Origin of the sequence: Ramlibacter paludis (assembly GCF_022012305.1) — a bacterium.
In the GTDB taxonomy this organism is placed as follows: Bacteria; Pseudomonadota; Gammaproteobacteria; order Burkholderiales; family Burkholderiaceae_C; genus Ramlibacter; species Ramlibacter paludis.
Map to the genome: position 1 here is coordinate 1,213,115 of NZ_JAKLTM010000001.1, position 55,804 is coordinate 1,268,918.

Genomic DNA, 55,804 nt, shown 5'->3' on the forward strand with positions numbered 1-55,804 from the left:
TTGGCCGCCAGGAACTGCTTCATGGTCAGGCGCGGGCCGGCGGCCTTGTTGCGGGCGCAGGCGATGCAGGAATAGGAAGTCTTGAACAGCGCCTGCTGGAAGAAGCCGGCGCGCTGCAGGTCGGGGAAGAAGCCCACCGCGAGTTCCGCCGTCCCGGACTCCAGCGCTTCCGCAGCCGCCTGGCGGGGCAGGGCCAAGGCGCGCAGGCGCACCTGCGGCGCCTCCTTGCGCAGCCGCCGCAGCACGCGCGGGATGAAAGCCACCTCGCCGATGTCCGGCGTCAGGATCGTGAAGCTGCGCTGCGCGGTGGCCGGATCGAACGCCGCCGGCTGCAGGATCTGCGTGCTGATCGCCTCGATCACCGCATGCACCGCGGGCGCCAGCTCCAGCGCGCGCGGCGTGGGCTCCATCTGGGAGCCGGTGCGGACGAACAGCGCATCGTCGAACAGCACGCGCAGCCGCGCCAGCGCGGCACTGGCCGCCGGCTGGCTCAGCCCGACCGCCTCCGCCGTGCGGTTGACGCTGCGAAAGCGTGCCATGGCGTCGAAGATCACCAGCAGGTTCAGGTCGACCGAGCGAATATCCATGCCGTGGATTTTATGTATCCACCGCATCCCCTGTTCAGATAAGGCTGCCGTCCCTACGATCGTCGGATTACAAGGAGACAAGTGCCCATGAAACGCAGAGACCTCGTCCGCGCCGCCGCGCTGCTGCCCCTGGCTCCCGCGCTGCGCGCGCAGGGCTGGCCGCAGCGGCCGGTGAAGTTCATCCTGTCGCAGCCCGCGGGCTCGGGTCCGGACATCCTGGCGCGCTACGTCGCCGACCAGCTGGCGCGCAGCTGGAACCAGGCGATCGTGATCGAGAACAAGCCCGGCGGCCAGAACTTGATCGGCGCCCAGGCCGCGGCGCGCTCGGCGCCGGATGGCTACACCTTCTACTACGCCACCACCGCGGCGATGGTCACCAACCCGTTCACCTTCAAGTCGCTGCCCTACGACCCGGCCAAGGATTTCGCGCCGGTGCGCCTGGTGGGCCGCAGCCCCTTCATCATCGCGGCGGCCGCGAACTTCCCGGCCAGGGACCTGGCCGAGGCGCTCGCCAAGGCCAAGGCCGAACCCGGCTCGGTGTCGATCGCGACCGAAGGCCCCAAGACCTTCTCCGGCATGCTGGCCGACAGCGTCGCCGCGATGGCCGGCGTGAAGCTCAATCACGTGCCTTACACCAAGGCACCCGATGCGCTGCAGGATGTGATCGGCGGCCGCGTGCAGCTGGTGTGCCTGCCGGACGCCGCGCTCACGGCGTACATCAAGGGCGGCCAGGTGAAGCCGCTGGCGATCAGCACCGCGCAGCGCCAGCCCGACCTGCCCAACCTGCCGACGCTGGGCGAAACCTTCGCCGGCTTCGAGTACACGGGCTGGAACGGCCTGTTCGCGCCCGCCGGCACGCCGGCCGACGTGCTCACCCGCGTCAACCGCGACCTGGAAGCGGTGCTCCGGCAGCCCGAGGTGGCGCAGCGCATGCTGGCGCTCGGTTCCATCGTCGAACCCAAGATGACGGTGGCCGAATTCGACACCTTCATGCGCGGCGAGCGCGAGCGCTGGGGCAAGACGGTCAAGGTCCTGGGCATCCAGCCGGAATGAACGCGAAGACGATGCGCTGCGCCTGCGGCATCGACGCGCACGCGCACGTCATTCCGGAGAACTTCCCGGCCTACATCGGCAGCAAGCTGCCGGGCGACTGGCCGTCCATGGCGCCGGCGCAGGCTTGCCATCGCAACGTGATGATCTCGGGCAAGGTGTATCGCACCGTCTCCGACAAGTGCTGGGACACGGGCAAGCGGCTCGCCGACCTGCCAGCCATGGGCCTGAAGCTGCAGGTGGTGTCGCCGATGCCGGAGCTGCTCTCCTACTGGATGGCCCCGGCCGACGCGCAACAGCTGCTGCGCTACCTGAACGACCAGATCGCCGGGATGGTGGCCGAGAGCGGGGGCGCTCTGGCAGGCCTGGGCGCGGTTCCGTTGCAGGACATGGACCTCGCGATCGCCGAACTCGAATACGTCGTGAAGGTGCTGGGCTTCCCGGGCGTGGAGGTCGGCAGCAACATCAACGGCATCGCCATCGGCGACCCGCGGCTCGATCCCTTCTTCGAGGCCTGCGAGGCGCTGGGCGCCGCGGTGTTCGTGCATGCGATCCGGCCCGCGGGCATGGAGCGCCTGGTGGGGCCCGCCTCGCTGCAGCAGGTGATCGGCTACCCGGGCGACGTGGGGCTGGCCGCCGCGTCGTGCATCACCAGCAACCTGCCGGTGCGCCGGCCCAATTTGCGCATCGCCTTCAGCCACGGCGGCGGCACGCTGGCTTCGCTGCTGCCGCGGCTGGAGCAGGGCTGGGACGTGTTCCCCGCGCTGAAGGATTCCATGGCGCAGTCGCCGCGCGAGCAGGCAGGCAAGCTGTTCTACGACACCCTGGTGTTCGACACGCCCACGCTGCGCCACCTGGTGGCCAGCTTCGGCAGCACGCAGCTGCTGGTGGGCACGGACTACCCGTTCAACTTCCACGACCGCACGCCGGTGGAGCGCATCGAGGCCGCGGGCTTCGACGAGGCCACGCTGGCGCAACTCACGCATCGCAACGCCGAACGCTTCCTCGGCCTGAAAGCAAACCCATGAGCTCCCCCTGGATCGCCGGCCTGCGCAGCGTGGCACTGAACGTGCCCGACCTCGCCGCCGCCGAGAAGTTCTACACCGAGACCTGGCAGCTCGAGGTCGTGCACCGCAAGGACAACGCCATCTACCTGCGCGGCAGCGGCAGCGACCATCACCTGCTGGCCCTCTATGCCGGCGGCGCGGTGCCGCAGATCCGCCAGGTGACCTTGCGCGCGCGCAGCGCCGAGGCGCTGCAGGCCGTGGCCGAGGCCGTGCCGCGCGCCGGCGGAACGATCATCTCGCCGATCGGGCCGCTCACGAAGAACCCCGCCGGCGGAACCGGCCTGACGCTGCGCGACCCGCACGGCCGCGTCTTCCAGGTGGTGCATGGCGACACGCGCGTGGACGACCGCGGCGTGCAGAAGGACCGCCCGATCCGCCTGACGCACGTCGTGCTGAACAGCCATGCGGTCGACGAGACGCAGAAGTTCCTGTCGGAAGCGCTGGGCTTCCGCCTCGCGGACCGCACCGGGATCATGGCCTTCATGAACTGCGACACGGACCACCACACGATCGCCATCGGCATCTCGGACAACGACGCGCTGAACCACATCGCCTTCCTCATGCCCGACTACGAGTCGGTGATGCGCGGCGGCGGCCGGATGAAGGACGCCGGCTACCCGATCCAGTGGGGCCCCGGCCGCCATGGCCCCGGCAACAACCTCTTCAACTACTTCATCGACCCCTTCGGCATCGTCATCGAATACACGGCCGAAGTGGAGCAGGTCGACGAGAACTACCAGGCGCGCGGCCCCGAGGACTGGAAGTGGCCGCCAGGCCGCGTCGACCAGTGGGGCATCTCCCCGCCGCCCGGCCCCGTCCTGAAGGAAGCGCAGAAGCGCATCTTCTTCGCCCCGACCCACTGATTTCACGAGAGAGAACACCATGCGATTCACCACCTACCTGCGCAAGGGCGAAGCCCGCCTGGCCGTCGTCGACGGCAACGACCTCGTCGACCTGAACGACGCCAATCCGCAAGTTCCGGCCGACATGCGCCTGGCCCTGAAGGCCGGCGTCGATCTCGCCCAGGCCGCCGCCGGCGCGTTGAAGGACAAGGCCAAGCGCCAGCCGCTGGCAAGCGTGACGCTGGCCCCGCTGGTGCCCGAGCCCGGCAAGACCGTCTGCCTGGGCCTCAACTACTTCGACCACGCCAAGGAAGGCGGGCGCGAGAAGCCGGACTACCCGTGGTTCTTCTTCCGCGCCGCGTCCTCGCTGGTCGCGAGCGGACAGCCCGGCATCGCGCCGCAGGTCTCGACCAAGTTCGACTACGAAGCCGAACTCGCCGTGGTGATCGGCAAGAAGGTGCCGCGCCACACCAAGGAAGCCGACGCGCTGCAATACGTCTTCGGCTACAGCTGCTTCAACGACATGAGCGTGCGCGACTACCAGAAGCGCACGCCGCAATGGACCATCGGCAAGAACTTCGACGGCACCGGCGGCTTCGGCCCGGTGCTGGTGACAGCCGACGAACTGCCGGAAGGCGCCAAGGGCCTGCGCATCCAGAGCCGCCTGAACGGGCAGGTGATGCAGGACGCGAACACCAGCGACATGATCTTCAGCGTGGCCGAGACGATCGCGCTGCTGGCCGACGTGTGCACGCTGGAACCGGGCGACGTGCTGGTGATGGGCACGCCGGCCGGTGTCGGCCAGGCGCGCACGCCGCCGGTGTGGATGAAGGCCGGCGACACCATCGAGATCGAGGTCGAGCGCATCGGCGTGCTGTCCAACCCGATCGTCGCCGAGGCGAACTGAACATGTACGACGTAGCGATCGTCGGCTACGGTCCGGCGGGGGTGGTGGCGGCCGGCCTGCTGGGGCAGGCGGGGCTGAAGGTCTACGCCTGCGATCGCCTGGCCGAGGTCTACCGGATCCCGCGCGCCATCGCGCTGGACCACGAGATCATGCGGGTGTTCCAGCAGCTGGGCGTGGTCGACGCGATCGCGCCCTTCTGCGAGCCGTTCACGCCCTCGGAATATTTCGGCGTCGACGGCCAGTTGATCCGCCGCATGACGATGGTGGAGCCGCCTTATCCGCAGGGCTACACGCCTTCGATCGTGTTCACGCAGCCGAAGGTGGAGCAGGTGCTGCGCGATCGCGTGGCGCAGCTGCCCAACGTGCGGGTGGACCTGGGCGTGGAGATGAAGCGCATCGTGCAGGACGCGGAAGGCGTCACGCTGGAACTCTCCAACGGCACGGTGCGCGCGAAGTACGCGATTGCCTGCGACGGCGGCAGCAGCACCGTCCGCACGCAGCTCGACATGCCGCTGGAGGACCTGGACTTCGACGAGCCCTGGCTGGTGGTCGACGTGCTGGTCAACGAGCGGGGCCTGGCCAAGCTGCCGGAGACGAGCGTGCAGTACTGCGAGCCGGAGCGTCCCTGCACGCTGGTGATCGGGCCGAAGAACCATCGCCGCTGGGAGATTTCGCTGAAGCCCGGCGAAGACCCGAAGCAGGTCGCGACCGACGAGGAAACCTGGAAGCTGCTGGCGCGCTGGCTGACGCCGGAGGATGGCCAGCTGTGGCGGCAGGCCAGCTACCGCTTCCACGCGCTGGTGGCCGCGCAGTGGCGCAAGGGCCGCGTGTTCCTGGCCGGCGACGCGGCGCACATGCAACCGCCTTTCCTGGGGCAGGGCATGTGCCAGGGCGTGCGCGACGTCACCAACCTGGCGTGGAAGCTGGTGGCCGTGCTTCGCGGCGAAGCGCCGGATGCGCTGCTGGACACCTATGGCGCCGAGCGCAAGGCGCACGTGCGCGAGCTGACCAGCCGCATCAAGGGCGTAGGTGCCGTGATCTGCGAGCGCGACCCCGTGAAGGCGCGGGCGCGCGACGCGAAGATGCTCGCCGACTGCGGCGGTGTCGTGCAGGACACGCCGCGCCAGGACATCCTGCCGCGGCTGGAAACCGGCTTGCTGTCGGCGCAGGCGAGTTCGGCGCGGGGCAGCCTCTTTCCGCAGCCCTGGCTGAAGTCGGGGCAGCGGATGGACGAAGTGGCGGGCCATGGCTGGCGGCTTGCCCTGGCCGCGGGCGTGCAGCCGCCGGCGGCGTCCGCCGTGCGCGTCGTCTCCCTGGCGGACGAGCGCGAAGGCGTCGCCGCGGCCTGGTTCCGCAAGAACGAATGCGTGGCGGCGCTCGTTCGCCCGGACAACTACGTCTACGGCGTCGCGGCGAGCGAGGGCGAGGTCCCGGGCCTGCTTAGGGAATTTTCCGCTGCCCTCGCGTAGGCCTCCTACACGCCTGGCTCGGCAGTTCGTGCGGCAATCCGGGAGATTCCACGGCATTACCCCAGAGTGCAAGAACAACCGCAGCAGGCCCCCATGCGGGTCTTCATCGTCGAGGACTCTCCCAACATGCAGGTGGCCCTGCAAGACCTGGTGTGCTCCGTCACCGAGGCCGCGATCGTCGGCGTGGTGGCCTCGGAAGACGAAGCGATCGGCTGGGGCAAGGCCCATGCCGGTGGCTGGGACCTGGCGATCGTGGACCTGACCCTGGACCAGGGGGACGGCTTCAACATCGTGCGCGGACTCAAGTCGCTGTCCGCGACCGGCGCCGTCGTCGTCTTCAGCGCCTTCGTCACCGACGTGATCCGCCGCCATTGCCGCACGCTCGGTGCCGATGCGGTGTTCCACAAGGGCGAGAGCCGCAACCTCGCCAATTACATCGAGCAGCTGGCCGCTTCGTAGGTTGGGGTCCGCGGCCCGCAACCCGCCTCGTGCCGGCGCTGGTCGCCGAAAGCGCGGCGGCTCTTTCCTAGAGCGCCGCGTCCATGTCCGCGACGGCCGCAAAGAAGACTTCGCGCAGCCACGACAGCCCCGGATCCTTGGAGCGGTACTTGTGCCATTGCAGCGACTGCTTCATTTCAGGGAAGGCGAGCGGGGGCGCATGCACCGTCAGGGGCAGGTAACGCGCCGCCACCTTCGCCAGCCGTGAGTGCACGGTCGCGATGCGGTCGGTGCCCACGACGAGCGCTGGCGCCGACGCGAAACTGTAGGTCGTGACCTCGTCGCGCCGGGTGAGCCCGTAGCGCTGCACCACCCACCCCTCGAACGAACTGGGCTGCGACACGGCGGGCCGCATCGAAACGTGGCCCGCCGCGGCGTACTGGTCGAAGGTGAGGGGACTGCGTCCATAGCGCCCGCCGCTCCACACCACGCAGCTGAAACCTTCGGTGAACAGCGTCTCGACCGGATGGCTGGGCGAGCAGTAATCCACCGGCATCACCAGCAGGTCGACCTCGCCCTGTTCCAGCGAGCGCGCGGGTTCGTCCGTCTGCGGCAGCAGCGAGAAGCGCACGCCCGGCGCCTGCGCGTGCACCCGGGCCAACACGTGCGGCATCAGCGTGCTGAGCGTGAAGTCCGAGACGAAGACGCGGAACTCGCGGTCGGATTGCGCCGGCACGAACTCGGGCTGCGTCGCGATTGAAGTGTCCACGCGCAGCAGCAGGTCGTGCACGGTGTCGCGCAACGCCTCGGCCCGCGGCGTCATCTCCATGCGCCGGCCCACTTGCACCAGGAGCTCGTCGTCGAAGTATTCGCGCAGGCGAGCGAGGGCGTTGCTCATCGCCGACTGGCTCATATGCAGCTTCTCGGCCGCGCGGCTGATGCTCGACTCGGAAAGCATGGCGTCCAGCGCCACCAGCAGGTTCAGATCGAGTTTGTTGAATCGCATGGACGCCTAGGGTTAACCCCGAAAGTATTTGCGCAACCGATTCCTCGAATGGATACAAACAATTTTTCAAAGATCAGCCGCCTCCCTATTCTCGCGCCACTCAACAAGTGCGGAGCAAGGGAAAGCGCGTGGCAAAGCCGGCAGCCTCAGGATCGAAGCGCAACGTCGCCGTCATCGGCGGCGGGCTGGCGGGCCTCGCCTGTGCGCTGGCGGCCGCCCGCGCCGGGGCTTCGGTGCAGCTGTTCGCCCTTCGCGTTGCAGGCGACCCGGCCGTCCACGTCGACGTGGTCCCCAACATGCTGCGCGGGCTGGTCCAGCTCGGTGTCGGCGATGCCTGTGTACGCGCGGGCTTTCCCTACCGCCGCACCAGTGCGATCGGCCAGCGCGGCACGCCCTTGTATTCGCTGGACGCGGCCCGGCTCGCAGGTCCGCGCTATCCGGGCGCGCTGGGCATCACCAGCGCGCAGCTGCATGCCGTCCTGAAGGCCGCGGGGGCCGAAGCCGGCGTCGTGATGCGGCTCGGCGAACCCGTGGTCGATGTGGACGTCGAGGGGCCGCGGCTGCGCTTCGCGCGCGGCGAGCCCTTGCGTGTCGATCTCGCGGTGCTGGCCTGCGGCGCCCGCGGCGGCCTGCGCGAGCGCTTCTTCGGCGCCGACGCCCTGCCGGCGGAAGCCGAATGGTCTTGCGGCCTGGCGGGTCGGCCGCTGGCGCTGGACGATGCGCTCCAGGCCACCACCGCAGCCGGCGACCGCGCGCACGTGGTGCCGGTCAGCGGCTCGCTCGCAGGGGTGCGCGTCGCGTCGCGCCAGGCGATCGGCGCACTCGATGCGCAGGCGCTGCGCGCCCTGCTCGCGCGCTTCCCGGCGCCCATTGCCGCACTGGCCGCGCACGTGGAAGAGGGCGCGCCGGTCGTTCGCCAGCAGCTCGCTTCCGGCCTGCTCCCGCAACCCTGGGCGCGCGGTGCCGTGCTGGCCGTCGGCGACTGCGCGCATGCGCTGCCCGCGGTGTTCGGCCAGGCCGGGGCGCAAGCCATCGAAGACGCCGTCGTGCTGGGCGAGCTGCTGCGCCAGGAGGGCACCCCGGCCGCGATCGCGCAGCGTCTCGTGGCGCGCCGCTTTCCCCGCGTGCAGCAGGTGGCCGCCATCGCCATGCAGGCGGCGCGCTGGCAGGCGGCGCCCGAGGGCGACACCGACCTGCTGCAGCTGGCCCGCAGCCTCGACGCGGTGGTGCACGAGCCCGCCTGACCGATCCATCCATCACAACGACCCGAGGAGACCATGAGCCCCCGTTCCTTCCCCGCCCGCGGCATGCCGCGCCTGTCCGCGCTCGCCGCGGCGACCCTCCTGGCCTGCGGCGCCAGCCATGCCTTCGAGTTCGCGACCGAGAACCCCGACCTGAAGATCCGCTGGGACAACACGGTGAAGTACAGCGCGGCCGCGCGGGTGTCGGATCGCTCGCCCGGCCTGTCGCAGACGGCTTTCGGTCCCACCGGCGTGGTCGGCCCGAACAACGTCAACCAGGACGATGGCGACAACAACTTCGGCAAGGGCCTGGTGTCCAACCGCCTGGACCTGTTCAGCGAGCTGGACGCGAGCTGGCGCAACTGGGGCGCACGCGTCAGCGGCGCCGCCTGGTACGACACGCTCTACAACCGCGGCAACCAGAACACCACCGCCACGGCCAACCACGTGCCCGGCAACGAATTCCCGTCCGACACGCGCAAGCGGATGGGACAGGACGCCGAACTGCTGGATGCCTTCGTGTTCGGCAACTTCGACATCGGCAAGCACGCCGCTTCGGTTCGCCTGGGCCGCCACACCTTGCTGTGGGGCGAGAGCCTGTTCTTCGGCAGCAACGGCATCGCGGGCGGCCAGGCGCCCGTGGACCTGGTCAAGCTGCTGTCGGTGCCGAATTCCACCTTCAAGGAGATCGCGCGGCCGACCGGCAAGCTTTCGGGCTCGCTGCAACTGAGCGACGCGCTGACGCTCGGCGCCTACTACGGCTACGAGTGGGAGCCGACGCGGCTGATGCCGGTGGGCGCCTACCTGTCCACGAGCGACGCCATGGGCCCGGGTGGCGAGCGCATCCTGGCCGGCCCGGTCGGCACCTTCGTGCGTACGCCCGACGAGGAACCGAAGAACGGCGGGCAGGGCGGCGTGCAACTGCGCTGGCGCGCCGACGCCGTCGACACCGACTTCGGCTTCTATGCCATCCGCTTCCATCCCTACGGCCCGGCCAACATCTACACGACGCTGACCGGCTTCCCGCCCGCGCTCGCGGCCTCGGCCTACCGCTGGACCTACCACCAAGGCGCGCGCGCCTATGGCGCCAGCTTCGCCAAGACGATTGCCGAATGGGGCCTCGCCGGCGAACTTTCGGTGCGCGACAACATGCCGCTTTCCAGCAGCGGCGCGACGATCCTGCCGAACATCGGCGTGGGCACCACCTTCGACAACAAGGACAACCCGGGCTACGCCGTCGGCCGCACGGGCCACGCGCAACTGTCGTGGCTCGCGAGCCTGGGTCCCAACCCGCTGTGGCGCGAAGCGAGCTTCCTGGGCGAGATTGCCTGGAACACGCGCATGAAGGTCACCCATGGCGAGCAGTTCCTCAACCCGAACGCCGATCGCTCCGCCACCTCGGTGCGGGTCGTGCTGGCGCCCTCCTACCGGCAGGTCGCGCCGGGCCTGGACCTCACGCCCAGCATCGGCGCCAGCTACACGGCCGGCCGCTCGTCGGCCGTCGGCCCGGGCTTCGGCGTCGACCAGGGCGGTGACATCACGCTGGGCCTCACCGGCGTGTACCTGAACCGCTGGACCGCGGGGATCAGCTACGTGCGCTACTACGGCCCCGAAGGCCCGACGCTGGACAACAACAGCAACGCGCAGTTCAAGCAGTCCCTGAAGGACCGCAACTTCGTGCAGGTCTCGCTGCGCACCACCTTCTGACATCCACTGGAGACAAGACCATGAACCTGCGCACCTTCGCGCAAATCACGCTGGTGGCCGCTGCCGCCACCGCCCTGGTCGCGCATGCGGCGGTGGGCGCCGACGAAGCGGCCAAGCTCAAGTCCACGCTCACGCCCCTGGGCGGCGAAAAGGCCGGCAACGCCACCGGCACCATCCCGGCCTGGACCGGCGGCTTCACCACCCCGGTCGCGGGCGACAAGGCCGGCGGCCGGCGCAGCGATCCCTTCAAGGCGGAGAAGCCGCTGTACTCCGTGACGGCCGCCAACATGGCGCAGCACGCGGACAAGCTCACCGACGGCGTCAAGGCCATGCTGCGCAAGTATCCCGACTACCGGCTGGACGTCTACCCGACGCACCGCACCGCCGCTGCGCCGCAATGGGTCTACGACAACACCTTCAAGAACGCGACGAAGGCGCGGATGGAAGGCGACATGCCCGTGGGCGCGTACGGCGGCATTCCCTTCCCGATCCCGAAGACGGGGCTGGAGGCGATGTGGAACCACAAGCTCGCCTGGCGCGGCGCGTCGTGGCAGGCCGATTTCAACCAGTACCAGATCACGGCCGACGGCAAGGTGGTGCTGACCACCAGCGGCACGATCAAGCAGACCATGCCCTACTACTACGAAGACGGCAATGCCGAGAACTTCGGCGGCTACTTCTGGACGGTGAACCTGGTGAACGACGGCCCGCCGATCCGCGCCGGCGAGATGATCGCCGGGCGCGAGAACGTCGATGCCGACAAGAGCGCCGCCTATGTCTACCTCACCGGGCAGCGCCGCGTGCGCAAGCTGCCCAACGCCTGCTGCGACACGCCGACGCCGGCGAGCGCGGGCCTGATGTCCTTCGACGAGCTGAGCGTCTTCTCCGGCCGCACCACGCTGTTCGACTGGAAGCTGGTGGGCAAGAAGGAGATGCTGATCCCCTACAACGAGAACCGCCTGCTGCAGTTCAAGGAAGCGGACCTCGTCAAGGGCCAGCACCTCAACCCGGACGCCGTGCGCTGGGAGCTGCATCGCGTGTGGGTGGTGGAAGCCAGCCTGAAGCCGGGCCAGCGCCACCAGGCGCCCAAGGGCATGTATTACCTCGACGAGGACACCTGGCAAGCGATGCTGGGCGACCGCTGGGACGCCAAGGGCCAGCTGTGGAAGACCTTCTGGGGCTTCAATTACGTGATGCCCGACTTCCCCGGCACCGTGCAGCAGACCTTCGGCTTCTACGACCTGCTCTCGGGCCAGGCCTACATCTCGAACGTGCTGAACGACAAGAGCTACCACCACAAGGCGGCGGCGCGCTGGCCGGACAGCATCTTCACGGGCGAGGGCCTCGCGGCCCAGGGCGTGCGCTGAGGACGATGGCGTGAAGGGATTCCGTCTACTGCTGGCGGTCGGTGCGCTGGCCGCTTCGGCGCACGCTGCGCCCGTGGCCGACGCGCTGGAGCGCCCGGCGCTGGCCGTGCGCGAACCGGCGCGCAGCGTGCTGCTGGGCGCGGCGCTTTGCGGCAGCCGCGTCGTGGCGGTGGGCGAACGCGGCGTGGCCGCCGTGTCCGACGACGCCGGCGTTTCCTGGCGCCAGGCCCGCGTGCCGGTGTCCGTCACCTTGACCGCGGTGCGCTGCGTCGATGCGCACAATGCCTGGGCCGTCGGCCACGGCGGCGTGGTGCTGGCGAGCGTCGACGGCGGCCTCACCTGGACGCGCAAGCTCGATGGGCGGCGTGCGGCGCAGATCGCGCTGGACGCGGCCCGGACCGGCGGCGACGCGCAGGCGCAGCAGGAGGCGCAGCGGCTGGTGGCCGACGGTCCCGACAAGCCCTTCCTCGACCTGCACTTCTTCGATGCGAAGCGCGGCGTCGTCGTGGGCGCCTACGGCCTCGCCTTCGCCACCGAAGACGGCGGCCAGACCTGGCAGCCGTGGATGCAGCGCCTGCCGAATCCGAAGGGCGCCCATCTCTATGCGCTGCGCGTGCGCGGCGACAGCGTGCTGCTGGCCGGCGAGCAGGGGCTGGTGCTGCTCTCCACGGACGCGGGCCGCAGCTTCCGCAAGCTGGAGCTTCCCTATGCAGGCAGCTTCTTCACCGCCGAACTGCCGGCGCCGCAGGAGATCGTGGTCGCCGGACTGCGCGGCAACGTCTGGCGAAGCACCGATGGCGGCGGCGCCTGGTCGCAGCTCGCTGCCCCGGCGCCGGTGTCGGTCACGGCCTCCGCACTGGCGCCGGACGGCCGGCTGCTGTTCGCCAACCAGGGCGGCGAGATCCTGAAGATTGCAGGTCCGGGCCTCGTCGCCTTGCCGCTGCCGGCCTTGCCCCCCTTGAATGCCCTGCAGCCCCTCGCCGGCGGCGCCCTGCTGGCGCTGGGCGTGCAAGGCGCCATTCCGCTGCCGGCGAACGCCGGCAAGCCTTGAGAATCCGCATGCAAGATTTCGATCCGCGTTCCGGCTCCGCCGTGGAGCGCGCGCTCTTCAACCACCGCTGGCTCGTGCTGCTGCTGTGCGCGCTGGCCACCATCGTGCTCGGCTGGCAGGCCACGCGCCTGCAGCTCAATGCGAGCTTCGAGAAGACGATTCCCTCGGCGCATCCCTACATCCGCAACTTCCTGGCCCACCAGTCGGAGCTGTCGGGACTCGGCAACGCGGTACGTCTCGCGGTCGCGCCGCGCCAGGGCACGATCTACGATGCGCGTTACATGGAGACGCTGCGCCGGATCAGCGACGAGGTGTTCCTCGTTCCCGGCGTGGAGCGCATGCGCATGAAGTCGCTGTGGACTCCCGGCACGCGCTGGATCGGCGTCACGGAAGAAGGGCTCGACGGCGGCCCCGTGATTCCCGACAAGTTCGACGGCTCGCCGGCCAGCCTGCAGAAGCTGGCCGCGAACATCGCGCGCTCCGGCGAGATCGGCCAGCTGGTCGCGCGGGATGCGAAGTCGAGCGTGATTTTCGTGCCGCTGCTGGCGAAAGACCCACAGGGCCGGGCGCTCGACTACGGCCAGCTGTCGGAGAAGCTGGAAACCATCCGCGCGAAGTACGAAAAGGAAGGCGTGGACATTCACGTGACCGGCTTCGCCAAGATCATGGGCGACCTGATCGCCGGCGTCCGGGCCGTGCTGGTGTTCTTTGCCATTGCCGTGGCCATCGCGGCCGCCATGGTGTTCTGGTACACGCGCTGCATCCGTTCCACCCTGCTGGTGGTGGCGGCTTCGCTGGTGGCGGTGGTCTGGCAGCTGGGACTGCTGCCCACGCTGGGCTTCGCCCTGGACCCGTACTCGATCCTGGTGCCGTTCCTCGTGTTCGCCATCGGCATGAGCCATGGCGCCCAGAAGATGAACGGCATCATGCAGGACATCGGCCGCGGGCTGGACAAGCTGGTGGCCGCGCGCTTCACCTTCCGCCGCCTCTTCCTCGCGGGCCTCACGGCGCTGCTGGCGGATGCCGTCGGCTTCGCCGTGCTGCTGGTGATCGACATCCAGGTGATCCGCGAGCTGGCCATCGCCGCCTCCGTGGGCGTCGCCGCGCTGATCTTCACCAACCTGATCCTGCTGCCGGTGCTGTTGTCGTACACCGGCGTAAGCCCGCGGGCTGCACAGCGCAGCCTGCGCACCGAGAACGCCGAGGCGGCGGGTGGCGCCAGGCATCCGTTGTGGGCGACGCTGGACCGTTTCACGCGCAAGCCCTGGGCGAGCTTCGCCGTCATCGCGGCGCTCGTTCTGGGAGTCGCCGGCGTTGCCGTGAGCAGCCAGCTCAAGATCGGCGACCTGGACCCCGGCGCTCCCGAACTGCGCCCGGACAGCGCCTACAACCGCGACGTCGCCTTCATGAACGCCAGCTACGGCGCTTCGTCGGACGTGCTGGCCGTGCTGGTGAAGACGCCGGAAGGGCAGTGCGCCAGGTACGACACGCTCAAGCGCGTCGACGCGCTGGAATGGGAGCTGCGCCAGCTCGATGGCGTGGAGAGCACCAACACGCTGGGTCTGCTGAACCGGCGCGTGCTGACGGGCCTGAACGAAGGCAACCCCAAGTGGTACGAGCTGCTGCCCAACCAGGAGATGCTCAACACGATCACCGCGGGAGCGCCGCGCGGCCTCTACAACGAGACCTGCGGCCTGCTGACGCTCTATGTCTACCTGAAGGACCACAAGGCCGACACGCTGGCGCGCGTCGTGGCGCACGTCGCAGGCTTCGCCGCCGCCAACGACACGGCCGACGTGAAGTTCATGCTGGCGGCCGGATCGGCCGGCATCGAGGCAGCCACCAACATCGTGGTGCGGGACGCATGGCGGCAGATGCTGGTGCTGGTCTACGCGGCCGTGATCGTGCTGTGCTTCCTCACCTTCCGCTCCTGGCGCGCGGTGGTCGTCGCCGTGCTGCCGCTCATGCTCACGTCCGTGCTGGCGGAGGCCCTGATGGTCGTGCTGGGCATCGGCGTGAAGGTGGCGACGCTGCCGGTGATCGCGCTGGGCGTGGGCATCGGCGTCGACTACGCGCTGTACATCCTGTCGGTCACGCTGGCGCAGATGCGCGAAGGCAAGAGCCTGTCCGAGGCCTACTACCGGGCCTTGCTCTTCACGGGCAAGGTGGTGATGCTGACCGGCATCACGCTGGCGATCGGCGTGGTCACCTGGGTCGCCAGCCCGATCAAGTTCCAGGCCGACATGGGCCTGCTGCTCGCTTTCATGTTCCTGTGGAACATGCTCGGGGCGCTGGTGCTGCTGCCCGCGCTCGGGCATTTCCTGTTGCGGCCGCGCCGGCTTCCCGTGAATGGTGGGGTCGACTTCGTCGAACCCACCCTGCAAGTCCAATGAAAAACCTGTTCTCCCTCGCCTTGTTGCTGCTGGCCGTCGGCGCTGCCGCGCAGACGCGCGTGGTCACGCTCGGCACCCAGGGCGGTCCCTTGCCTTCGGTCACGCGCGCGCAGCCGGCCAACGCCGTCGTGGTCGGCGACCGCATCTACCTGGTGGACGCCGGCAACGGCGTCGCGCGCCAGCTGGTCGCCGCCGGACTGGACTACCGGAAGGTGGGCACCGTCTTCATCACGCACAACCACGACGACCACGACGCCGACTGGGGCACGCTGCTCGGCTTGCAGTGGAGCACCGGCCGCCGCGCCGAAACGCATGTCTACGGGCCGGCCGGCACCGAATCGATGCTGCAGGGTTTCCTGCAGTACTTCGCGCCGAATGCGCGCATCCGCATGGCCGACAGCCCGGGCTACCCGGTCCCGCAGAAGTCCTGGCACGCGCACGACATCACCACGCCCGGGCTCGTGTTCCACGACGACCGGATCACCGTCACCGCCGGCGAGAACTGCCATTACGCGCCCGGCCGCGACGGCCAGGACAGGTCCTGGGCCTTGCGCTTCCAGACACCGGACCAGGTGATCGTCTTCAGCGGGGACACCGGCCGCTGCCCGCAGCTGGTGGAGTTCGCCCGCGGCGCCGACCTGCTGGTGCACGAGGTGATCGACCTGGCGCTGATCGAGCAGGCGATGCGCCGCGAACTGCCGCCGCAGATCGCCGAAGGCCTGATGCGCCACATGAAGGAGGAGCACACCACCGCCGAGGATGTCGGCCGCCTGGCCGCGGCCGCGCAGGTGAAGAAGGTGGTGCTGACCCACGTCATCCCCGGGCGCGACGAACCCGACGCCGTCTACCTCGATGCGGTGAAGAAGCACTACGGCGGCTCCGCCGTCGTGGCCCGCGACCTGATGGCTTTCTGAAAGAACCGCATGCAAGACAGGAACCAGGCGCTGCTCGCGCTCTCCGGCCGCCTCCTCATCGCGGCGCTTTTCCTTCCCGCCGGCCTCGGCAAGATTGCCAACTTCGCCGGTATCACGGGAATGATCGCCAGCAAGGGCTTGCCCGCGCCGGCGGCGTTGGCTGCACTGGTGATCGCGCTGGAGCTCGGCGCCTCGCTCGCGCTGCTGGCCGGCTTTCGGATCCAATGGGCCGCGCTCGCCCTCGCAGTCTTCACCGTCGCCGCCGGCCTGCTGTTCCACGATTTCTGGGCTGCGCCGGCGGCGCAGGCGATGGCGCAGCAGCAGGCCTTCTTCAAGAACCTCGGCATCGCCGGGGGCCTGCTGCTGCTCGCCGCGCTCGGCCCCGGCCCGCTCACCCTCGATTCCCGCAAAAAAGGATCCTGAATGTTCCGCTACTTCCCCACCAACTACATCTGGAACCTCTCCGTCGACCTCGCCATCGAAATGGGCGCGCGCATCGGCGAGATCGAGGAGATGTGCGCGCCGTTGCAGGAGGCCGCCAAGGCGCCCGATGCCGCCGGCACGCAGGCCTTCCGCGAAACCTGGCAGCGCATGGCCGACAAGCTGTGCGCGCTGGCCGAGGAAGACGAAGGCCGCGGCCGGCTGCTGTCGGCCGGCGAGAAATACAACCGCGCGGCCACCTACCTGATCACCGCGGAGCGCCTGCAGGCCCACGATGCGCCGGGCCGCCTCGCGCTGTACCGCCGCTTCCTGGAGGTGTACGCCAAGGGAATGCGGCTGTCGCGCGAAGGAACGGTGCGGGTGGAGATTCCGTATGAGGGCAAGCACCTGTCGGCGCTGTACACGCGGGCCGAGGGCGTGGAGGGCAGGGCGCCGCTGCTCGTGCAGGTCAACGGCCTGGATTCGACCAAGGAGATGAAGCAGCGCGTCGGCCTGCCCGCCTGGCTGGCGCGGCGCGGCGTCTCCTCGCTGGTGGTGGACCAGCCCGGCACCGGCGAGGCGCTGCGCCTGCACGGCATGACCGCGCGCTTCGACAGCGAACACTGGGCCAGCCGCGTGGTGGACTGGCTGGAGGGGCGCGACGACGTGGACGCGAAACGCATCGGCATGGAAGGCGTGTCGCTGGGCGGCTACTACTGCCCGCGCGCGGTGGCCTTCGAGCCGCGCTTCGCCTGCGGCGTCGCCTGGGGCGCCAACCACGACTGGCGCGACGTGCAGAAGAAGCGGCTGGCGCGCGAGGGCAACCTGCCGGTGCCGCACTACTGGGCGCACGTGCGCTGGGTCTGGGGCGCGAAGGACAACGAGGACTTCATGCGCATCGCCGAGAACGTGCATCTCGACGACGTGCTCGATCGCATCAAGGTCCCTTTCCTGGTCACGCACGGCGAGAAGGACTCGCAGATCCCGCTGCAGTGGGCGCACCGCACCTACGAGCAGCTGGTGAACAGCCCGAAGCGCGAGCTGAAGATCTTCACCCACCGCGAAGGCGGCGTGCAGCACTCGAGCTTCGACAACAGCATCAACGCCGGCCACTACATCGCCGACTGGGTCGCCGAGACCCTGGGCGGCCGCACGGCCTGAATCTCAGAGAGGACAACACCCCCATGAACATCATCGGACCCGACGCGCTGGTCTTCGGCGTCGACGACGTCGCCGCCTGCACGCAGTACCTCACCGACTACGGCCTCCAGCCGGTCGGCGGAGGCCGCTTCGAAGCGCTGGACGGAACCGCCATCGTGCTGGCCGCGAAGGACGACAAGTCGCTGCCGCAGGCGCTGGGCACCGCTAGCATGCTGCGCAAGACGATCTACGGTTGCGCCGACCAGGCCACCGTGGACGCGATCGCGAACGAGCTGCGCAAGGACCGCGAGGTCAGGCAACTGCGCGGCGGCGCCATCGAGAGCGTGGACGACATGGGCTTCGCGCTCGGCTTCCAGGTCAGCGTGCGGCGCGCACTGCAGCTGCCGGCGGAGACGGTCAACGCGCCGGGCGCGCCGCCGCAACGTCCCGCCAACGTGGTCGCCGTGGATTTCAACGCGGTGGTCAAGCCGCGCACCCTGTCGCACGTCGTCTACTTCGTGCCCGACTCGGCCAGGGCCGAGGCCTTCTACGTGAAGCGCCTGGGCTTCGTCTGCACCGACCGCTTCGTCGGCGTCGGCCCTTTTCTGCGCCCGGCCGGCACCCCCGACCACCACACGCTGTTCATGATCCAGACGCCGCCGCAGATGAAGGGTTGCGAGCACTTCACCTTCCACCTGGGCGGCCCCACGGAAGTGATGCTGGCCGGCAGCCGCTTCGTGGCCAAGGGCTACGAGTCGTTCTGGGGCCCCGGCCGCCACCAGTTCGGCTCCAACTGGTTCTGGTATTTCAACAGCCCGCTCGGCTGCCACGTCGAGTACGACGCCGACATGGATCTGCACGACGGCCAGTGGACCGCGCGCGAGGCGGCGATGGGCGCGGACGCCTCGCAGCTGTTCCTGTTCCAGTACCGCGACAAGTGGGCGCCGGGCGGACCGCCCCCCGGCGCCCAGCGCGTCGCGGTGGACCATTGAGGCAGGCCATGCGGGTCCGCCTGTGCCATGCCGGCGAGCTGGAGGAGGGCCGCGCGCGCGGCTTCGACCCGACGGGCACGGGCCACGACACGATGTTCGTGGTCCGCCGCGACGGCCTGCATGCGTACCGCAACGAATGCCCGCACTGGGCCGACACGTCCATGGCCTGGCGCAAGGACGCCTTCCTGAACGCCGACGGGACCCGCATCGTCTGCGCGGCGCACGGTGCGCAGTTCGACATCGCCACCGGGCTTTGCACGCTCGGTCCCTGCGAGGGCGATTCGCTCACGCGTGTGGACCTCATCGAATCGGAAGACGGGTCGCTCAGCGTCGATCCGTCGCAACTGGAGACAAGCACATGAAGACCCTGATCATCGGCGGCGGATTCTCCGGCATGGCGGCCGCCATCGCGCTCAGCCGCGACGGCCACGCCGTGGAACTGGTGGAAATCGATCCCGGCTGGCGCAGCTACGGCGCCGGCATCAGCCTGGGCGGCGCCACGCTGCGGGCCTTCCGCACGCTGGGCATCCTCGACGCCTTCCTGGCGCACGGCTTCGCCGGCGACGGCGTCGACATCTGCATCCCGACCGGCCAGAAGGTCGCCTCGCTGCCGACGCCGCGCATCGCCGGGCCGGACGTTCCCGGCGGCGGCGCGATCATGCGGCCGGTGCTGGCGAAGATCCTGGCCGATGCGACGCGCGCGGCCGGCGTCGACGTCCACCTGGGCTGCAGCTTCAGCAGCATCGCGCAGGATGCTGAAGGAGTGGAAGTGGCCTTCACCGACGGCCGCCGCGGCCGCTATGAGCTGGCCATCGGCGCCGACGGCCTTTATTCGAAGACGCGCGAGGCGCTGTTCCCGCAGGCGCCCAGGCCCCGCTACATGGGCCAGGCCGTGTGGCGCGCCGTGCTGCCGCGGCCCGCGGAGGTGACGCACCCGGTGATGTGGGTCGGGCCCCGGGTCAAGGTCGGCGTGAACCCGGTCTCGCAGGAAGAGATGTACATGTTCGTCACGGAGGACCGCGCCAGCAACGAGCACGTGGCGGCCGCCGACTTCCCCAGGCTGCTGGGCGAGCTCCTGGCGCCGTTCCCTGCGCCGCTGCTGCAGCAACTGCGCGCGCAGCTGGCCGCGCCCGAAGCGCGCATCGTGTTCCGCCCGCTCGAAGGCCTGCTGCTGCCGCAGCCCTGGCACTCGGGCCGCGTCCAGCTGATCGGCGATGCCGTGCATGCGACCACGCCGCACCTGGCCTCCGGCGCCTGCATCGGCATCGAGGACGCGATCGTCCTGGCGGAGGAGCTGAAGAAACACGGCGCCGTCGCCCCGGCGCTGGCCGCCTTCGAGGCCAGGCGCTGGGAACGCTGCCGCATGGTGGTCGAGAACTCGGCCCGCCTGTGCGAGATCGAGATCGCCGGCGGAGACAAGCAGGAACACGCCAACCTGATGCGCGAAAGCATGGTCGCGCTGGCCCAACAGATCTGAGGAGACGATGATGATGAATAGGACTTTGCGCCGGGCGACCTTGCCGCTCGCCCTTGCGGCCACCGTCGTCGCCGTGACCAGCTGCGGCGGCGGCAACACCCGCTTCGAGCAGCCCGTGATCGGCGCGCGCCAGAAGGCCGTACTCACCGTCGACAGCTACCGCTTCCGCGACGCCAACGGCAACGGCCAGCTCGATGCCTACGAAGACTGGCGCCTGAGCGCGCAGGCCCGCGCGGCCGACCTGGTGGCCCGGATGTCCCTGGACGACAAGGCCGGCCTGATGATGATCGACACGCTGAACCCGGACTTCGGCGGCGCGGTGGCGAACCCGGCCAACGACTACCTGGTGAACCAGCGCATGCGCCGCTTCATCTTCCGCAGCACGGTGACCGGCTCGCCGGTCCTGTCCGCGAGCCCCGGCCTGAACGGCCAGGCGGTCACGCCGCTGCAGGCCGCCACCTGGACCAACGCCATCCAGGAGATCGCCGAGGCGTCATCGCTCGGCATCCCGGTGCTGTTCAAGTCGAACGCGCGCAACCACTACGACCGCGCGGCGCGCTTCGGCACCACGTCCGACGCCGGCGCCTTTTCCGAGTGGCCGAAGGAACCCGGCCTCGCCGCGACGCGCGACCTGGCGCTGATCAAGGACTTCGCGCAGACGATGGGCGCGGAGTGGAAGGCCATCGGCCTGCGTGGGATGTACGGCTACATGGCCGACACCGCGACGGAGCCGCGCTGGTTCCGCATCAACGAGACCTTCAGCGAAGACTTCGACCTGAATGCCGACATCGTCCGTACGCTGGTGGAGAACCTGCAGGGCGGGCCGGTGAACCCGAACACGCCGGTTGCGCTGACCATGAAGCATTTCCCGGGCGGCGGGCCGCAGGAAATGGGGCTGGATCCCCACTATTCCTTCGGCAAGAACCAGGTGTACCCGGCCGGCCAGTTCGGCAATCACCTCAAGCCCTTCAAGGCGGCCATCGACTCGGGCGTGTCGGCGATCATGCCGTACTACGGCGTGCCGATCGACGTGACCTACGAGGGCGTGCGCTACGACCAGATCGGTTTCGCGTTCTCGCAGCAGATCGTCAACGACCTGCTGCGCGGCAAGCTCGGTTTCAAGGGCTACGTCAACACCGACACCGGCGTGGTCACCGACCGCGCCTGGGGCCTGGAAGGCAAGACGGTTCCCGAGCGTGTGGCCGCCGCGATCAACGCTGGCAACGACCTGCTGTCCGGCTTTCACAGCCGCCAGACGATCCTCGACCTGGTGGCCGCCGGGCTGGTGACGCCGGGCCGCATCGACGAAGCCGTGACGCGTGTCCTGATCGAGCAGTTCCAGCTGGGCCTGTTCGAGAACCCTTATGTCGATGCCGCCCAGGCAGCCAACGTCGTCGGCAACGCCGATGCCCGCGCGAAGGCGATGGATGCCCAGCGCAAGTCCATCGTGCTGCTGCAGAACCTGCCGCGCGGCAGCGGCAAGACGTTGCCCCTGCCGGCGCCCACTGCCACCGCGCCGGTGAAGATCTACACGATGGGGCTGAACGCCGGCGTCGTCGGCGGCGCCGACTACGGGGGCTACACGGTCGTCAACGGCGACTACGGGCGCGGGACGCCCAATGCCACGCGGCCGAGTGCAGCCGGAGCGGACTACGCGATCATCCGTGTCGAAGTCACCAACCCCTATGCGCCCTCGACGGCCGGGCCTTTCGCCACGCCTACCGGCCTCTACCGCAGCAAGGATCCGCTGTGGGGCGCCAATCCGGCCTTCATCGATCCGCGCACCGGCAAGACCTGGGGCGCGCAGGACTCCTGCGTGCTTCAGCCCGTGCTCAACCCGGTCTGCGTGGACGATGCCGTCGGCCTCCTCGGGCCGGGGACCGCTGCCGGCCTGCTGTTCGGCGGCTCGCTGCCCTGGGAAGGCAACAACCTGTCGTTCACGACCATGGCCGCCTCCGCTTCGTGGCAGGTCGCCCCGAAGCTGGGCGACATCCAGGCCGTGATGAACGAGGTCGGCGCCGACCGGGTGATCCTCGCCATCTACTTCCGCCAGCCCTACGTGCTGGACGAGGCGAGCGGAATGCGGAAAGCCGGGGCGATCCTGGCCGGCTTCGGCGTGAGCGACGCGGCGCTGATGGACGTGGTCACCGGCAAGTTCGCTCCCAAGGGCAAGCTGCCCTTCGCCCTGGCGAACAACCTGCAGGCCGTGATCGCCAACGACCCCGATGCGCCGGGCTATCCCGCGGCGGACACGCTGTTCCCCTTCGGCTTCGGCCTGGGCTACTGAGGAGCGCGCATGAAGTCCCCCGACAACTGGTCCGGCCGCATCGCGCTGATGGTGGCGCATTGCGCGGGCATGGTGGATCTTGTGGCGCTGCCCGTCTGGGTGGGCACGCTGATCGCGCGCTACGGCTTCGATCCGCAGCAGGCCGGCGCGCTGGCCACGCTGTTCCTGGCCGGCGCCGTGGTGGCGAGCCTCTGGGTGGCGCCGCGCTTCCACCGCGTGCAGCCGCGATGGGTGGCACCGGCCGCCTACGGATTGGCGGCGATCGCGTTCATGGGCTGCAGCCAGGCGACGCAGTTCGGTTCGCTCGCCATCCTGCATGCGCTGGGCGGCCTGGCGGCCGGCACCGGGCTGAGCGTGACGCACGGGACGGTGGGACGCAGCGCCAATCCGCACCGCCTGTTCGGCATCATGGGCACCGCGCTGGGCGTCTTCGGCGTGGTCTTCATGGCGGCGGCGCCGCAGATCATCGCCGCGGTCGGTGGCCCGGCGTTGTTCCTGGTGTTCGGCGGCGTGATGGTCGTGGCCTGCCTCGTGACCGCGCTGCTGTTTCCCGACCACGCGATGCCTCGCGCCGGCCAGAAGCCCAAGGCGTCGGCCCTGCCGCGCCAGGTGTGGTTCGGCATCCTGGGCATCAGCTGCATGGCGCTGGTGCAAGCCATGGTGTTCAGCTTCCTCGAGCGCATGGGCGCCGACCGGGGCTTCGGCACCGCGGCGGTGAACGGGCTGCTGATCGCGCTGGGCCTCATCAACCTCGTGCCGGGTGGCCTGGCCGCCGCGCTGCAGCGCAAGCTCGATCCCCGCAGCGTGGTGCTGGCCGGCGCGGCGCTGCAGGCGGTGCTGGCGCTGGTGCTTACCTGGAGCACCGGCTTCCCGCCCTATGCGGCAGCCGGCGCGGTCTTCGTCGCCGTGATGATCTTCAGCCATACCTTCTGCTTCGGCCTGCTCGCGGCGCTGGACCCGAGCGGCCGCGCGGTGGCGGCCACGCCCGCCATGCTGATGGTCGGCTCCGCCATCGGCCCCATCCTGGGCGGCACGCTGGTGAAGGGCTTCGGCTATCCCGCGCTGGGCGCCGTGGCGCTCGTGATCGACGTCGCCGCGCTGGTCCTGTTCGCGCGGCTGGTCGGAGGGCGTCCCGCCGTTGCGGCAGTTAAAGGCGCGGCAACGTGAGCGCGCGCACCATCGTCCGCTGCGCGCGCTTGTTCACCGGCCTGGAGGAACAGGCGCGCAGCAACCAGACCCTGGTGATCGAGGGCGGCGTCTTCCGGCACGTAGTCCCCACGGCCGAGGCGCCACCGCAGCAACCCGGCGACAGCGTGATGGATGCCGGCGCGCATTTCGTCATGCCGGGCCTCGCCGACGCCCACACCCACCTCGTGTTCGGCAATGCGCGCAGCGAGGAAGACATCGACTTCTGGACCACGCCGGAATTCCGGGCGCTGCGCGGCCTGTTCTTCGCGCAGCGCGTGCTGGCGGCCGGCTACACCTCGGTGGTGGTGCCGGGCGATGCGGGCAACTGCAGCATCGCCGTGCGTGACGCGATCAATGCCGGCCTGTTCACCGGCCCGCGCATCGCCGCCAGCAGCAACGTGATCGCCAACCGGCACAGCCTGAACGACTGGTTCCCGGAGCACGTGGGCACGCCCGACTACGTGAGCGGTCGCCTGTGCACCACGCGCGAGGCGCAGCTGGCCGAGGTGCGGCGCCAGGCCAAGGCCGGCGTCGACTGCATCAAGGTGGCCATGGACGGCACCCACTTCCGCGAGGACGGCACGCACATCGCCGCCTTCACCCAGGACGAAATCAGCGCGATGGTCGACGAGGCGCATCGGCTGGGCAAGAAGGTGGTGACGCATGCCTACGGCAAGGAAGCGGTGCTGTACGCGGCGCGCGCCGGCGTCGACGTGATCAACCACGCCTTCTTCGCCGACGATGCCTGCATCGAGGCGATGCTGCGCTCCGGCAGCAAGGTATCGCCGACCCTGACCTTCCTGCGCAACAACGTGGAGTTCTCCGCGGACCATGAGCCGTCGGTCGGCTCGGGCTACAAGGCGGCGCAGCTGCGCGTGATCGAAGTGGCGAAGAAGACCCTGCGCCGCATGCGCGAGGCCGGCGTGCCTTTCGTGGCGGGCAGCGACTCCGGCTTCGCCGTCACGCCGTACGGCGAGTGGCATGCGCGCGAGATCGAGATCCTGGTCGACTGGATCGGCTTCACGCCGGGCGAGGCGCTGCGCATCGCCACCAGCGGCACCGCGGCGCTGCTGCCGCGCGGCAACACGCTGGGCGCGATCGCGCCGGGCCGCCGTGCCGACTTCCTGTTCGTGGCGGGCGATCCGCTGCAGGACGTGCGCATCCTGCAGCGCAAGGACGCGATCGCGGCGGTGCACCTGGATGGCCGGGCCGTGCGCATCGAGGAGCGGGCGTACGACCCGTACAAGGTGACCCACCTAAGCTCGCTGAAGTGGACCGAGGTGTACACCCGGGAGCGGGTGGCGGCGAAGTAGCGCGGCTCGCGTCAGCCGCGCGTGCGCCGGGCAGGGCGCGCCCCGGCTGCCGGCGGCGGCGTGTCGTCCGGCGCCTGCGGCATCTGCAGCGGCGCGCGGCTCTGCTCGTTGTTCACGTGCACGAACTTGCGCAGCAGCTCGATGAAGTGCTCGCGCTCGTCCGGCTCCAGCGCGCCCAGCAGCTCGCTGCGCATGCGGTGCACGCCCTGCACCAGGCCATCGAGGAGCTTTTCACCGTCGGCCGTCAGGTGCAGCTGCAGCTGGCGGCGGTTGGTTTCCACCACGCTGCGCGTCAGCAGGCCCTTGCCTTCCAGGCGCGCGGCGGCGGTCGCCGTCGTGGACGTGTCCAGTGCAATGCGTTTCGCCAGGCCCACCTGGTCGATGCCGGGAATCTCGTGGACCATGCGCAGGATCGCGTACTGGATGGGCGTGACCTCGCGTCCCACGTGCTCGTCGAACATGCCTTGCGCGATCTGGTGCGCGCGCCGGATCAGGTGCCCGGGCTGCTCGTAGAGGTCTTCCCCGACCTCGCGCTTCTTCTTCACGACGCGCTTTGCGCTGCTTGCTGCCATGCGCGCATTCTCCGGGAAAACCCGTGCGCCCGGCCCGGGCGTACATTCAGTATACTGACAATCAGCCTACTGAACGTGAGTCCAACCATGCACCGTCGCCGTTCCCTTGCCGCCTGCCTGCTGGCAGCCCTCCCGCTCGTTTCGCCGGCACAGTCCGCGCCCTTCAAGGTCGGCCTGGTCCTGCCGATGACGGGGCCCTTCGCCTCCACCGGCAAGCAGATCGATGCCGCCGTGCGCCTGTACATGGCGCAGAACGGCAGCAATGTCGCCGGCCGCACCGTCGAAGTCCTGTTGAAGGACGACCAGGGCGTGCCCGAGACCACGCGCCGCATCGCGCAGGAGCTGATCGTCAACGACAAGGTCGACGTGCTGGCCGGCTTCGGCGTGACGCCGGCGGCGCTGGCGGTCGCGCCGCTGGTCACGCAGGCCAGGACACCCGCGGTCATCATGGCCGCCGCCACCTCCAGCATCGTGGCGGCCTCGCCCATGTTCGTGCGCACCAGCTACACGCTGCACCAGTCCGCCTCCACCATGGCGGAGTGGGTGCACAAGGAAAAGATCGGCAACGTGGTGACCATGGTGTCCGACTACGGCCCGGGCATCGACGCCGAGAAGGTCTTCAAGGAGCGCGTCGAAGCCAATGGCGGCAAGGTGCTCGAATCGATCCGCGTTCCCATGCGCAACCCCGACTTCGCGCCCTTCCTGCAGCGGGTGCGCGACCGCAAGCCGGAGGCCGTGTTCGTCTTCATTCCCTCGGGGCCGGCCGCTGCGCTGATGAAGCAGTTCACCGAGCGCGGGCTGGACAAGGCCGGGATCCGCCTGATCGGCGACGGCGGGGTCACCGATGACGACCTGCTCGATGGGATGGGCGACGCCTCGCTGGGCGTCGTCACCTCCTTCCACTATTCGGCGGCGCACCCCTCGCCGGCCAACCGGAAGTTCGTGGACGCCTTCAAGGCCGCCAACGCGGGCATGCGGCCCAACTTCATGGCCGTGGGCGGCTACGACGGCATGCGCGTGATCTACAAGGCGCTGGAAGCGACCCAGGGCAAGGGAGGCGGCGCCGCGCTGGTGGCCGCGATGCGCGGCCAGACCTTCGAGAGCCCGCGCGGGCCGGTGGTGATCGACGCGCAGTCGGGCGAGATCATCCAGGACGTCTATATCCGCCGCGTGGAGCGCAAGGACGGCCAGCTGTGGAACGTGGAGATCGACGTGAACAAGGCGGTGCGCGACCGCTCCGCGAGGAGCTGACATGGGCATCGAAACGAAACCCGCGCACCTGGCGCCCTTTCCGTCCGATCAATGGTGGGTGGCCGGCTTCGGCTGGGAACTGAAGGATAAGCCGCTGGCGCGCACCTTGTTGGGCGTGCCGCTGGTACTGTTCCGCACGCCGGAAGGCCAGGTCGCCGCGCTGGAAGACCGCTGCTGCCACAAGGAGCTTCCGCTGTCGCTGGGCGCGATCGAGCCGCGCGGCCTGCGCTGCGGCTACCACGGCCTGCTGTTCGACTGCGCGGGAACCTGCATCGAGGTCCCGGGGCAGGCAATGATCCCGCCGAAGGCCCGGGTGCGCGCCTATGAACTGCGCGAGCGCGACCAGATCCTGTGGATCTGGTTCGGCGCCACGCCCGACAGCCGCCCGGTGGACGAGCCGCCGGCCTATCGCTTCCACGGCGACCCGGAGTACAGCTTCGGCGGCGACATGGTGCATTACGACGCTCCCTACCAGCTGGTGCACGACAACCTGCTGGACCTGAGCCACCTGGGCTACGTGCACGTGCACACCATCGGCGGCAACCCGGGCGTGCACATGAACGCCCAGATGAAGGTCACGCAGGACGGCGACGTGGTGAAGGTGGTGCGCCACATGCGCGGCTCCGAAGCGCCGCCCACCTATGCGCAGGCCTGGCCCTTCAAGGGCCGGATCGACCGCTGGCAGGAGATCGAGTTCCACGTGTCGCACATGCGGATCTGGACCGGGGCGGTGGACGAGGGCGAAGCGCCGCTGGACGATCCGCAGCGCGGCGGCTTCCACATGCGCGGCTTCCATGGCGTGACGCCGGAGACGGCGACCACCAGCCACTACTTCTGGACGATCTCGACCAACCCGCGCTCCAATCGCGAGGAAGTCACGAAGGTCGTGGTCGACCAGACCGCCCGCACCTTCCTCGAGGACAAGGACATCATCGAGGCGCAGTGGAAGAACCAGCAGCGCTTCGGCTTCCGCCCGCAGGTGGACTTCCACGTCGACATCGGGCCGAACCGCGCGCGGCGGGTGATCCAGCGGCTGGCGGGCTCCTAGAAGATCGAAAGCCCCGTCCTGGCCGTGAACAGCTCCAGCGCCTTCATGCCCAGCAGGGAGTTTCCGCTGGGCGCCAGGGCCGGCGACCACACGCACAGGGTGAGCCGGTCGGGCACTACGGCCACGATACCGCCGCCGACGCCGCTCTTGCAAGGCAGGCCGACGCGAAACGCGAACTCCCCGGCCGCATCGTAGGTGCCGCACGTGAGCATCAGCGCATTGATGCGCCGCGCCTGCCGTTCCGTCAGGACCTGCTCGCTGGAACATGGATGCGCTCCGTCCCGGCACAGGAAGCCGGCCGCGCGGGCCAGCTGCAGGCAACTCATGCGAAGCGCACAGGCGTGGAAGTACACGTCGAGCACCGTGCCGACCTCGTTGTCGATGCGGCCGAAGCTTTTCATGAAGTTGGCCAGCGCCACGTTGCGGAATCCCGTGGCCGCCTCGGACGCCGCAACTTCCTCGTCGAACGCGATCGCTTCGCCGCACAGGCTGGACACCAGCTTCAGCAGCTCGGTCTTCGCATCCAGCCGGCTGACCAGGCGATCGGTGACGGCGATCGCGCCTGCATTGATGAAGGGGTTGCGCGGGATGCCCTGCTCGGACTCGAGCTGCACCAGGGAATTGAACGCGTTGCCCGAGGGCTCGCGGCCCAGGCGCTCCCACAGGGCCTCGCCCAGCTCGCGCATGCCGAGCGTCAGCGTGAACAGCTTGGAGATGCTCTGGATGGAGAAGGGGGTCTTGCTATCGCCGGCATGCGCTTCCTCGCCTTCGCGGGTGCGCAGGGCGATCCCGAGCTGCGCGGCCGGGACCCTGGCGAGGGCGGGAATGTAGCTGGCGACCTGGCCCTCGCGGCCCAGGTCAGCGCGGAGCTCAGCGACGATTTCCTCGAGGAGGGGCTGGAATTGCATGGGGCATTGTGCGTGCTCCGCCCTATTGCTGCGAAGGCTGCAGCAGCTTGATTCCGTCGAGCTGGAAGTGAAGCAGCGTGTCCTGCAACGTGACGCCGCCGGTGCTGAAGCCGCCTTCGCGGACCATGTCGAAGCGATGCACCTGGTAATCGCGCGGCGCGTCGGTGCTCCCCAGCACCTGCGGCTTGGACGCCACCATCCACAGCGTCATGAACCCCACCGGGTAGCTGGTGCCGTCGATGACGGCGGGAGAGAACGAGCCGATCCGGACGATGTCTTCGTAGCCGGGGATGCCCTGGTCGTTCTGCACGGTGATGCCGACGCCGCTGGCCGACATCTGGTGCCCGCCTGCTAGCATCGTCATGGTGCCGTTCGGGTCGTTGTACGAGCAGGTATTGTTGAAGCAGGTGCCCACCGGGGCCGTGGCGGTGTCGAAGGAGAAGGTGCCGGTGACCTTCTCTCCGGGCTGGGCAACGTAGGTCGACGAGTCGACCGTGCCGGTGAACTCGTAGCGCAGGACTTCCGCGGAGGCGGCGCACGCCCAGAGTGAGCAGGCGGCGGCGAGCGCCAGGTGATTGCGGCGAAAGTGCATCTGGTCCATCCCTTGGGTCGTTATGGCGTCGATGCTACGAGGCCATGAGCGCGGCCGCAAGCTGCTGTGGCGGCGTGGCGTCAGGCGCAGCCCTAATCGAATTGCAGCTTCGCCTTCGTCGCGATGCCACGATAGAGCACCAGCTCGTCGCGGATGGCCGCGCCCATGGCCGCCGGCGTGCCGCCTTGCGCCGCCAGGCCCAGTTCGGCCAGGCGCTTCTGCACCGCGGGATCACTTGCCGCTGCCAAGGCTGCCTTGCTCAACTTGTCCATTGCCGCGGGCGGCGTGGCCGCGGGGGCGAGCAGGCCGGCCCACGACTGCTGGACGAAGCCTTTCAGGCCCGCTTCGACGGCCGTGGGCGTGCTCGCAAAGCGCGGGTCGCGCTTCTCGCCGGTCGTTGCGAGGAGCTTCACGCGGCCCGCGTCGATCAGCGGCTTGGCCGCGCCGTCGAAGGCCAGGTCCAGCAAGCCGCCCGCCACGTCGTTGAGCGCCGCGCTGGTGGACTTGTAGGGAATGTGCACGAGGTAGGTGCCGGTGAGCGACTTGAAGAACTCGCCGGCGAAGTTGGCGCCGCTGCCCACGCCGGCGCTGCCGTAACTCAGCTTGCCGGGGTTCTTCTTCGCGTAAGCGACGAACTCGGGCAGCGAGTTCACCGGCAGGTTGCTGCGCGTCACCATCTGCAGGCTGTAGGTGGCGGAGATGCCTACCGGCGCCAGCACCTTGGTGATGTCGTAAGGCAGCCTGGCGTCGATCACCGGCAGGATGCTGTAGCTGCTGTTGGTGAACAGCAGGGTGTTGCCGTCGGCGGGCGCCTTCGCAACCGCGTCGATGCCGATGCGGCCGCCGGCGCCGGGCCGGTTGTCGATGATCGCGGGCAGCCCCAGCTGCTGGCCCATCTTCTCGCCGATGATGCGCGCGGCCTGGTCGGTCACGCCGCCGGCCGGGAAAGGCACGATGATCTTGAGGGTGGCGGGCTGCGCCTGGCTGGCGCCGGCCACGGCGGTGAGCGCCAGGGCCAGCAGGCTGCGTCGGGACGGGTTCATGCTTGTCTCCTTGTCTTTGTTCAGCTGTAGGCCGGTGCGAGGCCGTCCCAGCACAGGTACTTGGTTTCCAGGAATTCGTCGATGCCGTAGTGCGAGCCTTCGCGCCCCAGGCCGCTTTGCTTGACGCCGCCGAAGGGCGCGACTTCGTTGGAGATCAGCCCGCAGTTGATGCCCACCATGCCCGACTCCAGCTGTTCCGCGGTGCGCCAGACGCGCGCGGCGTCGCGGCTGAACAGGTAGGCCGCCAGGCCGAACTCGCTGTCGTTGGCCAGCGCGATCGCCTCGTCGTCGGTCGTGAAGCGGATCAGCGGCAGCACGGGGCCGAAGGTCTCCTCGCGCGCGATCGCCATGTCGGCGCGCACGCCGGCCAGCACGGTCGGCTGGAAGAACGACGCGCCGAGCGCGTGCCGCTTGCCGCCGGTGAGCACGCTGGCGCCGGCCGCGACCGCATCGCGCAAGTGGCCTTCCACCTTCTCCACGGCACCGCCGTCGATCAGCGGCCCGACCTGCACGCCGGCCTCCAGGCCGTTGCCCACCTTCATCTGCGCGGTGCGCAGCGCCAGGCGTTCGGCCATCCGGTCGTAGATGCCGTCCTGCACCAGCACGCGGTTGGCGGCGATGCAGGACTGGCCGGTGTTGCGGAACTTGGCCTGCAGCACGCCTTCGACGGCCAGGTCCAGGTCGGCATCGTCGAACACGATGCAGGGCGCGTTGCCGCCCAGTTCCATCGAGCATTTCTTGATGGTGGCGGCCGACTGCTGCAGCAGCACGCGGCCGACCTCGGTGGAACCGGTGAAGGTGATCTTGCGCACCAGGGGATGCGCGGTGAGCGTGTTGCCGATGGCGCGGGTGTCGTTGCCGGTGAGCACGTTGAACACGCCCGGCGGAATGCCGGCGCGCTGCGCGAGGTCCGCCAGCGCCAGCGCGGTCAGCGGCGTCTGGCTGGCGGGTTTGACCACCATGCTGCAGCCGGCGGCCAGCGCGGGGCCGGCCTTGCGCGTGATCATCGCTGCCGGGAAGTTCCAGGGCGTGATGGCGGCGCAGACGCCCACCGGCTGCTTCAGCACCACGATGCGGGCGGTGTCGCGCGGCGCCGGCACCACGTCGCCGCGCACGCGCTTGGCCTCTTCGGAAAACCACTGCACGAAGGAGGCGGCATAGTCGATCTCGCCTTTCGCCTCGACCAGCGGCTTGCCTTCCTCCAGCGTGATGAGCGTGGCGAGGTCGTCCTTGTGCTGCAGCATCAGCTCGTACCAGCGGCGCAGGATTTCCGAGCGGTGCTTCGCGGTCGCCTTGCGCCATTGCAGGAAGGCGGCGTGCGCCACTTCGATGGCGTGGGTGGTCTCCGCTTGCTGCAGGCGCGGCAACTCGGCCAGCAGAGAGCCGTCGGCGGGATTGCGCAGGCCGTAGCTGCCGTACGCGGTCGTGGCGATCCACTCGCCGCCCACGAAGGCGGCGCTGCGCAACAGCGAAGGGTCGTTCAGCAGCTTCAGCACGGATGGCGTCCCACCATGAAGGCGCTGTCGGGGTCGGAAGTCACGGGCAGGCCCGAGGCGACGAGGCCCTGGCGCAGCTGCTTCATGAAGCGGTCCGGCACGCGCATGGCGGGCGCGCGCAGCGGGCCGCCGTTGAAGCCCGCCAGCCAGTCCTGGTATTTCCACATCGTGCGGTTCAGCACGCCGGTGCCCGGCGCGTAGCTGCCGGCCGCGGCGCCGTTGGCGTTGCGCGCCGGGTTGACCTTCCAGTACAGCTCCATGGCGGCCTCCCATTCGCCCTTGCGCGCGAGCTCGAAGGCGCGCGGGTAGTAGGTGGACATCCACTGCGTATTGCTGGTGCCGGAGAACTGCAGCTTCATCAGGCTCATGAGCGGAATGGCGTCGCCTTCGATCGGGCAGCTGATCACCACCTCGTCGCGGAAGTGGTGGTACATCTCGCACAGGCCGGCCGGCAGCGGAAAGCCTTGTTCCGACTTGATGGCCGCGATGTTGGGGCAGTCCTGCAGCAGCTTGCGCACCAGCTGCACCGACATGCCGGCCGGGTGCACGCGCTCGAAGCCCCACAGCGGGATCGGGAACAGCATCACGGCCAGGTTGGTCGCGTCACAGAAGGCCCTGGTGTAGTCGTAGATCTCCTGCTCGGTGCTCGGCCAGAACTGGGGCGGATAGGAGAGCAGCACGATGTCGGCGCCGGCCTTCTCGGCCAGCTGCGCGGCTTCGATGTTCTCGGCCAGTGTGCCGAAGGCGGCGTGAAAGAACAGGCCCAGCTTGCTGCCGGCGGTGTCGCGCGCCCAGGCGGTGAACTGCGCGTTCTCTTCCGGCGTGATGGCGACTTCGGAGCACAGCAGGGTGTAGCTGTAGCCGAACTCGCGGGCCAGGGCAATGTCGTGGCGGATGCCTTGCTCGTTCAGGCGCTTGAGGTCGGCCGAGTAGCTGGGGATGGTGACGGCGGAGCAGCCGGTGAGCTTCTCGCGCGCCCAGGCGCGGGCGTCCTTCTTCTGGTAGGCGGGCATGGGGTTCCTTGTTTACTTGGCGACCGGGACGATCGATTGCGGCATTTCGGCGCCGAGGCCCTGGACGCGGGCGCGCGCCAGCAGCATTTCGGCGGTGATCACGTCCTGCAGCGCGGAGCCGACGGACTTGTAGAGGACGATGTCGCCAGGCGCGCGCTGCACACGGCCGGCGACCAGCGCATCCAGCGGCACCAGCTTGGCGTCGAAAGCGATGCCGGCGCGCTGCGCCGCCAGCATGTCACCGGTGTCGTGCGCCACCTCGTGCGGCATGTCGGCGACGATGGTGGCGGCGCGGGCGATCACCTGCTCGTCGACCTCGCGCTGCTCGGGCAGCGTGGAGCCGATGGAGACGACGGTGGTGCCTGGCGCAATCCAGTCGCCGCGCAGCACCGGGCTTTCGTCGCGGCTGCGGGCCGCGCACAGGATCACGTCGGCGCCGTCCACCGCGGCGGGCGCCGAGGCGACGGCCTCGACCTGCAGCTCGCCCTGGAAGCGGGCCACGAACTTCTCGCGGCTGGCGGGCGTGGGGCTAAAGACTCTCGCCCCGGCGATCTCGCGCACGGACGCCAGCGCGGCCAGCAGCCCCTGGGCTTCGAAACCGGAGCCGAGCACCGCGATGCGCAAGGGCTTGCGCGGCGCCGCCGCATCGACCGCCAGCGCTGCGGTGGCAGCGGTGCGGATGCCCGTGATGCGGTTGCCATCGATGAGGGCGCTCAGGCCCATCGTTTCGTGGTCGAACAGCGAGATCAGGTAGCTGGCCCGCCGGTTCTTCATGGAGGCGGCGATCAGCTTGCAGCCTACGTGCCCGCCATTGGGCGACACGGCGGTCATGCCGCGCAGCCAGAACCCGGCGCCGCGCGCCATGGAACGCGGGGGGACCATCGCATCGGCGACGGGCGCGGCGTAGGCGGCGCGCAGCGCGGCGATGGCGGCTTTCCAGTCGGCCAGCGCGGCGACATCGGCGTCGCTGAGAAAGAGGGTGGGCGGCACCTGCAGCGCCGTGTCGGGGTGGGGATGGCCCAAGGGAAGACTCCTGTCCGTTGCCTAGTCATCGTAGGGAGCCATCCCCGCCGGGGCGACCGGGTTGGCCGGAAACCAGCTTTGCCGGAACCGGGAATCGGCTAGCGCGCCGCCAGCTTCCGGATCAACTCGCCGACGTTGCGGGTCGCCAGCGTATGCGGCCTGTGCGCCGTCGTGGCCAGCACGATGGTGCGATCGAGCACCGGCCGCACGATGGGCACCGTCGCCACGCGCGCCTGCTCGTGCGGCGCGACCGTGGCCGCCGTGATCGCGAAGCCGCCGCGACACGCCACGATCTCGTGCTGCAGCCGGATGGAGTTGGCTTCCAGCGCCGGCACGACCGTCACGTTGCGCTCCCGCGCCAACGCGGTGAGCCGCGCCCGCAGCGGATGCGGCTCGCTGGGCAGCACCAACGACAGCTTGGCGACTTCGTCGAAAGGAATCGACTTGCGCTTGGCAAGCGGATGCCCCTTGGGAACCACCAGCACCAGCGAGATGCGCTGCAGCACCGCCTCGCCCGGCTGCTCCGCACCCTCGCGCAGCAGGATCGCCATGTCCAGCCGGCCCTGCACCAGCCAGTCCTCCAGCTGCACGCTCGAGCCCTCCGTCAGGTGCAGGCGCACCTGCGGCCACTGCTTGCTCACTTCTGTGAACAGGCGTCCTGCCAGCAACGGCACCATCGAAGGCAGCATGCCGAAGCGCACGTCGCCCACCGGCAGGCCCTTGCGGGTGCGCATCTCGTCGGCCAGCTGCTCGGCCTCGCGCATCAGCGCGACGATGCGCGGGCGCACCTCCTGGCCGAACTCGGTGAGCACCACGCCGCGCCCGGTGCGGCGGAACAGGCGCGCCCCGGCTTCGCGTTCGAGCTGGGCGATGTTGCGGCTGACCACGGACAGCGGCATCTCCAGCGCCAATGCCGCGGCCGACACGCTGCCCAGGTCCGCCACCTTGGCGAAGAGATGCCACTTCGGGTCGAGGATGGTCTGCACGCCCCCATTCTCGCCCGCGGCGGCGGCGCGCTTCATCCGCCGTCGCTGACCAGCGTGCCGCCGTCCACCACCAGTGCCTGGCCGGTGATGAAGCCGCCGGCGCGCGCGGCCAGCATCACCGCGAGTCCGGCGACCTCCTCGGGTTGGCCGGGGCGCCGCAGCGGCGTGGCCGCCAGGCGCCTGGCCATGAACTCCTGGTCCGCGAGCAGCTGCGCGGCGAATGGTGTTTCGATCAGGCCCGGGCAGATGGCGTTGACCCGCACGTTGCGCGGTCCCCATTCCACCGCCAGGCTGCGCGCCAGCTGCACGAGGCCGGCCTTGCTGACGCCGTAAGGGCCGATGGCCCGGGTGCCGCGGAGGCCGGCGATGCTGGCCACCAGGATCACGCTGCCACCGCCCGCTTCGGCCATCGCGGGGATGGCGCGCGACGTGAGCCACACGGAGGCCAGCAGGTTGATGCCCAGCACGCGCTCCCAGTCGCGCGGCGTGCCCGTGCGCATGGGACCGACGGGGCCTTCGATGCCGGCGTTGGACACCAGCGTGTCCAGGCGGCCGAAGCGGGCCAGCACGGCATCGACCGCGCTTTCGCACTGGGCCTGGTCCGCGACGTCGAATGCGTGGGCGCTGGCCGCCAGTCCGCGGCCGCGCAGTTGGGCGGCGGCGGCCTCGCAGCGCACCGGGTCCAGGTCGGACAGCATCACCTGCGCGCCGTGCTGCGCGAGCGCCTCGGCCATCGCAAAGCCCAGGCCGCCGGCCGCGCCGGTGACCAGCGCGACTTGCCCTTGCAGGTCGAACAGCGGCCGCATGTCAGCCCAGCTGCGTGGAACGGCGCACCAGCGCTTCCAGCGAGCCGTCGTTGCGAAAGCCCGCCGCATCGGCTGCGTCGGTCGTGATCGGCGGGAAGCTGCCGAACAGCGCCTCGATGCGCGCGTCCGGCTGCCAGCTGGCGAGGGCCGACACGTCCTCGCCCCGCACTGCGCCGATGGCGTCCACCAGTTGCGCGAAGCTGAAATGCAACGTGGGCAGCGTCACGCTGCGGCGCGCGGGCAGCGATGCGGCTGGCACCGTCGCTGCATGCAGCAGGTTGTCGACCACGTTGACGATCGACGAGGCCCAGGTGCTCGCCTCGGGCCGCACCGGCAAGGTGATGGGGCGTCCCGCGCCCAGCTCGCGGATCATGTCGCTCATGAAGGCCGACATCTGCCCGGTGCGCGCGGGCGGCCGCGCCAGCACGCCGGGCAGGCGCAGCGAGCGCCCATCGACCCAGCCGCGGCGGCTGAAGTCGGCCACCAGGATCTCGCCGACCAGCTTCTGCGCGCCGTACGTCATCTGCGGGGCGGCCGGCGTGCCATCGTCCACCTGCGGCGGCAGGGGCGAGGCGAACACGCCGATCGTGCTGGCGAAGACGAACACCGGCGCCCGCCCGCCGCGCTGCACCTGCGCGCGGCCGGCTTCGAGCAGCAGCGTGGTGCCGCCTACGTTGACGTCGCGGCCCAGCTCGTAGTCCTGCTCCGCCGCGCCGCCGGGGATGCTGGCCAGGTGGAAGATCACGTCGACGGGGTCGTCGAAGGCGGCGTTGACCGTCGCGGCGTGGGCGATGCTGCCGGTGAGTTGCCGTTCGAAGGGCGCGGGCGGGGCGCTGGTGAAACTGGTGTCCAGCGAAGTGAGGCGGGTGATGGCCTGGCCCGCCAGGCGGGTCTCCGCCCGCAACCGGGCGACGAGAGCCTGGCCGACGAAGCCGTTGGCGCCGGTGACGGCGATGTGCATCTGCTGTTCCTTGAGGACGGCGCGATGCTAGCGGCGATGGGGGCGCGGGGGAAATCGATTGGGGTGATGGCTTGTATCGGGCCGGGTGATGCGACTGAGGGGGCTTGGCTGGGAAGGGTGAGTCTGCTCTGGTTGACTCCGCCGTGGCTGGATTCGGCCGCAGGATCCGACCGCGTCAAGCTTGGCGCTTGGCAAGCGCGAGATAGACACCAAGCCCCAGCATCGTCATGCCGGAGACGCGCGTCATCAAGCGAGCGCGCCCTGCTCGAACCGCGCTCGATCGAAGCAATCTGTCCGCAGCGAACACCGCCACCACGTCTGCGAGCGTGTTGAGGGCCACGCAGATCGTCCCAAGAAGCGCCAGCTGCGCCGCGAGAGGCTGGGCGGAAGAGACGAATTGAGGCAGGAAAGCGAGGAAGAACAGCGCTGTCTTGACGTTCAGGAATTCGACCGCGATCCCCTCGCGGAAGGCTCGTCGAGGACCTTGCGAAGCGACGGGATTGGCACGCAAGGCCTGCTCCTTGCCGCGGAGCATGCGAAGGCCCAGGTAGATCAAGTAGGCGGCGCCGACGTACTTCACTACGCTGAAGGCGAAGGCCGACTGGGCAACCAGCAATGACAGGCCCAAGGCGGCAGCCAGCACGTGGAGCATGCCGCCGAGGCCAGTGCCGAAGCAGGAGGCCAAGCCTTCGGCCCGCCCGCCCGCGACTGTACGGGCAACCACATACGCCATGCCCGGACCTGGCGTGATGGCAAGAAGCGCGGCAGCGAAGGCAAAAGCGAGAAGGGACATGAGATGTCCGAAAGAGGCTTCAGTCGGCGCTCGTGACAGGAAGCAAGCCCTCGAGCTTCGAGTCCCCATAGACGCGCAGGACCTGCGAGATCACGACTTGGTAACCAGCAAGCCATCTGCCTTGCTTGGCTTTCGCTTCAAGATGCCGGGGATGCTCGATCAGGGACTGCAGTGCTTCGAGCGATTCCCAGTAGTAGACGTTGGAGACCAGTCCCGTCGCGGGATTCTCCCAGGCCTCCTCGCCGAGGTACCCAGGCGAGGAGCGCGCCATTTCCGCGATGTCCTGGTCGATGCGATGGAACTCGTCGTCGAATTGGCCCTTGGCGAAGATGAAGGTGGCGGAGTACATCGGCGGATTCTCCCAGAGGACATTCCCCCTACCTTCCGACGGCAGCTTTCGGCCAAAGAGCAGACCCCCCATCCCTCTCAAATCCCCGGCATCCCCCCCGCCACCCCCTCGATCTGCACCCTGACCCACTGCACCCCCGGATCATCCGCCCGGTAGCGATGCCACTGCAGCACCTCGGTCAGCCGCGGCGTTTCCATCGGCGGCTCGAACAGGCGCACCGGCATCGACTGCTCGAACTGCATCGCCAGCCGCGTCTGCACGGTGGCGATGCGGCGGGTGCCGACCACGAAGCGCGGCATCAGCACGAAGCCGTGGGTCACCACCTCGATGCGGCGCGTCTGGCCGTGCTGGTTGGCGTACCAGGACTCGAACCACGGATTGGCGCCCTGTTCGTTCTGGTAGACCACGTGGCCGAGTGACTGGTACTGCTCCAGCGTGATGCCGTCCTGCAGCTGCGGATGCTGGGCGCAGGCGATCACCTGGTAGGTGTCCTCGAACAGCACCGCTTGCGGATGGTCGGCCAGCGTCAGGTGCGCGGGCGTCACCAGGAAGTCGGCGCGGCCTTGGTCCAGGTCCTGCGCCATGGTCATGCTGCTCGGGCGCACGTCGAAGCTCAGGCCCGGCGCCACCAGCGCGATGCGGCGCAGCACTTCGGCCATCAGCACGTTGGAGACGTAGTCGGAGGCGATCACCGTGAAGTGGCGCCGCGCGGTCGCCGGGTCGAAGTCCGGCCGCACGCCCAGCGTGGAGTCGACCTTCAGCAGGATGTCGCGCACCGGCTGGATCATGCTTTCGGCGCGCGGCGTCAGCTTCATGGCGCGTCCCATCGGCACCAGCAGCGGGTCGTCGAAGTATTCGCGCAGCCGCGCCAGCACGCCGCTCATGGCCGACTGGGTCATGTGCATGCGCTCGGCCGCGCGCGTGACGTTGCGTTCGGCCAGCAGCGCGTCCAGCGCGATCAGCAGGTTGAGGTCGATCCGCTGGTACCGCATGGGCCGATGATAGCCGCGCAGGTATTGCGCCCGCCGATGGCTGCCATCGCCAGATTCCGTTGGCGGCGGCCGCCGCCTTTCCCTAGAGTCCGCTGCGACCATGGGAAAGAACAATCCGCTCAAGGGCTGGCAGGTGGACCGCGCCGCGATCCGCCACGTCGGCCACGGCCTGCAGCGGCCCGAATGCGTGCTGTGCGAACGCGACGGCACCGTTTGGGCGGCCGATGCCCGCGGCGGTGCGACGCGCATCGCGCCCGATGGCACGCAGCAGCTGGTGGCGCCGCAGCAGCCGCCGGCTTCCGCCACCGACTTCCAGGCGCGCTACGTCCAAAGCCAGGGTTCGCTCCCGAACGGCATGACCTTCCTTGCCAACGGCGACTTCCTCATCGCCAACTGGGGCACCGATGCGGTGGAGGTGATGACGCGCGACGGCCGGCTGCGCCGCCTGTTCGACCGCATCGACGGCCAGCCGCTGGGCAAGGCCAACTTCCCGCTGCGGGACAGCCAGGGTCGTCTCTACCTCACGGTGACCACGCGCATGCAGCCGTGGACCGACTCGATCAATGCGCGGGCGGCCGACGGCTACATCGCGCTGTTCGACCTGCAGGGCAACGCGCGCATCGTCGCCGACGGCTTCGAGGGCACCAACGAGATCCGCATGGATGCCAACGAGGAGTGGCTCTACGTGGTGGAGAGCAACGCCCGCCGCATCTCGCGCCTGCGCGTGCGGCCCGATGGTTCGCTGGGCGAGCGCGAGGTCTACGGCCCGGCGCGGCTCGAAGGCTTCCCCGACGGCTTCGCCTTCGACGCCTACGGCAACCTGTGGGTGACGCTGGTCATGACCGACAAGCTCGTCGCCATCACGCCCGAGCGTGACGTGCTCACGCTGCTGGACGACAGCGACCCGCAGGCCGTGAAGCGCCTGAACCAGCATTACGAAGCGCGGACCCTGACGCCCGAGATCATGGGCGCCACCGCCGGCACGCTGTGCCCGTGGATGGCGAGCCTGAGTTTCGGCGGCCCCGACCTGCACACCGTCTACCTGGGCAGCCTGCGCGGCACCACCTTGCCCAGCTTCCGCGCCCCCGTCGCGGGCCTGCCCCTGGTGCACTGGAACGAAGGAAAGCAACGATGAAACTCGCCACCCTCAAGAACGGCAGCAAGGACGGCCGCCTGGTCGTCGTCTCGCGTGACCTGCAGCGCGCCGTCGACGCCACGCGCATCGCGCCCAGCCTGCTGGCCGCCCTGGAGAACTGGTCCGGCTGCGAGCCGCAGCTGCAGAAGCTCTACGCGCAGCTGAATGCCGGCCAGGCCGACGGCGCCTTCGACTTCGACCCGCGCGAAGCCGCCGCCCCGCTCCCGCGCGCTCCCCAGTGGTGCGACGGCTCGGCCTTCCTGAACCACGGCAACCTGATGCAGACGGCCTTCAACATGCCGCCGATCCCGGACGCCGAAACCATCCCGCTGATGTACCAGGGCGGCTCCGACGACCTGCTGGGCCCGCACGACGATGTTCCGCTGCCGGACGAGGCGCACGGCATCGACTTCGAAGGCGAGTTCGGCGTGATCGTCGCCGGCGTGCCCATGGCCTGCACGCCGGCGCAGGCGCGCAGCCGCATCGCGCTGCTGGTGCAGATCAACGACGTCAGCCTGCGCGCCTTCGGCCCGCGCGAAATGAAGACCGGCTTCGGCTTCTTCCAGGCCAAGCCGTCCTCCAGCTTCGCGCCGGTGGCCGTCACGCCCGACGAGATCGGCGACGCGTGGCGCGACGCGCGCGTGGGCCTGGACCTGGCCATCGAATACAACGGCCGCTGGTTCGGCGACCCGAACGGGCGCGAGATGAACTTCGGCTTCGACCAGCTGGTCGCGCACGCGGCCGCCACCCGGCGCCTGTCGCCCGGCACCATCATCGGCTCGGGCACGGTGTCCAACGCCGGCGGCAAGAAGGGCTCGGCCTGCATCGCCGAACGCCGCGCCATCGAGCAGATCAACGAAGGCGCGCCCAAGACGCCGTTCATGAAGTTCGGCGACCGCGTGCGCATGGAGGCCCGCTGGCAGGACCAGCCGGTCTTCGGCGCCATCGACCAGCGCGTCGTGCAAGCCGCCAAGCCGGAGTAAGCAGCATGCCCCGTTTCGTCGACCTCTCGATCTACCTGGAAAACGACGTGCTCTCGGACCCGCCGCCGCTGGCGCCGAAGATCACCTACCAGAAGCACGCCGACACGCTGCCGGAGTTCATGCACATGCTGCCTGGCACCACCGCCGCGGACTATCCCGACGGCGAGGCCGCGGCCGCCGAATGGGTGACGCTCACCACGCACAGCGGCACCCACCTGGACGCGCCCTGGCACTTCCACTCGACGCAGGACGCGAAGCTGGGCGGCAGCAAGCCCTCGAAGACCATCGACCAGATCCCGCTGGACTGGTGCTTCCGCCCCGGCGTGAAGCTGGACTTCCGCCACTTCCCGGACGGCTACGTGGCGACCGCGAAGGACGTCGAGGCGGAGCTCGCGCGCATCGGCCACGTGCTGCAGCCCTTCGACATCGTGGTGGTCAACACGCGCGCCGGCTCGCGCTACGGCAACAACGACTACGTGCAGGCCGGCTGCGGCATGGGCTACGAGGCGACGATGTACCTGCTGGAGCGCGGCGTGCGCGTGACCGGCACCGATGCCTGGAGCTGGGACGCGCCCTTCTCGTACACCGCGCAGAAGGTGGCCGAGACGGGCGACAAGTCCCTCATCTGGGAGGGCCACAAGGCCGGCCGCGACATCGGCTACTGCCACCTGGAGAAGCTGCACAACCTGGAAGCGCTGCCGGGCGACGGCTTCACCATCAGCTGTTTTCCGCACAAGATCCGGGGTGCGTCCGCCGGCTGGACCCGCGCGGTCGCCATCTTCGAAGAATGACAAAAACCACCCAAAAGGAGACAAGAATGAAGACATCCCTCGCCTTCGCCCTGGCGGCCGCCGGCCTGGCCGGTTGCGCCGGCTTGCAGGGGCCGGCGCCTGCCGTGCCTTTCACGCCCATGGCCCTCCAGCGCTGCGAGCAGCTGGCCGGCCTGGCGATTCCCGCCTCCGCGATCGGCCTCCCCACCAACGGGGCCGTCGTCACCAGCGCGGAGCGCGCACCGGAAGTCGCGCCGTTTCGGGACGCGGAAGGCGAACACCTGCTGACCACGCCCTCGCGCTGCCTGGTGCAGGGTCGCGTGAATCCGCTGGACGCGAATGCGTCGCCGATCAACTTCGCGGTGAACCTGCCGCTGGCCAACTGGAACGGCCGCGCGCTGCAGTCCGGCGGGGGCGGCATGGGCGGCGTGGTGATCACGGCGCCGGGCAACAAGGCCTCCGGCCGCTTCGATCCGAACCCCGTGAACGTGCCGTACCCGGTGACGCAGGGCTACGTCACCTACGGCAGCGACCAGGGGCACCCGCGCGCGGGCCCCACCAGCTTCGCCTTCGCGCGCAACGACGAGGTGCTGCGCAACTGGGCGTACGAGGAGATCAAGAAGACGCGCGACGCCGTGATGGTGGTGGTGGAGGCGGCCTATGGCCGCAAGCCGACGCACGTGTTCTTCAGCGGCGAATCGGCGGGCGGGCGCGAGGCGCTGCGCGCCGCGCAGAAGTTCCCGCGCGACTACGACGGCGTGATCGCGACCTCTCCCGTCATCAGCTGGTACCCGATCCACCTGTTCGACAACGAAGTGCGCACGGCGCTCACCGCCGGCTTCCTCGACGCCCGTGCGATCAAGCTGGTGGCGGACCGCACGCGGGCCAGCTGCGACGCCGCCGACGGCCTGCGGGACGGCGTGGTCGCCAAGTACCTGGAATGCCCCAACGACGCGGCGCAGCTCCTGTGCAAACCCGGCGACGCACCCGGCAGCTGCCTCACGCCCGCGCAGCTGGCGTCGGTGAACGCCATCCGCGAGCCGCGCCAGCTGGCCGTGCCTTTCGCCAACGGCGTCACGCGGGTGCCGGGCTTCGGCGTGACCGGCGACGAGGATGGCACCGGCTGGCAATGGCCCTTCTATGCCGTGGGCACCGAGGCGCCGTCGCGGCCACTGCCGCCCGGCTTCGGCTTCGAGCCCCGGCGCGGCGCGGTGCTGAACTTCGCCGGCTTCCTGATCCGCCACACCATCGTGCAGAAGGACGACTTCGATCCCTACGGCTTCGACCTGCGCCCGCACGCGCAGCGCATCGCCTGGCTGTCGAACCTGTTCGACGCGACCGACCCGGACCTCTCCGCGTTCGCGGCGCGCGGGGGCAAGCTGATCGTGGTCCATCCCTCGGCCGACAACGCGTCGCCGCTGACGCTGTCCGCCGAGTACTTCGGCAGCGTGCGGCAGAAGCTGGGCGACGCGGCCACCGACCGCTTCATGCGCCTGTACGTTCCCGCCGGCGGCAGCCACAACGTGGGCGGCACCAGCCAGGTGAACGCGCTGGCGATGCTGGAAGACTGGGTGCTGCGCGGCCAGGTGCCGCCCGATGCGCCGGTGGCGGAGAACCGCAGCATCGAGGACGCCGCCCTGATCAACACCATGCCCGCCTGCCGCTTCCCGGCCTGGCCGCGCTACAACGGCAGCGGCGACCCGAAGGTGGCTGCCAGTTTCACCTGCGTGCCTCGGCCCGAGTTGCTGCAGATGCGGCAGCAATGAAGACAAACTGGAGACCAGCATGAACAACAAGATTTCCCGTCGCGTGGTGATCGCTGCCGGCGCCGCCGGCCTGGCCGCGGCGGCCCTGCCGCTGCGCGCGCAGGCGCCGCTGAAGGCCATCTTCGGCTACACCGCAGTCACTGACTTCGCCACGGTGTTCATCGCCCGCGAGGAGGGGTACTTCACGAAGCACGGCCTCGACATCGAGCCCAAGCTGATTCCCCTCAATCCCTCGATCCCGCCTGCGATCCAGTCGGACTCGATCCAGCTGGGCGGCCCGACGCCTTCGGTGTTCCTGCAGGCCGTGGATGGCGGGCTGGACCAGGTGGTGCTCACCGGCGGCGGCGCCACCTCGAAGAAGATGACCGGCATCGGCCTGGTTGCGCGCGCGGGCGCCGGCATCAAGACCGCCCAGGACTGCGCGGGCAAGAAGATCGGCGTGCCCGGACTCGGCGCCTTCCTGCACGTCGGTTTCCGCGCCTGGCTCAAGTCGCAGGGCGTCGACTACAACAAGGTCAACTTCATCGAAGCCGCCTTCCCGCAGCACGGCGACTTGCTGCGCGGCGGCTCGCTCGACGCGGTGGTGACGGCCGACCCGTTCATGGCGCGCATCGTCGGCAGCGGCATCGGCTACGTCGCCTCCTACTACTCCACCTTCCTGCCCGATGGCCTGCCCTCGCTGGTGTTCGTCGCGCGGCGCGACTGGGTGCAGAAGAATCCGGCCGCGGCCAAGGGCTTCCAGGCCGCGATCGGCGAGGCCGCCAGGTTCCTGAACGACCCGAAGAACAGCGCCAAGGTTCGCGAGCACATCGGCAAGTACATCAAGCTGCCGCCCGACGTACTGGCCACGGTGCAGATCAGCCCGCCGCTGCCGGTGGTGACCGAGCCGGTGCTGGGCTGGTGGGCCGACCAGATGGTGGAGCAGAAGCTGCTCAAGGCCAAGCCCGCGCTGGCGAATCTGATCGTCAAGTGAAGCCGGAACTCGCGCCGCTGCTGGCCTTCGACGGCGTGGCCATCCACCTGGGCGGCCGCGAAATCCTGTCGCCCACCACCGTGCACGTGGGGCAGGGCGAGTTCGTCTGCATCATCGGCCCCTCCGGCTGCGGCAAGACCACGCTGCTGCGCGCGGCCGCCGGCTTCGTCACGCCCAGCGGCGGTGAGGTGCGACGCGCGGGCGAACTGGTGCGCGGGCCTTCGCGCGAGGCAGCCTTCGTGTTCCAGGACTATGGGCGCGCGCTGCTGCCGTGGCGCACGGTGGCGGGCAACGTGAGCCTGGCGCTGGAGGCGGCGGGCGTCCCGCCGGCGGAGCGTCCGGCGCGCATTGCCCGCGTGCTGCAGACCGTCGGCCTGGCGCAGCACGCGGAGAAGTTTCCGCTGCAGCTCTCCGGCGGCATGCAGCAGCGCGCGCAGATCGCCCGTTGCCTGGCGCAGGAGCCACGGCTGCTGATGATGGACGAGCCTTTTGGCGCGCTCGACGCGATGACGCGCGAGTCGCTGCAGGACGAAGTGGCGCGGCTGGTGCGCGAGAGCGGCCTGACGGTGCTGTTCGTCACGCACGACCTCGACGAAGCGATCTACCTCGGCGACCGGGTGATTGCGCTGCGTTCCAACCCCACGCCGGAGAAGCCGAGTGTGGCCGCGATCGTCGACGTGGACATCCCGCGTCCGCGCAACCAGCTGGAGACGAAGGAGCACCCCGAGTACTTGCGGCTGCGGCGCGAGCTGTACCACTACCTGGGGCACCACTGATGCGCGCGAGGCTGCTGGCCGTTGCGCGCGGCGCGGCTGCACCGATGGTGCTGCTGGCGCTGCTGGAGTGGTATGCGCGCGGGCCGGGCAAGAGCAGCGATGCGCTGGCGGCGCCGACGGCTGCCGCCGTGGCTTTCGGCAAGGCCGTCGCCGATGGCTCGCTGCTGCAGGCCACCGGCTTCACCTTGTGGAGCGCCGCGACAGGGCTGGCGATCGGCTTCATCCTCGGCACGCTCGTGGGCGTCTGGCTCGGGCTTTCGTTGCGCGCCGGCCGCTGGGGCTTCCTCACGGTGGAAGTGCTGCGCCCGGTGCCGTCGGTGGCACTGATCCCGCTGGCGATGCTGGTGTTCGGCTTCGGCGTGCGAATGGAGAGTTCGGTGGTCGCATTCGCGGTGTTCTGGCCGATGCTGGTGCTCGCGCAGGCCGCCGCCAGGCAGGTCGATCCGCGCCTGCTGGAGGTCTCCCACGCGCTCGGCCTGTCGCCGCTGGCCCGCCTGGGCAAGATCGTGCTGCCGGCCATGGTGCCCCGGCTCTTCGTCGCGCTGCGGCTCGGCGTCGCCATCGCGCTGGTCGTGGCGGTGACGGTGGAGATCGCCGCCAACCCCTACGGCATGGGCTACGCGATCATGGTTTCGCAGCAAAGCCTGGACCCGGCGCTGATGCTCGCCTGGCTGTTCTGGATCGCCGTCGTCGGCTATGCGATCAACGCGCTGGCCTTGCGGCTGCAGCAACGCGTCGCCCGCGCGATGGGGGCGGCAGCATGACCCGGCGCAGCGGCTGGATCGGTTCCCTGCTGGTGCTGGCGGCGTTCCTTGCGCTCTGGTGGCTGGCCAGCCACCTGCAGTGGGTCAGCAAGGTGTTCCTGCCGACGCCCGAGGCGACTTTCGCGAGCCTGGTCGAAGGGCTGCAAGGCGGCGCGCTGCTGGAGCAAAGCGGCCAGACCCTGCGCCGCATGGTCGAAGGCTGGCTGCTGGCCTGCCTGCTCGGCATCATGCTCGGCGCGGCGATCGGCACTTCGGCCGCCGCGCGCGCGTGGCTGCAGCCCATGCTGGAGTTCATCCGGCCGCTGCCGGCATCGGCCGTGATGCCGCTGGCCATCTCGATCTTCGGTCTCGGGCCCAACATGGTCTTGTCGGTCGTGGCCTTCGGCGCGATGTGGCCGGTGCTGCTGGCCACCTTGCACGGCTTCGCATCCGTCGAGCCGCGCCTGCGCGAAGTGGCCGGCGCGCTGCAACTGCCGCGGCGCGACTTCATCTGGAAGATCGGCCTGCCAAGCGCCATGCCCGACATCCTGGCCGGCATGCGCCTGTCGATGACCGTGTCCCTGATCGTCGCCGTGGTCGGCGAGATGATCGCGTCGCAGACCGGCCTGGGCCAGGCGATCCTGCTGGCGGCCCGGTCGTTCCGCGCCAGCGAGCTGTTCGCCGGGATCGTCCTGCTGGGCGTGATCGGCTTCGGCGCCAATGCGCTGCTGGCGGCGGCGGAGCAACGCCTGCTGCGCTGGCAGCGCGCCTGAATTTTCCCGAAGGAGACCTGCATGAGCCTGCCTGCCATCCACCGCGTGGTCACCGGCCACGATGCCGACGGCGCCGCTGTCGTCTCGAGCCAGGGGCCGCTGCCGACCGTGGTCGAAGTGAAGGCCATCCCCGGCACGATCTTCCACGAGGTCTGGTCCACCAGCGCCACGCCGGCGCCGGTGGACAACGGCGCCGACCCGACGCTAGGCCCGCTGAAGCTGCCGCCGCCCGAACACGGCACGCGCATCCGTTTCGTCGACATTCCGCCCGACACCGCGGAGCTGCATGCGCGTGGCGCCGATTCGCTGCGCGCCGGCTTCTCCGAGATCGGCGATGCCGGCGCGTCGACGGCCCATGCCGGCGCCCCGCATCCGCTGATGCACCGCACCGAGACCGTCGACTATGGCGTGGTGATCGAAGGCGAGCTCACGCTGGTGCTGGACCGCGGCGAAGTGCAGTGCAAACCCGGCACCGTGGTCGTGCAGCGCGGCACCAACCACGCCTGGGCCAACCGTTCCGGCAAGCCCTGCCGCATGCTGTTCGTGCTGGTGGATGGCCGCAACGACCCGGCCATCGCAGCGGCGCTGGCCCGGCGCAGCTGACCCGCCGGCAATCGAACCTTTCCGACTCCTGATCCCAAGAAACACAAGATGCGTCCCCTTCGTTGTTCCCTTCTCGCGCTGCTGGCCCTGGCCTTCATTTCCGCGCAAGCCGCCTACCCGGACAAGCCGGTCAAGCTGCTCGTCCCCTATGTGGCAGGCTCGCCCGCCGACAACGTGGCGCGCACGCTCGCCGATGGCCTGGCCAAGCGGCTGCAGCAGCCCGTGGTGGTGGACAACCGGCCCGGCGCCAATGCCTTGATAGGCACCCAGGCCCTGGCGCGCGCTGCCGCCGACGGCTACACCATCGGCATCGGCAATCTCGACACCCATGCGCTCAACCCGCTGCTGTACAAGTCGCCCGGCTATGACCCGGAGCACGACTTTGCACCGGTGGTGCTGGTGTCGCGGCCGACCCTGATGCTGGTCGGCAGCCCCGCGCTGCAGGCGAAGACCGGCGCCGAACTCGTGGCGCTCGCGAAGGCGCAGCCGGGCAAGCTGACCTACGGCACCTGGGGCCTCGGCAGCGCCGCGCACCTGTGGGGCATCCAGCTCGAACAGGCCGCGAAGATCGACCTGCTGCACGTGCCCTACCAGGGCTCGCCGGCCGCGGCCAATGCGCTGTTCGGCAACCAGATCGACCTGATGTTCATGTCGCCGGCCCAGGCGCTGCCCAGCGAGAAGGCCGGCAAGCTGAAGATCATCGGCAGCACCGCCGCCAAGCGCGTCGCCGCCTGGTCGCAGGTGCCCACGCTGGCGGAGCAAGGCTTTGCCGGCTACGAAGGCGCGACCTGGTTCGGCATCTTCGCCCCGGCCGGCACACCGGCCGACGTGGTGGACCGCCTCAACCGCGAACTCAATGCGGTGCTGCAGGCGCCGGAGACGATCGAGAAGTTCGCCACGATGGCAATGACGCCCGAGGGCGGCGTTCGCCAGGATCTCGCGCAGACCGTGGCGGCCAGCCGTCGCAAGTGGGCGCAGACCATCGCCGACAAGAAGATCCAGCTGGAGAACTGAAGCCATGCACCCCGATCGCCGATCCTTCATCGCCGCCGCCGCGGCGTGCGCGCTCGCGCCCGGCGCCTGGGCACAAGCGGGCTTCCCGGACCGGCCGATCCGGCTGGTGGTGCCCAACCCGCCCGGTGGTCCATCCGACATCGTCGGCCGCTTCCTGGCCGACGCCATGCGCACCGAACTGGGCCAGCCGCTGGTGATCGACAACCGCCCCGGCGCATCCGGCCTGATCGGCACCGCTGCCGTGGCCGGCGCCCCGGCCGACGGCTACACCGTGCTCGTCACCTCGCGCTCCAACCACGTGATGGCGCCGCTGGTGCAGAAGAGCGCACAGGTCGACCCGGTGCGGGACCTGGCGCCGGTCGGTTTGGTGCTGCGCGCGGTGGGCATGTTCGTCACCCATGCGAAGGCGCCCTTCAGGACGCTGAAAGACCTGGTCGCGTATGCGAAAGCGAATCCGGGCAAGCTGTTCTACGGCAGCGCCGGCATAGGCGCCACCAACCACATCGCCGTCGAGCAGTTCGCGCGCCTGGCCGGCATCGAGCTGACACACGTTCCGTACAAGGGCAGCGGTACGCTGCTGACCGGCCTGATGGCCGGCGAGGTGTCGCTGGCGCTGCTGGACTTCGCTTCGGCCCAGCCCGGCCTGCAGGGCGGCAGCCTGGTGCCCCTGGTGCAGACCGCCTCGCGCCGGCTGGTGTCGCTGCCGCAGGTGCCGACGCTGCTGGAAGCAGGCTACCGCAACTACGACCCGTCGTTCTGGATCGGGCTGGCTGTGCCGAAGGGCACGCCGGCTCCCGTCGTCGCACGCCTGAACAAGGCCTTGAACGTGGCGCTGGCCGAGACGCAGATGAAGGCCCGCGCCCAGGTGAACGGCTGGGAACTGGCCGGCGGCACGCCGGCCGTGCTGGGCGAGACGATTGCGCAGGACCTGCGTGAGTATCCCGCGCTGGTGAAGCAGCTGGAAATCAAGCCGGGCTGAGGGCGGACCACTCCGGCCCGCACGCCGCGGCGATCCGCGGCATCCCCGGCAACTCCACCCAGGCCGCATGCAGCCACAGGCGGTCGAGGCCCAGGTGCCGCGCCACCGCCCGGTTGTGCGCGCCCTTGCCGTGCGTCGTATCGCCCACCAGCGGATGCGCGATGTGCTTGAAGTGGCGGCGGATCTGGTGGCGGCGGCCAGTGAGCGGCTCCACCTGCACCAGCGCATAGCGGCTGGTGGGATGCCGGCCATCGACCGCGAACGGCCACTCGAAAGTCGCGACCCGCTGGTAGCGCGTCACGGCCGGCAGCCTGGCCTGTCCTTCGGACGGCAACTCCGGATCTTTCGCCAGCGGATAGTCGATCTCGCCGCGCTCCGCCGGCCAGCCCCGCACCAGCGCCAGGTAAGCCTTGCGCACTTCGCCTGCGTCGTACGCCATGCCCCAGCGCCGCGCGGCTTCCGCATTGCGCGCGAACAGCAGCACGCCGCTGGTGGCCTTGTCCAGGCGATGCAAGGGCCAGAGCCGCTCGCCCAGCTGGTTGCGCAGCAACTGCAAGGCGGTGCGCTCCTCGTGGGCGTCGAGCGCGCTCGGATGCACCAGCAGCCCCGCCGGCTTGTCGATGGCGACCAGGTCCTCGTCTTGGTACAGGACTTCAAGCATCGAGCTCGCGGTAGCGCCGGAAGATGCCTTCTTCGTTGAAGGCCAGCCGCCGCTCGCTGGCGAAGTACGCGGCCAGCTTCTTGTGGCCCGCCACGCCCGCATGCAGCGCGGCGACGCGCGGCGCCTTCTTCAGCACGCGGCCGGTGGCCTTCGGGAACGCGTAGCGCAGGCCGTCCACCAGCTGGAACAGCGACAGGTCCGCATAACTCAGGCGGCCGCCCACCAGGTGCGGGAAGGCCGCGCGGCCGTTGCGCGTGTTGCGCTCCAGGACGGTCTCGAACCATTGCATGAACTTCGGCAGCCGCTCCTTGCGGAAGTCTTCGGCGCGGCGCAGCGCCTCCTTCTTCTGGTCTTCGTAGTAGAGGCCGCTGGCGATGGGATGGTGCGTGTCGTGCGCCTCCGCCACCATGTCGGCGATGGTGAGCTGCACCTGGTGGGTCCACAGGCGGTCGGCTTCGCTCGCGCCCACCAGGCCCAGGCGCGGACCCAGGTACAGCAGGATGGCGGCGGTCTGGCCGATCACCAGCTTGCCGTCGACCAGCACCGGGCAAGCGAAGGGCGGACGCGCGACCTGCGGCGACGAGAGGATGCGTTCCAGCGCCGGCACGCCCATGCCGCGCTGTTCGTCGCCGCGCGCGACGTCGACGTACTCGGCGCCGGCCGCCTCCAGCGACAGGCGCACGAACTCGCCGCGGCCGGGAATCGACGGCCAGTAGAGCAGTTGGTAAGGCATGCCCGGCATGGTACGGCTAGACTCCGGGCCTTGGGTGTCCGGCGCAGTGGGTGGCGGGCAGGTTCAGCGCAGGTCGGGCCGCCGCGCGCAACACCCACGCCCATGCCCTTCCTGCCCCATCCCCCCGCCGCCCCCGAAATCGTGGCGGCCGTGCTGTTCGTGCTGGCGCTGCTGCACGTGCTGTTCGCCAAGCGCCTCGAACAGCTGTCGCGCCGCTTTCCTCGCCATGCCGGCGCCTTCCACCTGCTGGGCGAAGTCGAAGTGGTCTTCGGCTTCTGGGCCTGCGTGCTGGTCGCCGCGCTGGCCCTGATGCAGGGCCCCGCCAATGCGCTCGCCTATGCGGAATCGCGCAGCTACGCCGAGCCTGTGTTCGTGTTCGTCGTCATGGTGATCGCCGCCTCGCGTCCGGTGATGGCCGCGGTGCGCTGGGCCGTCGCCGGCCTGTCGCGCGCGATGCCGCTGCCGCGCCCGCTGGCGCGCACCTGGCTGGGCCTGGCCGTCGTGCCGCTGGCGGGATCGCTGGTCACCGAGCCGGCCGCCATGACGCTGGCCGCGCTGCTGCTCGCGCCGCTGGTGTTCCGCGCCGAGGTGCCCGAGCCGCCCAAGTACTTCGCGCTGGGCGTGCTGCTGGTGAACGTGTCGATCGGGGGCACGCTCACGGCCTATGCGGCGCCGCCGGTGCTGATGGTGGCCCGCACCTGGAACTGGGACACGGCCTTCATGCTGCAGACCTTCGGCTGGAGGGCTGCGCTGGCGGTGCTGGTGAATGCCACGGCCGCGACCTGGCTGCTGCGCAAGCACGTCGCCGCCGAAGCCGTGGCCGATCCGTCCCCGCGGGTTCCGGTCGGCGTGATGGCCGTGCACTGCGCCTTCCTCGCCGGCGTGGTGCTGGTGGCGCACCATCCGATCGCCTGCGTCGGCCTGTTCCTGCTGTTCCTCGGCTTCACCAGTGCCTACGAGCGGCACCAGTCGCCGCTGCTGCTGCGCGAGGCGCTGCTGGTCGCCTTCTTCCTGTCGGGCCTGGTGTTGCTGGGCGGCATGCAGCACTGGTGGCTGCAGCCGCTGGTGGAATCGCTGTCGCCGCTGGCGTTGTTCTTCGGCTCCATCGCCCTGACCGCGGTGACGGACAACGCGGCGCTCACCTACCTGGGCTCGCTGATCGAAGGCTTGTCGGCCGAAGCGCGCTACAGCCTGGTGGCGGGCGCGGTGGCGGGCGGCGGGCTGACGGTGATCGCGAATGCGCCGAATCCGGCCGGGCTGGCGCTGCTGAAGAACGGGTTTGCCGACGAATCGATCGGCGCGGGCGAATTGCTGCTGGGGGCGCTGGCGCCTACGGTGGTGGCGGCGGCGGCCTTCCTGCTACTCTAGGCATGATGGGGTCGCTGGCGCGAACCCACCCAACGGGAGGACTCATGCAAGACGAGATCAGCCGACGGCTGTCCCAGTGCTACACCGGCGTCGTGCACGACGTCATGCGCGCGATGGGCCTGCGCGACTTCACCTTCCCGCCCGAGCTGCGGCCGCTGTTTCCCGAGCGGCGGCTCGCCGGGCCGGCCTTCACCATCGACGGCAAGGTCGACCCGCGTGCCGACGCGCACGAGACGCTGCTGGCCTGGACCGGCCTGCTGTCCAAGGCGAAGGCGGGCCACATCTGGGTGTCGCAGCCCAACGACCGCGTGGTCGCGCACATGGGAGAACTCTCGGCCGAGACGCTGAAGAACAAGGGCGTGCTGGGCTGCGTGGCCGACGGCTTCGTGCGCGACGTCGACTTCCTGATCGAGATGGGCTTCCAGACCTGGTCGCGCGGCTTCACGCCGCGCGACATCGTCGGCTACTGGCTGCCGCGCGCGATCGAGGTCGACATCCGCATCGGCGACGTGGTCGTGGCGCCGGGTGACTACCTGGTGGGCGACCGCGACGGCCTGCTGCGCGTGCCGAAGGCGATCGTCGAGGACGTGATCGAGAAGGCCGAGGCCGCGATCACCACCGAGAACAAGGTCCGCACGGCGATCCTGGCGGGAACCGATCCGCAGGAGGCGTATCTGAAGTTCGGGAAGTTCTAGCTTGTCATCCCGGACTTGATCCGGGATCCATCTCCTGGAGCCAGCCAGGCGCCGGGCGATGGATTGCGGGTCAAGCCCGCAATGACATCCAAATCATCATGTGCCGCAACATCAAGACCCTCTTCAACTTCGAGCCGCCCGCCACCGAGCTGGAAATCCGGGATGCGTCGCTGCAGTTCGTGCGCAAGCTGAGCGGCTTCAACGTGCCGTCGAGGGCCAACGAGGAAGCCTTCGACCGAGCCGTTCAGGAAATCGCCGCCTCGGCGCGTACCTTGATCGCGTCGCTCGTGACCACCGCCGAACCGAAGAACCGCGAGGTGGAAGCGGAGAAAGCCCGGGAGCGCTCGCAGGTCAGATTCGGCGTGCGTGGCTGAAAGGGCGCGGGTCTGGGAAAATCCCGGCCCATGGACAACCCGCAAGACCTCGACATCGGCATCGTCGGCCTCGGTGTCATGGGCGAAAACCTCGCCCTCAACCTCGCCGGCAAGGGCTTCGCCGTCGGCGGCTTCGACCTCGAGGCGCACAAGCGTGAAAGTTTCACGGCGCGCACCGTCGGCAAGCCGGCCCGCGCCGCCCGCTCGCTGGCCGAACTGGTCGCCGGCCTGCGCGCGCCGCGCAAGCTGCTGCTGATGGTGCCGGCCGGCGCCGCGGTCGATGCGGTCATTGCCGACCTGCGGCCGCTGCTGGCCGCGGGCGACGTGGTCATCGACGGCGGCAACACCCGCTTCACCGACACCCAGCGCCGCATCACCGAACTGGCGGATACCGGCATCCTGTACGTGGGCGCCGGCGTCAGCGGCGGCGAAGAGGGCGCGCTGCGCGGCCCGGCCATCATGCCCGGCGGCGATGCGAAGGCCTGGCCCTTGATCCAGCCCATGCTGCAGGCGATCGCCGCGCGCGCCGACGACGGCAAGCCGTGTTGCGACTGGGTGGGTCCGGGCGCCTCGGGCCACTACGTGAAGATGGTCCACAACGGCATCGAGTACGCCGACATGCAGACCATCTGCGAGGCCTACTGGCTGATGAACCAACTGCTGGGCATGCCGGCGGCCGAGATGGCCGACGTGTTCTCGCAGTGGAACGAGGGCGAGCTCTCCAGCTACCTGGTCGGCATCACCGCCGACATCCTGCGCTACACCGACACCCGCAGCGGCGAGCCCCTGGTGGATCGCATCCTGGACACGGCCGAACAGAAGGGCACCGGCAAGTGGGCCAGCCAGGCCGCGCTGGACCTCGGCGTGACCGCGCCGACCATCGCCGATGCGGTGTTCGCCCGCACGGTGAGCGCGGTGAAGGACGAGCGCGTCGCGGCCTCTACGGTGCTCGCGGGCGCCGAGACGAAGGTGTTCAAGGGCGACCGCACCGCCTTCGTCGAGAAGATCCGGCGCGCGCTGCTGGCCGCCAAGGTCTGCGCCTATGCCCAGGGCTTCCAGCTGCTGCGCGCGGCCGACCGCGAGTACCAGTGGGACCTGCCTTTCGACACCATCGCTTCGCTCTGGCGCGCCGGCTGCATCATCCGCGCGCGCCTGCTGGAAGACATCCGCAAGGCCTGGGGCCGCCAGCCGGATCTGGCCAACCTGCTGGTCGACGAGCACTTCGCCCGCCTGATGGCCGAATGCCAGGAAGACCTGCGCGAGGTGGTCGCCACCGCCGCGATGCATGGCGTGGCGGTGCCAGCCTTCATGAGTGCGCTGGCCTATTACGATGCCTACCGCTCGCCGCGGCTGCCGGCCAACCTGCTGCAGGCGCAACGGGACTACTTCGGAGCGCATACTTACCAGCGCATCGACTGCGCCGGAAAATTTCATACGAAGTGGAACTGAAGCATGGGTGAACGCCGCGATTTCGAAGTCCTGCCGCGCGACCTGTCGGCCTATCGGGCCGGCAACACCGGCGTTCCCTATGTGCACCGCTTCGCCTCCGGCAAGCCCGGGCCGCATGTATTGATCAACGCGCTGACGCACGGCAACGAGTTCTGCGGCATGACCGCGGCGACGCACCTGCTGGACACCGGCGTGCGGCCGCTGATCGGCACCCTGACCGTGAGCTTCGCCAATGTTGCGGCCTACGAGTCGTTCGACACCGAGAGGCCCTTCGACAGCCGCCAGCTGGTGCACAACCTCAACCGCATCTGGTCGCCGGCCTGGCTGGACGGCAGCGAGGACAGCTCCGAACTGCGCCGCGCGCGCGAGCTGCGGCCGGTGGTGGCCGCGGCCGACCACATCCTCGACCTGCATTCGACCTCGCAGGACGTGGTGCCCTTCTGGGTGTACCCGGCTTTCGCGCGCAATGCGGAGTGCGCGCTCGCAATCGGCCGGCCTTCGGTGCACCTGGTGATGCCCAGCGGCCTGGGCTCGGGCACGCCGGTGATCCAGCACGGGCGCCATGGCGAGGAGTCTTCCGGCGCCGGCGTCGCGCTCGTGGCCGAATGCGGCCAGCACTTCAAGCAGGCGACGTCGGACCTGGCGGTGGAAGTGACGCTGGATTTCCTGGCGCACTTCGGCCTGGTCGCCCCGCGTCCCAAGGTGCAGGCCCCGCAGCGGCGCTACCTGCTGCTGGAGACCCGCGTGATCCAGACCCCGGAGTTCCGCTTCGCGCGGCCGGTGGTCGGCTTCGAGACCTTCCGGGCCGGCGAGCTGATCGCGACCGACGGCCCGACGGAGATCCGTGCGCCGGAGGATTGCACCATCCTCATGCCGGCGCGCGCGCCGATCGTGGGGCGCGAGGCGGTCTACATCGCGCGGGCTTTGTAGATCGCTTGTCATCCCGGGCTCGACCCGGGATCCAGCGCGTCAAGCCCGCAATGACAGGGGTTTCATCCACGCCGCCATCGCGTCGAGGATTTCCTCGAGCACTTCCGCGTTCTTCCGCCCCGACCGCACCAGCACGTGAAAGGCATGGTCGGCGTGCTCCACGACGTGCAAGGTCGCTCGCTTCCCCAGCGGTTCGATCACCTCGCGCAGCAACTCCAGGTCCGCCAGTTCGTCCCGCGTGCCCTGCAGGAACAGCATCGGCACCTGCACCTTGTCCAGGTGCTTCGCCCGCTCGGTCCCCGGCTTCCCCGCCGGATGCAGCGGGAAGCCGACGAACACCAGCCCCTTCACGCCATTCAGCGGCTGCGCCGCCTGCGCCTGCGAAGTCAT

The 55,804-nt window shown here is 69.6% G+C and carries 56 protein-coding genes (2 of these 56 cut by a window edge); 38 read left to right on the forward strand and 18 right to left on the reverse strand.

Annotated elements, in window-relative coordinates; genetic code table 11:
• On the reverse strand, positions 1-587 hold the 5' portion of the coding sequence (locus LZ009_RS06255; protein ID WP_275697003.1) for a LysR family transcriptional regulator. The gene continues 340 nt to the left of window position 1, outside the view; the window shows 587 of its 927 coding nt (coding positions 1-587); the start codon lies at positions 585-587; its stop codon lies beyond the left edge, outside the window.
• An 87-nt stretch (positions 588-674) separates the two neighbouring features.
• Between LZ009_RS06255 and LZ009_RS06260 the strand changes: the two genes are divergently transcribed.
• From LZ009_RS06260 to LZ009_RS06285, 6 genes are all read left to right on the forward strand, one after another.
• Entirely contained in the window at positions 675-1,640 is a 966-nt protein-coding gene (locus LZ009_RS06260; protein ID WP_275697004.1) for a Bug family tripartite tricarboxylate transporter substrate binding protein, read from the forward strand.
• A complete protein-coding gene (locus tag LZ009_RS06265) occupies positions 1,637-2,665 on the forward strand; it encodes an amidohydrolase family protein (RefSeq protein WP_275697005.1) in 1,029 nt (342 codons plus the stop codon). Before LZ009_RS06260 ends, LZ009_RS06265 begins: the two co-directional genes overlap by 4 nt.
• Positions 2,662-3,567 (forward strand): VOC family protein, encoded by a 906-nt coding sequence (locus tag LZ009_RS06270; protein WP_275697006.1) that lies wholly within the window; start codon positions 2,662-2,664, stop codon positions 3,565-3,567. Before LZ009_RS06265 ends, LZ009_RS06270 begins: the two co-directional genes overlap by 4 nt.
• A gap of 19 nt (positions 3,568-3,586) precedes the next feature.
• The gene (locus tag LZ009_RS06275; RefSeq protein ID WP_275697007.1) at positions 3,587-4,453 is read left to right on the forward strand and encodes a fumarylacetoacetate hydrolase family protein; all 867 of its coding nucleotides are present in this window, start codon (positions 3,587-3,589) and stop codon (positions 4,451-4,453) included.
• A gap of 2 nt (positions 4,454-4,455) precedes the next feature.
• Positions 4,456-5,922: a bifunctional 3-(3-hydroxy-phenyl)propionate/3-hydroxycinnamic acid hydroxylase gene (locus LZ009_RS06280; protein WP_275697008.1), complete on the forward strand. Its 1,467-nt coding sequence runs from the start codon at positions 4,456-4,458 to the stop codon at positions 5,920-5,922.
• A gap of 93 nt (positions 5,923-6,015) precedes the next feature.
• On the forward strand, positions 6,016-6,381 hold the full coding sequence (locus LZ009_RS06285) for a response regulator (protein WP_275697009.1): 366 nt from the start codon (positions 6,016-6,018) through the stop codon (positions 6,379-6,381).
• 67 nt (positions 6,382-6,448) lie between these two features.
• On the opposite strand, the gene LZ009_RS06290 is transcribed toward LZ009_RS06285, so the two are convergent.
• Positions 6,449-7,366 carry a LysR family transcriptional regulator gene (locus tag LZ009_RS06290; protein ID WP_275697010.1) on the reverse strand — a complete coding sequence of 306 codons (918 nt, stop codon included), beginning with the start codon at positions 7,364-7,366 and terminating at the stop codon, positions 6,449-6,451.
• A 128-nt stretch (positions 7,367-7,494) separates the two neighbouring features.
• On the opposite strand from LZ009_RS06290, the gene LZ009_RS06295 reads away from it, so the two are divergent.
• From LZ009_RS06295 to LZ009_RS06360, 14 genes are read left to right on the forward strand one after another with little or no spacing between them, the layout of a single operon-like run.
• Positions 7,495-8,610 (forward strand): FAD-dependent oxidoreductase, encoded by a 1,116-nt coding sequence (locus LZ009_RS06295; RefSeq protein WP_275697011.1) that lies wholly within the window; start codon positions 7,495-7,497, stop codon positions 8,608-8,610.
• A 33-nt stretch (positions 8,611-8,643) separates the two neighbouring features.
• The gene (locus LZ009_RS06300) at positions 8,644-10,314 is read left to right on the forward strand and encodes a DUF1302 domain-containing protein (protein ID WP_275697012.1); all 1,671 of its coding nucleotides are present in this window, start codon (positions 8,644-8,646) and stop codon (positions 10,312-10,314) included.
• Between the two features lie 20 nt (positions 10,315-10,334).
• A complete protein-coding gene (locus LZ009_RS06305) occupies positions 10,335-11,681 on the forward strand; it encodes a DUF1329 domain-containing protein (protein WP_275697013.1) in 1,347 nt (448 codons plus the stop codon).
• A gap of 10 nt (positions 11,682-11,691) precedes the next feature.
• The gene (locus LZ009_RS06310; RefSeq protein WP_275697014.1) at positions 11,692-12,732 is read left to right on the forward strand and encodes a WD40/YVTN/BNR-like repeat-containing protein; all 1,041 of its coding nucleotides are present in this window, start codon (positions 11,692-11,694) and stop codon (positions 12,730-12,732) included.
• A gap of 8 nt (positions 12,733-12,740) precedes the next feature.
• Positions 12,741-15,125 (forward strand): efflux RND transporter permease subunit, encoded by a 2,385-nt coding sequence (locus LZ009_RS06315; protein WP_275697015.1) that lies wholly within the window; start codon positions 12,741-12,743, stop codon positions 15,123-15,125.
• Positions 15,122-16,039, forward strand: coding sequence for an MBL fold metallo-hydrolase (locus tag LZ009_RS06320; RefSeq protein ID WP_275697016.1), 918 nt, complete (start codon positions 15,122-15,124; stop codon positions 16,037-16,039). Before LZ009_RS06315 ends, LZ009_RS06320 begins: the two co-directional genes overlap by 4 nt.
• 9 nt (positions 16,040-16,048) lie before the next feature.
• Complete coding sequence (locus LZ009_RS06325) at positions 16,049-16,462, forward strand: DoxX family protein (protein WP_275697017.1); 414 nt, start codon at positions 16,049-16,051, stop codon at positions 16,460-16,462.
• Positions 16,463-17,620 (forward strand): alpha/beta hydrolase family protein, encoded by a 1,158-nt coding sequence (locus tag LZ009_RS06330; protein WP_275697018.1) that lies wholly within the window; start codon positions 16,463-16,465, stop codon positions 17,618-17,620.
• Positions 17,621-17,643: 23 nt separating this feature from the next.
• Positions 17,644-18,591 carry a VOC family protein gene (locus tag LZ009_RS06335; protein WP_275697019.1) on the forward strand — a complete coding sequence of 316 codons (948 nt, stop codon included), beginning with the start codon at positions 17,644-17,646 and terminating at the stop codon, positions 18,589-18,591.
• An 8-nt stretch (positions 18,592-18,599) separates the two neighbouring features.
• Complete coding sequence (locus LZ009_RS06340; RefSeq protein WP_275697020.1) at positions 18,600-18,953, forward strand: Rieske (2Fe-2S) protein; 354 nt, start codon at positions 18,600-18,602, stop codon at positions 18,951-18,953.
• Positions 18,950-20,068, forward strand: a complete 1,119-nt coding sequence (locus LZ009_RS06345) for an FAD-dependent oxidoreductase (protein WP_275697021.1) — start codon at positions 18,950-18,952, stop codon at positions 20,066-20,068. Before LZ009_RS06340 ends, LZ009_RS06345 begins: the two co-directional genes overlap by 4 nt.
• A gap of 10 nt (positions 20,069-20,078) precedes the next feature.
• Positions 20,079-22,355 carry a glycoside hydrolase family 3 protein gene (locus LZ009_RS06350; protein WP_275697022.1) on the forward strand — a complete coding sequence of 759 codons (2,277 nt, stop codon included), beginning with the start codon at positions 20,079-20,081 and terminating at the stop codon, positions 22,353-22,355.
• 9 nt (positions 22,356-22,364) lie between these two features.
• Positions 22,365-23,522: an MFS transporter gene (locus tag LZ009_RS06355; RefSeq protein ID WP_275697023.1), complete on the forward strand. Its 1,158-nt coding sequence runs from the start codon at positions 22,365-22,367 to the stop codon at positions 23,520-23,522.
• On the forward strand, positions 23,519-24,856 hold the full coding sequence (locus tag LZ009_RS06360) for a metal-dependent hydrolase family protein (protein ID WP_275697024.1): 1,338 nt from the start codon (positions 23,519-23,521) through the stop codon (positions 24,854-24,856). Before LZ009_RS06355 ends, LZ009_RS06360 begins: the two co-directional genes overlap by 4 nt.
• 11 nt (positions 24,857-24,867) lie before the next feature.
• On the opposite strand, the gene LZ009_RS06365 is transcribed toward LZ009_RS06360, so the two are convergent.
• Positions 24,868-25,428 (reverse strand): MarR family winged helix-turn-helix transcriptional regulator, encoded by a 561-nt coding sequence (locus tag LZ009_RS06365; RefSeq protein WP_275697025.1) that lies wholly within the window; start codon positions 25,426-25,428, stop codon positions 24,868-24,870.
• An 87-nt stretch (positions 25,429-25,515) separates the two neighbouring features.
• On the opposite strand from LZ009_RS06365, the gene LZ009_RS06370 reads away from it, so the two are divergent.
• Positions 25,516-26,679: an ABC transporter substrate-binding protein gene (locus tag LZ009_RS06370; RefSeq protein ID WP_275697026.1), complete on the forward strand. Its 1,164-nt coding sequence runs from the start codon at positions 25,516-25,518 to the stop codon at positions 26,677-26,679.
• A gap of 1 nt (position 26,680) precedes the next feature.
• The gene (locus LZ009_RS06375; RefSeq protein WP_275697027.1) at positions 26,681-27,727 is read left to right on the forward strand and encodes an aromatic ring-hydroxylating oxygenase subunit alpha; all 1,047 of its coding nucleotides are present in this window, start codon (positions 26,681-26,683) and stop codon (positions 27,725-27,727) included.
• On the opposite strand, the gene LZ009_RS06380 is transcribed toward LZ009_RS06375, so the two are convergent.
• The 12 genes from LZ009_RS06380 to LZ009_RS06435 form a co-directional block, all read right to left on the reverse strand.
• The gene (locus tag LZ009_RS06380; RefSeq protein WP_275697028.1) at positions 27,724-28,635 is read right to left on the reverse strand and encodes a glutaminase; all 912 of its coding nucleotides are present in this window, start codon (positions 28,633-28,635) and stop codon (positions 27,724-27,726) included. The two genes, LZ009_RS06375 and LZ009_RS06380, sit on opposite strands and share 4 nt — an antisense overlap.
• A gap of 22 nt (positions 28,636-28,657) precedes the next feature.
• Entirely contained in the window at positions 28,658-29,236 is a 579-nt protein-coding gene (locus LZ009_RS06385) for a hypothetical protein (protein ID WP_275697029.1), read from the reverse strand.
• Between the two features lie 83 nt (positions 29,237-29,319).
• Positions 29,320-30,270 carry a tripartite tricarboxylate transporter substrate-binding protein gene (locus LZ009_RS06390; RefSeq protein ID WP_275697030.1) on the reverse strand — a complete coding sequence of 317 codons (951 nt, stop codon included), beginning with the start codon at positions 30,268-30,270 and terminating at the stop codon, positions 29,320-29,322.
• A 20-nt stretch (positions 30,271-30,290) separates the two neighbouring features.
• On the reverse strand, positions 30,291-31,766 hold the full coding sequence (locus LZ009_RS06395; protein WP_275697031.1) for an NAD-dependent succinate-semialdehyde dehydrogenase: 1,476 nt from the start codon (positions 31,764-31,766) through the stop codon (positions 30,291-30,293).
• Positions 31,760-32,779 carry a dihydrodipicolinate synthase family protein gene (locus LZ009_RS06400; RefSeq protein ID WP_275697032.1) on the reverse strand — a complete coding sequence of 340 codons (1,020 nt, stop codon included), beginning with the start codon at positions 32,777-32,779 and terminating at the stop codon, positions 31,760-31,762. The genes LZ009_RS06395 and LZ009_RS06400 overlap by 7 nt, the downstream gene beginning before the upstream one ends.
• Before the next feature lie 12 nt (positions 32,780-32,791).
• Complete coding sequence (locus LZ009_RS06405) at positions 32,792-33,802, reverse strand: ornithine cyclodeaminase family protein (protein ID WP_275697033.1); 1,011 nt, start codon at positions 33,800-33,802, stop codon at positions 32,792-32,794.
• Between the two features lie 98 nt (positions 33,803-33,900).
• A complete protein-coding gene (locus tag LZ009_RS06410) occupies positions 33,901-34,824 on the reverse strand; it encodes a LysR family transcriptional regulator (protein WP_275697034.1) in 924 nt (307 codons plus the stop codon).
• On the reverse strand, positions 34,821-35,594 hold the full coding sequence (locus LZ009_RS06415) for an SDR family NAD(P)-dependent oxidoreductase (protein WP_275697035.1): 774 nt from the start codon (positions 35,592-35,594) through the stop codon (positions 34,821-34,823). The genes LZ009_RS06410 and LZ009_RS06415 overlap by 4 nt, the downstream gene beginning before the upstream one ends.
• A gap of 1 nt (position 35,595) precedes the next feature.
• On the reverse strand, positions 35,596-36,555 hold the full coding sequence (locus LZ009_RS06420; RefSeq protein ID WP_275697036.1) for an NAD-dependent epimerase/dehydratase family protein: 960 nt from the start codon (positions 36,553-36,555) through the stop codon (positions 35,596-35,598).
• A gap of 175 nt (positions 36,556-36,730) precedes the next feature.
• Positions 36,731-37,348: a LysE family translocator gene (locus LZ009_RS06425; protein WP_275697037.1), complete on the reverse strand. Its 618-nt coding sequence runs from the start codon at positions 37,346-37,348 to the stop codon at positions 36,731-36,733.
• Between the two features lie 19 nt (positions 37,349-37,367).
• A complete protein-coding gene (locus LZ009_RS06430) occupies positions 37,368-37,697 on the reverse strand; it encodes an antibiotic biosynthesis monooxygenase family protein (RefSeq protein ID WP_275697038.1) in 330 nt (109 codons plus the stop codon).
• 77 nt (positions 37,698-37,774) lie between these two features.
• A complete protein-coding gene (locus LZ009_RS06435) occupies positions 37,775-38,689 on the reverse strand; it encodes a LysR family transcriptional regulator (RefSeq protein ID WP_275697039.1) in 915 nt (304 codons plus the stop codon).
• A 100-nt stretch (positions 38,690-38,789) separates the two neighbouring features.
• Here LZ009_RS06435 and LZ009_RS06440 point away from each other — a divergent pair, with 100 nt between their 5' ends.
• The 11 genes from LZ009_RS06440 to LZ009_RS06490 are packed head-to-tail and all read left to right on the forward strand — an operon-like array spanning position 38,790 to position 49,204.
• Complete coding sequence (locus tag LZ009_RS06440) at positions 38,790-39,824, forward strand: SMP-30/gluconolactonase/LRE family protein (RefSeq protein WP_275697040.1); 1,035 nt, start codon at positions 38,790-38,792, stop codon at positions 39,822-39,824.
• The gene (locus tag LZ009_RS06445; RefSeq protein WP_275697041.1) at positions 39,821-40,807 is read left to right on the forward strand and encodes a fumarylacetoacetate hydrolase family protein; all 987 of its coding nucleotides are present in this window, start codon (positions 39,821-39,823) and stop codon (positions 40,805-40,807) included. Before LZ009_RS06440 ends, LZ009_RS06445 begins: the two co-directional genes overlap by 4 nt.
• Before the next feature lie 5 nt (positions 40,808-40,812).
• Entirely contained in the window at positions 40,813-41,598 is a 786-nt protein-coding gene (locus tag LZ009_RS06450) for a cyclase family protein (protein ID WP_275697042.1), read from the forward strand.
• 26 nt (positions 41,599-41,624) lie between these two features.
• Positions 41,625-43,343 (forward strand): tannase/feruloyl esterase family alpha/beta hydrolase, encoded by a 1,719-nt coding sequence (locus LZ009_RS06455; protein ID WP_275697043.1) that lies wholly within the window; start codon positions 41,625-41,627, stop codon positions 43,341-43,343.
• A gap of 19 nt (positions 43,344-43,362) precedes the next feature.
• Positions 43,363-44,316, forward strand: coding sequence for an ABC transporter substrate-binding protein (locus tag LZ009_RS06460; protein WP_275697044.1), 954 nt, complete (start codon positions 43,363-43,365; stop codon positions 44,314-44,316).
• Entirely contained in the window at positions 44,313-45,092 is a 780-nt protein-coding gene (locus LZ009_RS06465) for an ABC transporter ATP-binding protein (protein WP_275697045.1), read from the forward strand. The genes LZ009_RS06460 and LZ009_RS06465 overlap by 4 nt, the downstream gene beginning before the upstream one ends.
• Complete coding sequence (locus tag LZ009_RS06470) at positions 45,092-45,856, forward strand: ABC transporter permease (RefSeq protein ID WP_275697046.1); 765 nt, start codon at positions 45,092-45,094, stop codon at positions 45,854-45,856. Before LZ009_RS06465 ends, LZ009_RS06470 begins: the two co-directional genes overlap by 1 nt.
• The gene (locus LZ009_RS06475; protein ID WP_275697047.1) at positions 45,853-46,608 is read left to right on the forward strand and encodes an ABC transporter permease; all 756 of its coding nucleotides are present in this window, start codon (positions 45,853-45,855) and stop codon (positions 46,606-46,608) included. The genes LZ009_RS06470 and LZ009_RS06475 overlap by 4 nt, the downstream gene beginning before the upstream one ends.
• 21 nt (positions 46,609-46,629) lie before the next feature.
• Positions 46,630-47,211 (forward strand): cupin domain-containing protein, encoded by a 582-nt coding sequence (locus LZ009_RS06480; protein ID WP_275697048.1) that lies wholly within the window; start codon positions 46,630-46,632, stop codon positions 47,209-47,211.
• Positions 47,212-47,259: 48 nt separating this feature from the next.
• Complete coding sequence (locus LZ009_RS06485) at positions 47,260-48,225, forward strand: Bug family tripartite tricarboxylate transporter substrate binding protein (protein WP_275697049.1); 966 nt, start codon at positions 47,260-47,262, stop codon at positions 48,223-48,225.
• A gap of 4 nt (positions 48,226-48,229) precedes the next feature.
• Positions 48,230-49,204 carry a Bug family tripartite tricarboxylate transporter substrate binding protein gene (locus LZ009_RS06490; protein WP_275697050.1) on the forward strand — a complete coding sequence of 325 codons (975 nt, stop codon included), beginning with the start codon at positions 48,230-48,232 and terminating at the stop codon, positions 49,202-49,204.
• Here LZ009_RS06490 and LZ009_RS06495 read toward each other — a convergent pair.
• Together LZ009_RS06495 and LZ009_RS06500 are read right to left on the reverse strand one after the other, a co-directional pair.
• Complete coding sequence (locus LZ009_RS06495) at positions 49,191-49,865, reverse strand: pseudouridine synthase (protein ID WP_275697051.1); 675 nt, start codon at positions 49,863-49,865, stop codon at positions 49,191-49,193. The genes LZ009_RS06490 and LZ009_RS06495 overlap by 14 nt on opposite strands.
• Complete coding sequence (locus tag LZ009_RS06500) at positions 49,858-50,598, reverse strand: glutathione S-transferase (protein ID WP_275697052.1); 741 nt, start codon at positions 50,596-50,598, stop codon at positions 49,858-49,860. The genes LZ009_RS06495 and LZ009_RS06500 overlap by 8 nt, the downstream gene beginning before the upstream one ends.
• Positions 50,599-50,700: 102 nt before the next feature.
• Here LZ009_RS06500 and LZ009_RS06505 point away from each other — a divergent pair, with 102 nt between their 5' ends.
• The 5 genes from LZ009_RS06505 (at position 50,701) to LZ009_RS06525 (ending at position 55,414) form a co-directional block, all read left to right on the forward strand.
• Positions 50,701-51,966, forward strand: a complete 1,266-nt coding sequence (locus LZ009_RS06505) for a putative Na+/H+ antiporter (protein WP_275697053.1) — start codon at positions 50,701-50,703, stop codon at positions 51,964-51,966.
• A gap of 44 nt (positions 51,967-52,010) precedes the next feature.
• Complete coding sequence (locus LZ009_RS06510; RefSeq protein ID WP_275697054.1) at positions 52,011-52,661, forward strand: RraA family protein; 651 nt, start codon at positions 52,011-52,013, stop codon at positions 52,659-52,661.
• 98 nt (positions 52,662-52,759) lie between these two features.
• Positions 52,760-53,035 (forward strand): DUF2277 domain-containing protein, encoded by a 276-nt coding sequence (locus LZ009_RS06515; RefSeq protein WP_275697055.1) that lies wholly within the window; start codon positions 52,760-52,762, stop codon positions 53,033-53,035.
• Positions 53,036-53,065: 30 nt separating this feature from the next.
• Positions 53,066-54,484, forward strand: coding sequence for an NADP-dependent phosphogluconate dehydrogenase (gene gndA / locus LZ009_RS06520; RefSeq protein ID WP_275697056.1), 1,419 nt, complete (start codon positions 53,066-53,068; stop codon positions 54,482-54,484).
• A gap of 3 nt (positions 54,485-54,487) precedes the next feature.
• A complete protein-coding gene (locus LZ009_RS06525; protein ID WP_275697057.1) occupies positions 54,488-55,414 on the forward strand; it encodes a M14 family metallopeptidase in 927 nt (308 codons plus the stop codon).
• Between the two features lie 39 nt (positions 55,415-55,453).
• Here LZ009_RS06525 and LZ009_RS06530 read toward each other — a convergent pair whose 3' ends face one another.
• Positions 55,454-55,804: the 3' portion of an alpha/beta hydrolase family protein gene (locus tag LZ009_RS06530; protein ID WP_275697058.1), read on the reverse strand. The gene runs 285 nt beyond the window's last position; the window shows 351 of its 636 coding nt (coding positions 286-636); its start codon lies beyond the right edge, outside the window — the gene reads right to left on this strand; it ends in the stop codon at positions 55,454-55,456.

Coding starts and splice junctions, on each gene's coding strand:
- LZ009_RS06260 (WP_275697004.1), top strand. CDS start 675: ATGAAACGCAGAGACCTCGTCCGCGCCGCCGCGCTGCTGCCCCTGGCT.
- LZ009_RS06265 (WP_275697005.1), top strand. CDS start 1,637: ATGAACGCGAAGACGATGCGCTGCGCCTGCGGCATCGACGCGCACGCG.
- LZ009_RS06270 (WP_275697006.1), top strand. CDS start 2,662: ATGAGCTCCCCCTGGATCGCCGGCCTGCGCAGCGTGGCACTGAACGTG.
- LZ009_RS06275 (WP_275697007.1), top strand. CDS start 3,587: ATGCGATTCACCACCTACCTGCGCAAGGGCGAAGCCCGCCTGGCCGTC.
- LZ009_RS06280 (WP_275697008.1), top strand. CDS start 4,456: ATGTACGACGTAGCGATCGTCGGCTACGGTCCGGCGGGGGTGGTGGCG.
- LZ009_RS06285 (WP_275697009.1), top strand. CDS start 6,016: ATGCGGGTCTTCATCGTCGAGGACTCTCCCAACATGCAGGTGGCCCTG.
- LZ009_RS06290 (WP_275697010.1), bottom strand. CDS start 7,366: ATGCGATTCAACAAACTCGATCTGAACCTGCTGGTGGCGCTGGACGCC.
- LZ009_RS06300 (WP_275697012.1), top strand. CDS start 8,644: ATGAGCCCCCGTTCCTTCCCCGCCCGCGGCATGCCGCGCCTGTCCGCG.
- LZ009_RS06305 (WP_275697013.1), top strand. CDS start 10,335: ATGAACCTGCGCACCTTCGCGCAAATCACGCTGGTGGCCGCTGCCGCC.
- LZ009_RS06315 (WP_275697015.1), top strand. CDS start 12,741: ATGCAAGATTTCGATCCGCGTTCCGGCTCCGCCGTGGAGCGCGCGCTC.
- LZ009_RS06320 (WP_275697016.1), top strand. CDS start 15,122: ATGAAAAACCTGTTCTCCCTCGCCTTGTTGCTGCTGGCCGTCGGCGCT.
- LZ009_RS06325 (WP_275697017.1), top strand. CDS start 16,049: ATGCAAGACAGGAACCAGGCGCTGCTCGCGCTCTCCGGCCGCCTCCTC.
- LZ009_RS06330 (WP_275697018.1), top strand. CDS start 16,463: ATGTTCCGCTACTTCCCCACCAACTACATCTGGAACCTCTCCGTCGAC.
- LZ009_RS06335 (WP_275697019.1), top strand. CDS start 17,644: ATGAACATCATCGGACCCGACGCGCTGGTCTTCGGCGTCGACGACGTC.
- LZ009_RS06340 (WP_275697020.1), top strand. CDS start 18,600: ATGCGGGTCCGCCTGTGCCATGCCGGCGAGCTGGAGGAGGGCCGCGCG.
- LZ009_RS06345 (WP_275697021.1), top strand. CDS start 18,950: ATGAAGACCCTGATCATCGGCGGCGGATTCTCCGGCATGGCGGCCGCC.
- LZ009_RS06350 (WP_275697022.1), top strand. CDS start 20,079: ATGATGAATAGGACTTTGCGCCGGGCGACCTTGCCGCTCGCCCTTGCG.
- LZ009_RS06355 (WP_275697023.1), top strand. CDS start 22,365: ATGAAGTCCCCCGACAACTGGTCCGGCCGCATCGCGCTGATGGTGGCG.
- LZ009_RS06365 (WP_275697025.1), bottom strand. CDS start 25,428: ATGGCAGCAAGCAGCGCAAAGCGCGTCGTGAAGAAGAAGCGCGAGGTC.
- LZ009_RS06370 (WP_275697026.1), top strand. CDS start 25,516: ATGCACCGTCGCCGTTCCCTTGCCGCCTGCCTGCTGGCAGCCCTCCCG.
- LZ009_RS06375 (WP_275697027.1), top strand. CDS start 26,681: ATGGGCATCGAAACGAAACCCGCGCACCTGGCGCCCTTTCCGTCCGAT.
- LZ009_RS06380 (WP_275697028.1), bottom strand. CDS start 28,635: ATGCAATTCCAGCCCCTCCTCGAGGAAATCGTCGCTGAGCTCCGCGCT.
- LZ009_RS06385 (WP_275697029.1), bottom strand. CDS start 29,236: ATGGACCAGATGCACTTTCGCCGCAATCACCTGGCGCTCGCCGCCGCC.
- LZ009_RS06390 (WP_275697030.1), bottom strand. CDS start 30,270: ATGAACCCGTCCCGACGCAGCCTGCTGGCCCTGGCGCTCACCGCCGTG.
- LZ009_RS06400 (WP_275697032.1), bottom strand. CDS start 32,779: ATGCCCGCCTACCAGAAGAAGGACGCCCGCGCCTGGGCGCGCGAGAAG.
- LZ009_RS06410 (WP_275697034.1), bottom strand. CDS start 34,824: ATGAAGCGCGCCGCCGCCGCGGGCGAGAATGGGGGCGTGCAGACCATC.
- LZ009_RS06415 (WP_275697035.1), bottom strand. CDS start 35,594: ATGCGGCCGCTGTTCGACCTGCAAGGGCAAGTCGCGCTGGTCACCGGC.
- LZ009_RS06420 (WP_275697036.1), bottom strand. CDS start 36,555: ATGCACATCGCCGTCACCGGCGCCAACGGCTTCGTCGGCCAGGCTCTC.
- LZ009_RS06425 (WP_275697037.1), bottom strand. CDS start 37,348: ATGTCCCTTCTCGCTTTTGCCTTCGCTGCCGCGCTTCTTGCCATCACG.
- LZ009_RS06430 (WP_275697038.1), bottom strand. CDS start 37,697: ATGTACTCCGCCACCTTCATCTTCGCCAAGGGCCAATTCGACGACGAG.
- LZ009_RS06435 (WP_275697039.1), bottom strand. CDS start 38,689: ATGCGGTACCAGCGGATCGACCTCAACCTGCTGATCGCGCTGGACGCG.
- LZ009_RS06440 (WP_275697040.1), top strand. CDS start 38,790: ATGGGAAAGAACAATCCGCTCAAGGGCTGGCAGGTGGACCGCGCCGCG.
- LZ009_RS06445 (WP_275697041.1), top strand. CDS start 39,821: ATGAAACTCGCCACCCTCAAGAACGGCAGCAAGGACGGCCGCCTGGTC.
- LZ009_RS06450 (WP_275697042.1), top strand. CDS start 40,813: ATGCCCCGTTTCGTCGACCTCTCGATCTACCTGGAAAACGACGTGCTC.
- LZ009_RS06455 (WP_275697043.1), top strand. CDS start 41,625: ATGAAGACATCCCTCGCCTTCGCCCTGGCGGCCGCCGGCCTGGCCGGT.
- LZ009_RS06460 (WP_275697044.1), top strand. CDS start 43,363: ATGAACAACAAGATTTCCCGTCGCGTGGTGATCGCTGCCGGCGCCGCC.
- LZ009_RS06470 (WP_275697046.1), top strand. CDS start 45,092: ATGCGCGCGAGGCTGCTGGCCGTTGCGCGCGGCGCGGCTGCACCGATG.
- LZ009_RS06475 (WP_275697047.1), top strand. CDS start 45,853: ATGACCCGGCGCAGCGGCTGGATCGGTTCCCTGCTGGTGCTGGCGGCG.
- LZ009_RS06480 (WP_275697048.1), top strand. CDS start 46,630: ATGAGCCTGCCTGCCATCCACCGCGTGGTCACCGGCCACGATGCCGAC.
- LZ009_RS06485 (WP_275697049.1), top strand. CDS start 47,260: ATGCGTCCCCTTCGTTGTTCCCTTCTCGCGCTGCTGGCCCTGGCCTTC.
- LZ009_RS06490 (WP_275697050.1), top strand. CDS start 48,230: ATGCACCCCGATCGCCGATCCTTCATCGCCGCCGCCGCGGCGTGCGCG.
- LZ009_RS06495 (WP_275697051.1), bottom strand. CDS start 49,865: ATGCTTGAAGTCCTGTACCAAGACGAGGACCTGGTCGCCATCGACAAG.
- LZ009_RS06500 (WP_275697052.1), bottom strand. CDS start 50,598: ATGCCTTACCAACTGCTCTACTGGCCGTCGATTCCCGGCCGCGGCGAG.
- LZ009_RS06505 (WP_275697053.1), top strand. CDS start 50,701: ATGCCCTTCCTGCCCCATCCCCCCGCCGCCCCCGAAATCGTGGCGGCC.
- LZ009_RS06510 (WP_275697054.1), top strand. CDS start 52,011: ATGCAAGACGAGATCAGCCGACGGCTGTCCCAGTGCTACACCGGCGTC.
- LZ009_RS06515 (WP_275697055.1), top strand. CDS start 52,760: ATGTGCCGCAACATCAAGACCCTCTTCAACTTCGAGCCGCCCGCCACC.
- gndA (WP_275697056.1), top strand. CDS start 53,066: ATGGACAACCCGCAAGACCTCGACATCGGCATCGTCGGCCTCGGTGTC.
- LZ009_RS06525 (WP_275697057.1), top strand. CDS start 54,488: ATGGGTGAACGCCGCGATTTCGAAGTCCTGCCGCGCGACCTGTCGGCC.